The sequence below is a fragment of the Baaleninema simplex PCC 7105 genome (assembly GCF_000332355.1).
Taxonomy (GTDB): Bacteria; Cyanobacteriota; Cyanobacteriia; order Cyanobacteriales; family Geitlerinemataceae; genus Baaleninema; species Baaleninema simplex.
Window position 1 is genome coordinate 3,140,800 of sequence record NZ_KB235958.1, and the last position, 41,408, is coordinate 3,182,207.

A 41,408-nucleotide genomic window follows, 5' to 3' on the forward strand; every position below is an offset into this window, starting at 1 on the left:
CGAATGCGCTTTCTGTCTTGCTTTACTTAATAAGTTTTTCTTATCACCTTGTTTTGCGAAGACCCACTGAAACATCGATTTCGCCAACCTCGAGATAGGGATCTCGACGTAACGACGCTTCGATATTTTGAGAAATTTCAGCATCGGACGGACGAGTTTCCGGTTCGACGTCGATGTTGTTTTCCACCTGCCAGACGCCCATCGTATTACTGGCATCTTGAGCGGCGGCCAGCTTCGCTTTTAAGTTGTCCACCGTTCCTGCGAGGACGGCGACGCCGTTATCGACTTCAACGCCGATCTCGAAGGAGGAAAGGCGCGGATCGTACGATGACGCATCTTCGATCGCCGCTTCGATTTCGCGATCGGTGGCGTCGATCGGGGAGATGCGATCGCAAGGGCTGACTTAACGACCGCATCTGTCTACAGACCCCACACCCCAACTGTAAAAAAAGCCCTACACCCGCACGTCTACCAAAAGAAAGACTGTTTCCTCGTTCGATCGAGATAGATTCGGCGATCGAGGGAAATTGCAAAGAAATGTATCGTTTGGGGAAAAATCTGTTACTGTTGCAAGCAAACAGATTAAACGCTACTGGTAACGTCAGCGAAGAGGTCAAGAATGCGAATTCTATTTGTCGCGGCAGAAGCAGCACCACTGGCAAAAGTCGGTGGAATGGGTGACGTTGTGGGCGCACTGCCCAAATACCTACGCAAATTGGGACACGACGTCCGCGTGTTTATGCCCTACTACGGCTTTTTGCCCGACAAAATAGAAATTCCTCAAGAGCCGATTTGGTGGGGATACGCCATGTTCCAATCCTTCGCCGTTTACGAAACCACGCTTCCCAAGAGTGACGTTCCCCTCTACCTGTTCGGACATCCCTCGTTCGTGCCGCGCCGCGTGTATTACGGCGACGACGAAGACTGGCGGTTCACCCTGTTCGCCAACGGTGCGGCGGAATTTTGCTGGAACTACTGGAAACCGGACATCGTTCACTGTCACGACTGGCATACCGGCATGATTCCCGTGTGGATGAGACAGTCACCGGACATTACCAGCGTGTTCACCATTCATAACTTGGCCTATCAAGGGCCTTGGCGTTGGTATCTCGATCGCATTACCTGGTGTCCGTGGTATATGCAGGGTCACAACACGATGGCGGCAGCCGTGCAGTTCGCCGATCGCGTCAACACCGTTTCCCCCACCTACGCCCAGCAAATCCAAACCGTAGAATACGGCGAGAAAATCGAAGGATTGCTCTCCTTCATCAGCGGCAAACTCAGCGGCATTCTCAACGGCATCGACACCGAAAGCTACGATCCCGAAACCGATCCCCACTTGGTGCAGAACTTCACCGCCGACACCATCGAAGATCGCAAACCGAACAAAGTCGCCCTGCAAGAAGAACTCGGCTTAGAAGTCAACGCCGAAACGTTCCTCATCGGTATGGTGACGCGACTCGTCGAACAAAAAGGCATCGACTTACTACTGCAAATTCTCGATCGCTTCATGGCGTATACCGATTGTCAGTTCGTGTTGTTGGGAACCGGCGAACGATATTACGAGACGCAAATGTGGCAACTCAGCACCCGCTATCCAGGGCGCATGGCCAGTTACTTACTCTATAACGACAGTCTCGCCCGTCGCATCTATGCCGGAAGCGATGCCTTCATGATGCCGAGTCGCTTCGAGCCGTGCGGTATCAGTCAAATGCTGGCGATGCGCTACGGTTGCGTTCCCATCGTCCGCCGTACCGGAGGATTGGTCGATACCGTCTCCCACCACGATCCGATGGGCGAACAGGGAACCGGGTTCTGTTTCGATCGCTACGAACCCCTCGACCTGTACACCTCGCTAGTTCGGACGTGGGAAAGCTTCCGCTACAAAGATCGCTGGCAAACGCTCCAACAACGGGGAATGCGTCAAGACTTCAGTTGGGACAAGTCGGCGTTAGCCTACGACAACCTCTATCGCAGCATTTACGGACTGCCCCCGCGTACAGAGGAGGACGTGCGAAAGGAGCAAGCTCAAACGTCCGAAGAAACAGCCGTCGCTAACTCCTAACGTCAGACAGAACGGGCGATCGCTCGGTTGTCACTCGCCATAGAAAAACCCCGAAATCTGTAAGATGCCGGGGTTTTTCTGCATTCGGAGACCGAACTTGACAGCGCAGCTATTGCGCCCACAAAATCAAGCCCATTTCGTGAGGATTGCTCAACCCCGGATGGTCGGGCAGCACCCGTAACGACAGCCCTTGTAAACCGCTGACGTTGTAGGCAATTTCAGCCCGATAGAGACTGCGATCGCCCTCTTTCCCGCAATATTCCATCGCTACCGGCGTTCCGTTAATAATATTGCCGCGATCGTCGACTTCCCCGCGATACAGCTCCACCGTCACGTCTTCAGGTTGTAACGCAGCCAAATCGAGCCAAGCTTTCACGAAAATCGGTTGGTTGACCTGTACGTCTGTCGAATCGGAAATCTCGACCGAATCGATCTTCATCTCGTACCAATCCCGTTCGACGCGGTGTTTCCACTGCGCTAGTTCCTTGGCTGGTTGACAGCGATCTTCCGTCATCGCCACATAGCGATCGCTCAACACGAAATAAGCGCGCCGTGCGTAATCCTTCACCATTCGCGCCGTATTGAACGTCGGACAGTTGAGGCGAACCGCATCCTTCATTTTCGTTACCCAACCGTGGGGGATCTCGTCGGCGTCGCGATCGTAAAACAGCGGAATCACTTCTTTCTCGAGGAGATCGTAGAGATCGTTGGCTTCGACTTCGTCTTGATAGTTGGGATCGTCGTACATTTCCCCGTGACCGATCGCCCAACCCGTGCGAGCGTAATCGGCCTCGTCCCACCAACCATCGAGAACGCTGAGATTGGGCAACCCGTTCATCGCCGCCTTCATGCCGCTAGTACCCGAAGCTTCCCGAGGACGGCGCGGCGTGTTCAACCAGACATCGCATCCGGCCACCATCAACCGCGACATTTCAATATCGTAGTTCGGCAAGAACACTAACCAATCGTGCATCCCCTCATCGCGAGCCGTGTGAACGATATCGCGGATCAGTTCTTTTCCCGGCATATCCTTCGGGTGAGCTTTCCCCGCAATGACGAACTGCACCCGGCGATCGGCATGGTTCATCATGCGTTTGAGGCGATCGAGATCTCGCAAAAACAGCGTCGCCCGCTTGTACGTCGCAAAGCGGCGAGCGAACCCGATCGTCAACACCCCCGGATCGAGAACGTCTTTGGCCTGTTCGATTTCCTTCAGAGACGCACCCCGTTCTTCGAGACATTTCACCAGCCAATCCCGCGCGAACACGACTAATTCCGCCCGACGTCGTTCGTGGTTGCGCCAGAGTTCCTCATCGGGAATCGACAGCACCCGCCGCCAGAGTCGTTCCTTATTCGCCCCGCTCGTCGACCATTCCGGACCGAGATAGCGATCGTAGAGTTCCTGCGTTTCCTTCGCCACACACGATCGCGCGTGGACGCCGTTCGTAATCGAGGTCACGGGGACTTCTTCAGTCGGTAACGCATTCCAAAGATGCTGGAACATCGCCCGAGACACCTTACCGTGTAGCTTGGCGACGCTGTTGATAAATCCCGACATCCGAATCGCGAAAATTGCCATGTTGAACGGTGCCGAAAAATCTCCCGTATTTTCCCGTCCGAGGGCGAGAAACTCTTCCCGCGACAGCCCGAAAATCTCAGCGTAGTGTCCCAAATAGTGCATCACCATCTCGGCGGGGAACAGGTCGAAACCAGCGGGGACGGGCGTGTGAGTGGTGAACATACTGCTCGAAACCACCACCTGTTCGGCCGCTTCAAAACTCAGCCCCTCCTCTTGCATCAACATTCGCATCCGTTCGAGCGCCATAAACGCCGAGTGGCCTTCGTTCATGTGATAGGCGGTCACGTTCAACCCCAAGGCTTTGAGGAGTTTGACCCCTCCAATGCCGAGCATGATTTCTTGATGGATGCGGAGGTCTTTATCGCCACCGTAGAGTTGGTCGGTGATGTCTTGGTCGTATTGGCTGTTGGGTTCGATGTTGGTATCGAGCATATAAAGCGATACCGTTCCCACTTGGACTCTCCAGGCGCGGGCGTACACCGTCCGACCGGGATAATCGACTGAAATCCTCAGTTCGCTGCCATCGGGATTGCGGATCGGATGTAGCGGTAAGTTATAAAAGTCGTTGATCGGATAGCGTTCCTGTTGCCACCCGTCGGCGTTGAGGTATTGAGCGAAGTAGCCTTCTTGATAGAGCAGACCGACCCCCACTAGAGGCAAACCGAGGTCGCTGGCAGATTTGAGGTGATCGCCCGCCAAGACGCCCAAACCTCCCGAGTAAATGGGAAGGGCGCGACAGAGTCCGAACTCTGCTGAGAAATAGGCGTAGTATTCAGAATCGCTACCTTGCTTCTCCCGCTCCTTGCCTCGTTGTTGGCGATACCAAGGGCGGTTGGTGAGGTAGTCGTCGAGTTGCAGGGCGGCGCGGTTCATGTGGGCGATAAACCCTTCGTCTTCAGCCACCTCTTGCAGTCGCTGTTGAGAAATCGTCCCCAGCATCAAAACGGGGTTGTGGCGGCTCGATTCCCACAGGTCGCGATCGAGCCGTTGGAAGAGATCTTTCGTGTCGGTATTCCAGTCCCAATGAAGGTTATACGCCAGTTTGCGTAAGGGTTCGAGTGTATCGGGAAGAGACGGCGAAACGTTAAATTTATAGATCGGTTGCATAGGAATTTCCAAAGAGCGATCGCAACTGCTCTCATTGTTGCGTCATGCTTTGAAGAGAAGGCGGCTTTTTAACACAAGCTTTTTGTTTGCAACCGAACCCTTCTCAGAAAACAGTCGCCAGTCACCAGTCGCCAGTGAAGACAGTTAACAGATAACAGTTTCTCCCCCTCTCCCTTTCTCCCCCTCTCCCCTTCTCCCCTTCTCCCCTTCTCCCCCTCTCCCTTTCTCCCCCTCTCCCCTTCTCCCCCTCTCCCTTTCTCCCCCTCTCCCTTTCTCCCCCTCTCCCCTTCTCCCCCTCTCCCCCTCTTCCTTTCTCCCCCTCTTCCCTGAAACTTGCTCCTCACCTCAAAGATACCGAGATTCTTGAAGTTGCGCGATCGCCTCGGGGGGAAGAGGTTTGGCGAAAAAATAACCCTGAGCGAAATCGCAACCGAGACGAGCTAAGCGATCGCGCTGTTGGGCTGTTTCGACCCCTTCGGCGATGACTTTGAGGTTCGTCGCCCGTGCGAGGGCTAAAATCGCCGGAACTAACCCGAACTGCTCGGGGTTGACCTCGGTATTCTGCACGAAGGATTTATCGATTTTGAGGATGTCGACGGGGAAACGGTGGAGATAGCTCAACGAAGAATATCCCGTTCCGAAGTCATCGATGCTCACTTGAATCTGACGCTGTTTGAGGTGTTGGAGAACGGACAGCGTGCGCTGAGAATTCTCCATCAGGGCGGTTTCGGTGATTTCGAGCTTCAAACATTTCGGGTCGAGACCCGATCTCGTCAAAATGTCATCGAGACTGTCGAGAAAGTCCGGGCGCACGAACTGGCGCATCGAAAGGTTGACGCTCACCGACACCGATCGGGACAACACCCCCGCTTGATGCCAGCGACGGAGTTGGCCGCAAGCTTCTTCGAGAACCCACGCCCCGATCGCTTCGATCTGACCGGTTTCTTCTGCCAACGGCACGAATTCGACTGGCGAAACGTTACCTCGTTGGGGATGAACCCAACGCAGCAAAGCTTCAAAGGCAGATAGCTCGCCAGTTTGCAAGTTTACGATCGGCTGGTAGTGCAAGGAAAACTCACAGGCGTTGCAGGCTCGGCGCAAGTCGTTTTCGAGTTGCAAGCGTTGCACGGCCGAGGCGTGTAGTGTCGGGTCGAACTGATGATAGCGACAGCCACCGAGGAATTTAGCACGGTACATGGCTGCATCGGCGTTGCGTAACAGTTCTTCGGGGGGGCAACTGGCCGCTTGCGTCCAGGCGATGCCGATGCTGGTGTTGATAAAAATCGAATGGTGGGACAAGTCAAACGGCTCGGTGAGAGCGTCGAGGATGCGTTGCGCCACGACCGTCGCACGCGTTGAAACATTTGAAGCCGTGAAGGAAACGATAAACTCGTCACCCCCCCAACGGGCTAAAAAGCAATCGGACGGTAAGGTGGCGCGAAGTTTGGCGGCGATCGCTTTGAGGAGTTCGTCGCCGATGGTGTGTCCGAGGGAGTCGTTGACGATTTTGAAGCGATCGCAATCGACGAACAGCACGGCCGCGCCTCGATCGTTATCGTTTGGCAAGGCGGCGATCGTCTCACAAAGATGTTGGTTCAACCGAACGCGATTGGGTAAATCGGTGAGGTTATCGTAAAACGCCATCTGTGCCAGACGGTCTTGAGTCTGTTTGCGGGCGTGAATTTCTTCGAGGAGTTCTTGGTTGGTCGTTTCGAGGAGACGAGCGTGCTGTTCGAGCTGTGCGGTTCGTTCGCGCACGCGCTGTTCTAAGTCGGCGTTGAGTTGTCGGATTTTGCGTTCGGTGGCTTTTAACTTGAGTTGGTTCTGCACGCGCACCAGGACTTCTTCGAGTTGGAACGGTTTAGTAATATAGTCGGCAGCCCCGAGCGAAAAGGCTTTGACTTTATCGAAAGGATCGTTGAGGGCGCTGAGAAAAATCGCCGGAACGTCTCGGGTTCGCTCGTCGGCTTTGAGCGTTTCGCACACGGCGTAACCGTCGAGATCCGGCATCATGATATCGAGCAAAATGAGGTCGGGGGGAGCGGTTTGGGCTGAAGCCAGTGCCAGCTTGCCGTTGAGGGCTTTGCGAACGCGATACCCCTGCTTCGATAACATACTCGAGAGCAGGCGCAGGTTGTTGGGGGTGTCGTCTACGATGAGAATCTCGTAGGTGGGGCGATCGTCAGCAGTCATGGATTTCGTTCGGGTCGCGTGTCGTCAGGTCGATGAAGTTCAGGATGCGATCGAAGCGAAAGTTTCGCGCCCAATCGCTTAACGTTCGCGCGAGAGAGGCTTCGGTTTCGGGGAGTTCGGCCGCTAACTCGAAAACGCTATCGTCACTCCCTTGGAGAGCGGCGTCGTGCAAACGCTCGAGCCATTCGGCAGGGATGCGATCGCACTCTATTGTCCGATCTCCTTGGAATTCGATCGAGTCCCGCTCGTCGGTTTCAGACAACGATTCCTTTACGAGATCGTCGCTGAGATCGCCAGAGTCGTCGGCGTACTGGACGCCGAGATGTTGCTGGATTTTCGCCAAAATTTCGGCCGCTCGATAGGGTTTTCGCACGAAGTCGTCGCATCCGGCGTCAAGGACGGCCTGTCGTTCGTCTTCAAAGGCACTGGCGGTCAGTGCGATAACGACCGTCTCGCACCCGTTGGAGGCGTTTTTGATGGTACGGGTGGCTTCGTAACCGTCGAGAACTGGCATTCGCATATCCATCCAAACGAGATGGGGTTTCCATTCTCGCCAGCAGTCAACGGCCGCTCGACCGTTTTCGGCTTCCCGCACGTCAAAGCCAACGGTTTTTAACAGTCGGACTAACAAGCTGCGATTGGTGGGTTCGTCTTCAGCGACCAGAATCCGATAGATGGTTTCGTTTGGAGCGAGAACGGTCAAGCGGTGGGGCAACTCTCCCTCAGAGACGAGATCGCTGGCGATCGCCAGTTTGACTCGAAGGTCGAAGAAAAACCGAGATCCCCGGCCGACCTGGCTTTCGACCTGCATTTCTCCCCCCATTAATCGGACGAAACGCCGCCCGATGGTCAGTCCCAAACCGGTGCCGCCGGTGGTCTGGAGACCCGTGCTAGTTTGGACGAACGGCTCGAACAACAACGCTCGCTCGTCCTCGCTGATGCCGGGGCCGGTATCTTCAACGGCAAAGTGAAGCACGCAGGAGGCGGCGATCGGATCGAGCGATCGCAGGCGTACCTCGAAGGTGACGCTCCCGGTTTCGGTGAATTTGAGGGCGTTTCCTAACAGGTTGACGGCCACTTGTTGGAGTTTGCGATCGTCGGCTCGGATAAATTGAGGAACGGTTTCTTCAATGTCGAAGTGAAGCCTCAGTCTTTTACTCTGTGCTTTCAGGTGTAGCATACTGGCTAAGCGATCGCAGAATCGGTACAGGTCGAAATTACGTTCTTCGAGTTCGACGCGTCCGGCTTCGATTTTAGACATATCTAAAATTTCGTTGACCAAGTCGAGCAGGTGTTCGCCGCTCCCGGCGATCGTTTCGAGATGTTGTCCCTGCTCGGAAGCACTCGAAAACTGTCGCTGCAACAGTTGTGTAAAGCCGAGAATCGCGTTGAGGGGCGTTCGCAGTTCGTGGCTCATGTTGGCCAGAAATTCGCTTTTGGCCCGGTTTGCGGCTTCGGCCGTTTCCTTAGCTTGCTGGAGTTCGACGGCTTGCTGCTGGGTTCGCGCCAGCAGTTCGGCTTGTTGTACGGCGACGCCGAGTTGCGAGCCGATTTGCACGACGATTTTGATGTTGGCGGCCGTCCACTGGCGCGGTCTGTCGTTTTGGTAGGTGGCCAGCAGTCCCCAGAGGGTTTTTCCGCAAAAAATCGGCACGATAATATAAGCCCGAGCCTCGAGCTGTTCGAGGAGTTCGAGATAGCAATCGTCGAATCCAGCGTGGTAGATGTCGGTGACGGCGCGATAGGTTTTGCCTTGGCGGTAGAAGCTACCTTGGGTTTCTTGAAGATAGGTGTCTTGGACGATATCGTCGGCACTTTCGAGGATACTGGCCGCACAGCCGACGCGCTGGACGGCAACGCGAGTCAGTTTCGGATGTAGGTTGGCGGTATCGATGAGGGGGTGGTACGTTTGGATGACGGATTCGGCGACGTAGGTTCCACTCCAGTCGGGGAGAAAGCGGTAGACGAGAACGCGATCGCACTCGAGAGCGTTTCGGAGTTCTTCGGTGGTGGCGCTGAAGATCTTCTCGAGGTCGAGCGTTTTTCTCATGCGCGTGATGATGCGGGCGATGGCTCGTTCGCGAGCGGCGCTTTCTCGTAAGGCCGTCTCGGCCTGTTTGTGATCGCTGATGTCGATGTGGGAGCCAGTCATACGGATGGGGCGTCCGGTGTCGTCCCAACAGGCGCGGCCTCTCGTGAGTATCCATTTGTACCGTCTGTCTTTGCACTGCATTCGGAATTCGACGGTGTAATCGGTTTGTTGTTGGAGATGGGTGGCGATCGCGTTGCGGACGGTGGCGATGTCGTCGGGATGGAGGCGCGTCCAAAATTCGCCCGGGTCGTCGGCGATTTCGTCGTCTTCGTAGCCGAGCAGTTTTTTCCATCCGGCGGAGAAAAACACGCGATCGCTTTGTAGGTCCCAGTCCCAAATGCCTTCGTTGCTCCCTTGGACGGCCAGTTGCCAGCGTTCTTCGCTCCGGCGCAGGGCAGTTTCGGCGTCTTGGCGCTGGAGGATTTCTGTTTCGAGGTGGGTGTTGGTCTCGAGCAGTTCGGTGGTGCGATCGCGCAAGTCTTGGGTGGCGTCTCGTACTCGCTGTTCGAGGCGATCGTAGGCTTGGCGCAGGGCGGCTTCAGCCTCTTTGCGGTGCTGGATTTCGCACTCGAGTTGTTGGTTGATGGTTCGCAGTCGTTCGGGACTCGGCAATGCAAGGGCTTGGGGAAGCAAGGGAACGAGGGTGAGGGCAGTGTAGAGAGACACTAATCCGGTAACGGCTTTGACGCTGCCAGAGAGCCAGTAGGCGGGATGCCACAGCGTCCAGACTTCGAGCAGATGGCCGGTTCCGCAGGCGACGATAAACGCGCCGAACAGCCAAAATACACTGCGGAAGGGAACGTCTTGACGTTGACGCACGAAGTAGACGAGAAGGCCGGGAATGGAATAGTAAGACAGGGCGATGAGACTGTCGCTGAAGACGTGCAACCAGACGAGGGGTGTTTGCCAGAGGTAACACTGGCCGTGCGGCATATATTGAGTTGGCGACAGGAGCGATTCGAGAGCGGTCCACATAGAACGTCAGTCAGAGGTGGCAACAACAGAGCGTTAAATCTTGGTTCTATTGTCTGGTAGTTCTGGGAACCCGATCTCTTTAAAAATCTGTTGTCTTTTAAAGTTTTCGTGAATTTTATGAGTTGGATCGATATTTTCTCGGGAACTTTCGCTTGAAACTGGTTTGAAATTTAGCGAAATTCACTGAGGCGATCGCTCGAACTCGCTTTCTAAAATGAGAGTGTTTCTAGGGTGTATTGGGATACTGAAAGCCTCAACAACGGTTTTTCAGTGTAAAAAAACTGATGTTCGTTCCCACTTCTTCGTCTGTGGTTCGCGACAGTGCCGAAACCATCGCACAAGGTGCGATATTACTGCTCAATACTCGCAGTCACGTTCTTCGGCGGTTGTTGCGGTGTTATTGGGTTTGGCAAGTTCCAGGGCTGAGTGGCTGGGTCGTTCGGTTAGCGTTACAGTCTTATAGAACGCAGCCGTTTACCTGTCCCTGCCGGTATTCGGATATTGTCGAGGTCGCCCGCTTGTTACTCGGCGATCGCGACTCTGTTAAACCTCTGGCAGCAAGGCAGTCGAGCTTGAAGTCGGCGTTCGAGGAAATCGAGCGCAATGCTTGGCTGCGTCCGGCCGTTTTGAGCTATTTTGCCGATCGCCTGCGAGAGTCCGAACGTCCGGTGCGTTTTTGACCGTTTTCTTTGGGGTTTCTCTCTTCTTTTCTTTCTCTCTCTACGTCGAAATCCCTCGAGGCTAAGCGTTCGAGGGATTTTCTTATTTCTGAGTCGCAAGTGCGACTTAATGGAGCTAAGCGGATTCGAACCGCTGACCCCCTCAATGCCATTGAGGTGCTCTACCAACTGAGCTATAGCCCCGTCCGACGATTTACTATTATGCGCGAAGCTTCGACCGTTTGTCAAGAGGTTTCGGAATTTTTTTTTCGGACTGGCGATCGTCACGCCATTTGGCTGAGATAGCCGACGTAGTGGCTCATAAGGAAGTATACCGTCATCATGGCAGCAGCGGCAGCAGCCACGAGCGTTCCCGCAAACATCAAAGAAAATTCTCGATGTTCGATCGCCTCTTGCATTAGATGTAGCGACCAGGCGACCAAGGCCACCACGACGAACAGAATTACGATCATCGATTTGCCGAGCGGGACTCATTTACTTGACATATCTTAACACAATTGATTCGAGAAGGTGGGGGGTGAAGCAAGAAAGTCAAAACTCTCGCAACCCCCGATATGTCAAGCGATCGCGCCGCTCTAAGATTTAGGTCGATCGCACCGTCACCGCGCGATCGGCTAAGTATTTCTTAATCTCGTCCACACTCAACTGACCGTAGTGCAGTAACGACGCTAATAAAGCCGCCTCTGCTTTCCCTTCCGACAGGGCTTCGTAAATGTGCTGACAGTTTCCCGCCCCTCCCGAGGCAATGACGGGAATTTCCACCCGTTCGGCGATCGCCCGCGTCAGTTCTAAATCGTACCCCGCTTGGGTTCCGTCGGCATCCATACTCGTGACCAACAGTTCCCCCGCGCCCCGCTTCGCCACTTCTTCAGCCCACTCGAGGGCGTCGATTCCGGTATTTTCCCGACCACCGCGCACGTAAACGTCCCAACCCGGATTTGTCAGGTCTTTACGGCGTCTGGCATCGATCGCCACCACAATACACTGATTACCAAAGCGATCGCTGGCACGGTTGATAAACTCAGGGTCGCGTACGGCCGACGAATTAATACTGACTTTATCCGCCCCCGCCCGTAACAAACTTTTAATGGTTTCTAAGGATTGAATGCCGCCGCCGACGGTCAGGGGAATAAAAACTCGTTCGGCGGTGCGGTACACCACATCGATGATGATATCTCGTTCTTCGTGGGTGGCGGTGATGTCCAAAAACACCAACTCGTCCGCCCCGGCGTCGTTATAAGCTTGTGCCAACTCGACCGGGTCTCCCGCGTCCTGTAAATCGACGAAGTTGACCCCCTTAACCACCCGTCCGGCACTCACGTCCAAACAAGGTAAAATCCGTTTCGCTAACATACTTTCAAATTTCGATATTTGGGAACAGCGCCAGACGCGCCCCGAGACGCGACGCTCAACCAGCGTGAACTACCACTCATCATCGCGAGGCGATTGATGAGTGGCTTCCAGCTTCAGTGGGAATTGCCTCGGGAAGCGTCGAACGAATTCGACCTCCCTTTGGCCTTACATTCCCTCCACTGGCAGAAGCCCCGGTTCCCGAGGCCCAGATCCGCAAGCCTTCGTTTTTGAGATTGATTGCCGCATTGATGTCTCGATCGTGAATCTGCCCACATTGCGGACATTCAAACGACCGCACGTCAAGTCCCATCTTGGGAAGCGGTAATAGAGTTTCCGAGCAAAGGTGAGTGCTAGGAAAGAATCGATCGACTTCTAGATAGACTTTCCCATCTGCCTCAGCCTTGTATTTGAGCATCGTCGAAAACATACCCCAACCCACATCGCCGATCGCTTGTGCGAGGCTGTGATTCCTGACCATGTTCTTAACTGCCAGATCTTCCACCACAATCACTTGGTTTTCGTTAACTACCTTGCGGGATAGCTTGTGGAGAAAATCGGCTCTGGAGTTGGCAATCTTGCTGTGAACCCGCGCCACGAGCCGTCTAGCTTTTTGGCGAGAGTTCGAGCCTTGTTGCTTCCTCGACAGTTTTCGCTGTTTGCGTTTGAGGTTACGCTCGTGCTTCTTGAGGTGACGGGGATTGTTGTATTTTTCACCGTCAGAAGTCACGGCAAAGTGTTTCAACCCTAAGTCGATGCCAATGGCTTTGCCATCGGCATTGGGTTCGGGTTTTTCCGAACCGTCGTCGATAAGGATTGAAGCGTGATAGCGTCCGTCAGGATTACGACTGACGGTTACAGTTTTGATTGTCCCTTCAAACCAACGATGAACGCGACAGTACACCTCTCCAATCTTGGGAAGGTGTAACCGATCTCCGTCGAGTCTGACGTTTTGCGGGTATTGAAGGGATTGCCGCCTGTGCTTGCTTTTGAATCGTGGATAACGAGCGCGTCTTTCAAAAAAGTTGACAAACGCTCTCGACAAGTTCAATACCGAACTTTGCAAGCATTGAGAATAGGTGTCTCCCAGCCATTCCAATTCTTGCTTCCATTGGGGAAGCATTTTTTTGAGTTCCATCCCCGAGATGCCTTTCCCGGTTTGGCGGTAGGCTTCCGTCGTCAGTTGCAGAGAACGGTTCCACACAAAACGGCAGCAACCGAAGGCTTTCGCCAGGGCAACTTCCTGCTCCCCCGTGGGATAGATTCTCAGCTTGACGACTTTCATTAGAGGAAACAAAACTCGTGTTAAAAACAGTATAGTAGATCGAACGGCTTACCCGCCACTTTGCCGCCGCGTACAGGCTGCGCTTCAATCGGAGATTAGAAACGCAGGATTCTCGCGGGATTGCTAAACCAAACTCAGCGACATTAACTCGTCCGCCATCTCGAAATTCGAGGTGACGTTCTGCACGTCGTCGAGATCTTCGAGGGCGTCCATCATTTTTAACAGCGATCGCGCTCGATCTGCGTCGGTGACTTCAACAGTATTGCTAGGAATCCAACAGAGTTCGGCGCGATCGACCGTAAACCCCGCCGCTTCGAGGGTATTGCTCGCCCGTTCCAGATTTTCGACGGTAGTATAGACTTCCGCCCCTGGCGTGTCTTCTTCGATTTCCGTGAGTTCGTAGGAATCCGCCTCGGCTTCTAGCGAGACTTCTAACAGCTTGTCTTCGTCGATGTCTCCCGAGAGGGTAACGACTCCCTTGCGATCGAACATCCAACTGACACAGCCGGTTTCCCCGAGGTTTCCACCGTTTTTACTGAACGCCACGCGCACGTCCGCCGCCGTGCGGTTGCGGTTGTCCGTCAGGGCCTCGATAAGAACCGCCACGCCGCCGGGGCCGTAGCCTTCATAGCGAATGGCTTCGAGGGCGTCACCGTCACCGAAGGTTCCCGATCCTTTGGCGATCGCCCGTTCGATGTTGTCGTTGGGAATTCCCGCTGCTTTCGCCTTGGCTACGGCGTTTCGCAATTGGAAATTTGCCTCGGGATCGGGCAAGCCGCTACGGGCCGCGACGATAATTTCCCGAGAAATCTGCGTGAATATTTTACTTTTTGCCGCATCGACACGGGCTTTGTGGCGTTTGATGTTTGCCCACTTACTATGTCCAGCCATAACCTCTCGATCGCGCGATCGATCGTCTCAGGAGATCGATCGGCCTCTCTCACTTTTCAGTAAAACGTTAATAAAATAGCAACAATCGAAACAGGTACGACAACACCGTGACCGCGCAGGCGATGGCGAACTGTCCCGGTAACGGTTGCCAAGAATATAGGTTCGCCGACGCCCACCATTGGGAAAACGACGGCTGCAACAGGGCTGCATACAACAACCCCACGAGATGCACCGTAGCCAACCCCGCCAAACAACTGATTCCCAAAAACTCCACGCGACAGGGTTTTTGAAATGCCAACCACCCGCACGCCCAAGCCCCCGGAATAAAGCCGAGGAGATAGCCGAAAGACGGTTCGCTCAAATACCCCAATCCGCCCCCTTGGGCGAAAACGGGAAACCAAGGGGTCAATCCGAGGGTGACGTAGGCAATTTGCGAAAGCGCCCCAGCATTTTTACCGCCGAGACAGCCGACTAGCAATACGGCACCGATTTGATACGTCACGCCCAGGGAAACCGTTTGAGTCGTGTCTTGGGTCAAACTTCCCAACGGGTTGGCAACGGAAGCCTCGACCATCGTACCGAGAATGGTGAGGAACAACCCGATAAACGCCCAAAGTAGTTCGATGGGTTTGCTCAAGAGTCGCGCCCTCGAAACCTGTTTGAAATGGCGAACCGCTCGATATTGTACCAGTGGATATGGGTCTCGAACGGTTCGTCTTCGAGAACGTTGTTCTTTAACTCGACGTTCTCAGTTGGGGAATTAAGCGTCTTTGTCGCTATCGTCAGACGCATCGGTGTTAATTTTCGGAACGATATTCGGCCGTTCTGACCCTTCCCAACCCGCAGGACGTTTGGAGTTATACCAGGCGATCGAGCCGCCCACGACAGCCGCGATGAATCCGACAACATACACTAATGTAAATGCCAAAGGAAAGCCCGATTCGGATTTTACGGCCGCTTCCATCAATAGGTTTTCTAACATAAATCCCTCAAATTCACCGATTTGTTCGCGTGGATGTTAAACTTGCATATTTTATCAAGTTTTGTGCTTTGATTTAACGGTCGGGATCGCGCTGAGGAGCGATCGCCTCTCCATCTATCGCCTCGGGTGGCGGTTCGGACTCCGACGGAGAAATCAGTTTTTCTGGGGGAATCGTGGGCGTCGGCGGTGTGTTTCGGAACGGTTCGGGTTTCGTGGGTTCGTTGAATTCCGGTTTCGATAAATCGTAATGACGCTCGAAATATTCTGGCGTCCCGTACTCTAAGGACGGATCGGGGGTTTTGACCCGAACGCTGTCCCCGGCTTGCCCCGGCGTCTCTGGATTTAACCAACCGCCCTCGTCGGAAGAGGTTTGAGAGGCGTCGCGATCGCCGTTGCGTTCGTCGGGTTTCGCCTCTAATTCGATCGCCCGCGTTTGCAAGTTGGGCAATTCGGGAAAGGCTTCAGCGGGAAACTGAGAGGCGATTTGCGAGACGAACTCGTGCCAAACGGCGGCGGCGGTGCTGCTGCTGCCAAAGGTGGGGGCGTTGTTGTCGTTCCCCAGCCACACCCCCACCGCTAACTGGGGAATATAGCCGATAAACCACAAATCCCGCGCGGCGTCGGAGGTTCCGGTTTTTCCCGCCACGGGGCGATCGCTCAATTTGGCCGGTCGTCCGGTGCCCGAACTCACCACTTGCTGTAACATCCAAGTGACGATGGCGGCACTGTCGGGATCGACGGCTTGGTTCGGTTTGGCTTGGGTTTTGGCGTCGTACAACACCTCGCCTTCGGTATTGACGATGCGGCGAATTCCCGTCGCCGGATAGTGTTTGCCTTTGTTGGCGAGGGTTCCGTAAGCGTTCGTCATTTCGAGTAACGTCACCTCGAACGCTCCCAACGCTAAAGGATAGACTTCTCCTAACTTCGATTCGATGCCCATCGCTTTGGCGACTTTTAGCGTCGGTTCGAATCCCACGTCAGCCAGCAATTTTACAGCAATCACGTTAACCGACTGTGCTAGGGCGTCGTGTAGTGGCATCGCCCCGGAATAACCGCCGCCGAAGTTCTTGGGTTGGTAGCCGTCGATGACGAACGGCGTATCTTTGTAAACATCGTAAGGGGAAAATCCCGCCGCGATCGCTGCGGAGTAAATAATGCCTTTAAACGTCGATCCTGGCTGTCGCAAGGCTTGGGAAGCCCGGTTAAACTGACTGACTTCAAAATCCGTTCCGCCGATTAAGGCTTTAATTTCGCCGTTGCGAGGATCGATCGCCGCTAACGCTGCTTCGCCAAACCCCTCCATCGCCCCCTTCGTCGCCACGGCGTCTCTGACGACGGTTTGGGCGAGTTCCTGCCATTGGGGATCGAGGGTCGTTTCGACGATTAACCCTCCTTTTTCGATTTGTTCGTCCGTCAGGTATTTGGGGAGTTCCTGCCTTACGAACGTCGTAAAATAGGGCATCCGCAGTTGTAACCGCTTCGGCAGACTGGGATCGAGAACCAGGGGTTCGCGCGTGGCCGATCTCGCTTGCGCTGCGCTGATATATCCAGCTTCTGCCATGTCTGCTAATACTTCATCCCGTCGCTGTTTCGCCAGTTGAGGGGAGTTGAGGGGCGAAAAATCGCTGGGGGCGGCGGGAAGTCCGGCAATCAAGGCAATTTCGGAAAGGGTGAGTTCGTTAACGGATTTGGTGAAATACACCCAAGCGGCATCGGCGACGCCGTAAGCCCCCGCCCCGAGATAGACGAGGTTGAGGTATTTTTCGAGGATTTCGGCTTTGGTAAAGCGTTCTTCAATGCGCTGCGCCAGTCGTGCTTCTCGGAGTTTGCGATCGAGGGTAATATCTTGGGTGAGAAAGACCATCCGCGCCAGTTGTTGGGTGATGGTACTGCCCCCTTCGACCCAGTTTCGCGCCCGTAGGTTGGCTCTGGCGGCGCGGGCGATCGCTTTATAATCGATGCCGTCGTGTTCGTAAAATCGGCGGTCTTCTGCGGCGAGAATCGCTTGAATTAAGCGTTTCGGGGCGTATTCGATTTGTAGTTCGTCGTGGGTGATGGGGCCGGTTTGCTGCAAAATCGACCCGTCGGCGGCGAGAATCGTCATCGTACCGCGACGGGCGAAGGTGGAAACGGCGTCGGGATCGAGTCCTTGGAGACTGCGATCGATCGCTTCGAGTTTTTGCCGTCCCCAATATACCGTTCCCCCTGCAACCCCCACGAGACTCAGCGCGATCGCGCCGAAAATCCACCATCCGATTTTGGAACGAGACGAAGGCGGGGGAGGAGAGGGGAACGTTTTCTCGAGCATGAGATTTTCGTTAGAGTCCGGCGTGTCCGATGGCGAGTCCCGTCACCAACATTCCCAAGACGAGGAAGGGTTGGGCACTGGCTTGGTATTTTACGTCGTTTTCGAGGGGATTTCGCATGAAATACATATCTTGGAATGTAATTTGAGGAATCACCAGCAGCATTAATAGAACGGCGTAGGCGTTTTGGTGAATGCTGACGAGATACGCTGCGATTCCGGTTTGGAAAATGTCGATCGACAGGACGCAAATCCAGGCGGCGGGCATGATTCCGAACATCACGGGCAGGGATTTCAGCCCCAGTTGGCGATCGCCTTCGACGCTTTTAAAGTCGTTGACGATGGCAATGCCCAATCCCGCTAGGCTGTAGAACATGGTCAACACGACGATGGTGATGTTGAGTTCGCCAAACAGGGCATGACCGGCACACCAGGGTAAGGTGATGTAACTGGCACCGAGGGCGTAGTTCCCCAACCAGCCGTTTTGTTTGAGTTTCAGTGGCGGCGCGGAGTAAATATAGGCTAAAAACGCCCCGACAACGGCGACGGTGGTAATGGTGGGAAATTCGTTTTCTGCCCAGACATCGAGGCCGTAGGCGAGGGCGAATCCTGCGACGAGTAACACCAGGATTTGCGTCACCACCTGGGGAACGGAAATCGCACCGGAGGGAATGGGGCGATAGGGTTCGTTGATGGCGTCGATTTCGCGATCGTAGAAGTCGTTGAGGGTTTGGGTGTAGCCCGTCATCAACGGCCCGGACAGCAGCATACAAGCCGCCGCCATGAGAACGTTTTCGAGCGTCCAGGTGTACGATCCCGAGGACGCCGCACCGCAGACGACGCCCCAAATGAGGGGAATCCAGGTGATGGGCTTCATCAGTTGCAGGCGAATTTTCCAGATGTTCTGTTCTCCTGCTTCTGCGCCTTTCATCCCCAAAAGCTGACGGGCTTTCGCGCCTCGTGCTTCCGGTTGGGGCGCGTTCTCGGGCGCGTTTTCGGTCGGTGACTGTGGCGTGGGTGGGTTAGACATACGAACTGTTTGCGATCGTGAATGTTGTTAAGGTTGCAAGCATTGTTTCAATACATTATGCAGGCGATCGCCCCTCGAGTTTAAACAAATCTAGGGGATTTTTGCCAAGTATAAAAATATGGGTTATAATAAAGGATTGTATTTATTCAAAAAAATATCCCTTGAGCCAACATCGAGAAGGAAAAGCCAGATTCGAGATCGGCGAGGCGTTTTACCGCCAAACGAGTCAAGTGGGGCGAGATTTAGCGGTGTTGGCGGCGCGGTTGGAAAAGAGCGATCGCGGGTCGTTGCGCGTTCTCGATAGCATGGCCGGATGTGGGGTGCGATCGCTTCGCTACTACTTAGAAGCCGAAGCCGATTGGATTTGGGCCAACGAAGGAAACCCCGACATCAAAGCCGTATTGCGCCACAACCTCAAACCGCTGTTCGACGCCGGACGAGTTCAACTCACCCACAGCGACGCCAATCGCGTCTTTTTCGACTGTTACGCCCGTCGGGACTATTACGATCTCGTCGATGTCGATAGTTTTGGCGCTCCGGTTCCATTTCTCAATACCAGCCTTTGGGCGACGCGACTGGGGGGATTCGTGTACCTTACCAGCACCGACGGACGCACCGCCACCGGCCACGCCGGAGACCAAAGTTTGCGAGTGTACGCCGCCCGAACTCGCGCCCACCCCAGCGCCCACGAACAAGGTTTACGGCTGATTATCGGTGCAGCCCAGCAGCAAGCGGCGACGAAAGGGTTGGGGGTCGAACCGGTGTTTTCGCTGTTTTCTGGTTCCGTATATCGGGTGATGTTGCGCCTGGTGAAACGCCAGCGTTTGAACTCGCAGAATTACGGGTTTTTGGGCTACTGTCACAGTTGCGGCGAATATCGTACTTTGTCTTGGAACGATTTCGGGCGCGTTTCCCCTTGTCCCCAGGATGGAACGCCTTGGGTCGTCAGCGGCCCGATGTGGTTGGGGGCGTTGCACGATACGGCGTATTTAAAAAGGATGCGATCGCTCGCCGAGTCTTGGGGATGGACGAAGCGAGTGAAGCTGTTGGAAATTATGGAAGAAGAAGCGGAGTTACCGCCGTATTTTTATAAGTTAGGAATTCTCGGGAAGCGATCGAACGGCGACATCCCGCCACGGGATAAGTTGATTCGTGGGTTGCGACATTTCGGCTATCGAACCGGACGAACTCATCTGGATTCTCAGGCGATTAAAACCGAGGCCAGTCTGGAAACTTGTGTGTCTCTGGTTATCGATCGATCTTCGGTCGGAACGTCTGAGACTTAAACCTTTGTCGATCGATCTGATACGATTTGGCTGACGGCCCAGAAAACTCTACAGGGGAGCAGAAGACCGAGTCGATTTTACCCAACCTTGAGTTTCTTCATAAGTCATCTTCCGTTCCATACGTCGGGCATCGGAAATCGCAGCTTCTAGTAAGTGTTTCATCTGCACCGCTTCCCCCTCGGCGGCGGCTCGAAAGGCAGCATCCAAGGCAATGTTAACAATATTTCCTCCCGAAACGCTCAAATTAGAAAGCCGTTTGTAATTTAATCCTTGAGTCGAGGTTTGTGGAGGAAACGCTCGCTTCCACATCTGCTGGCGTTGTTCTGGATTCGGAAAGGGAAAGTCTACAGAAAATCGAACCCGCCGCTGAAAGGCTGAATCGATCGAGTCTTTGAGGTTGGTGGTTAAAATGGCGAGTCCGGGATAAGTTTCGAGTCGTTGTAATAAGTAGCTGACTTCTTGATTGGCATATCGATCGCGAGCTTCTTTGTATCTTAGGGTGCATCTCAAAAATGTAAATCTATACGAGAGAATAAGGATTTCAGCCTCCAATTCTCATGTTTTTGCAAAACTGAGATGCACCCCTTTTACGCCTAACACTTGCAAAACTGGGATGCACCCGGTTGTGCGGATTTCCGTGAAACCCAACACCCGATCGATTACGAAAGCTTGTATCCAATGAATTTACATTTTTGAAATGCATCCTTTTCATCTTCCGTTAATGTATGTTATTTTGGTTCCTGACTTAAGGTTTCAAGCCTTTCTTGAAGTTCGTCTGTAAATTTAAATTTAAACAAATACAGATTGCGGACGGGTTGGAGTTGTATACCCGCCTCGACAAACGCAGATGGCTGAATCATCAATTGAGCGTTCATAGTATTTTTTGGAATTCTGGCGATCGAGCCTATTATGTTCTTCTTAAGAATATTGATATTTTGTGATTTTATGCAAGCAATCTAAATAGTTACAAAAATACAGCCAAGGGGAAACCTTGTTCCCGCGATCCAAAATGGTCAGATCTCTTGACCGTGAGTCAATTTTTCTCTTTGGAGGAGTACTCCGTCAATCCAACTGTGAAATGATTCGGGAAAACTACTCCATCTGTCCAGATCTCTGGCATCGGAGTCTAGATCCCCGGCATCTCCAAGATGCCGGGGATCTGGCTTATACAGGAAATCTTTATAGAAAGTTTTCCCGCTTTTTATGACGATCGCCTAGGGAAACCTAACCCAACAACTCGGTCGATCGCTTCACCAAATTCTCCGCCGTAATACCGTTCAACTTCATCACCGCCGCCGCACTCGACGCCGTTTCTCCACGCTTCCACGACACCACATCGCGAGGCGCGTTACTCCGCAACATCACCGGTTCCAACATAGCGCTCGAACCGCCCGTCACAGCAATCAACGCATCGCCGCCAAACAGTTCGGCAAACCCCGCATCGTCGAGGAAACCGCCGTCGGCTTCCGTGCAAGTATCCCACGCCACATCAGACGGACGATATAGGCGACGGGGACTCGTCACGGAAACGATTTTGCTGCCAATCCCTTGGGCGTTCAACTGCTCGATCGCTTCGTACACCGGCAGTAAAATCATGTCGCCGAGAACCGCAAACACCACGGTTTTGTCTCCCGCTCGTTCGTCCAATACAAACGCACCTTTTTCCAAACCTTGACGAGTTTGCTCGAAGGTCGATCGCACCGGTAACGGCGTTTTACTCGCGGTAATTGTAATCCCTTTATTCTTCGTTGAAACCGCCCAGTCGTAACACACCTGAATGCCGTTGGCATCGCAGGGGAACAGCGGAAAAACATTACCATTTCGCATCATCGCGGCGAAATAGTTCTCAATTTCCGGCCGTTGGTGCGTCCAACCGTTGCGCCCTTGTTCTAACGCTCCCGCCGTAAACAGCGTAATCGTCGAAGGCGTGGTGCGGCGCAATTCCGCCATCGCTTGCGTCACCGTTTGCCAAATCGGTAAACCGTTGATAGCAAAGGATTCGTAAGAACACCACAGCGTCCGCGAACCGAACAACGCCAACCCTGCGGCGAGTCCAGCACAGGCGTCTTCGCTGAGGGGTTCGTAAACCTGTCCGTCCGGTTGTTGGTGATAGGTTTCGTCGGTCGTGGGATGGACGATTTTGAGGCCGATGTTAATGTTGTTGATGCCCGAGGCGGCGTTTCCGTCGGCGTTGGTGACGAGGAAGTGGGGGTCTTTTTTGCCCACGTGAACCACCAGTTCGCCCATCGCTGTCGTGGCGACTTTTTTATCCCCACCGACGGGAAACTCATCGAGGGGCAATTCGCCCAAATCCGGTAAGTCTCGTTCGGATTCGGTGAGAACCACTTTCGAGGCGGTTCCGCCTGCGGCGCGTTCGTAGTTGTTGCGAACCAGTTGCCACGCTTCGGGAGTCAACGCGCGAGCTTTCATGGCGTTGGCGATGTAGTCTTTTTCGGCGGTGTCGCCGGGGTAAAGGTTGTGGGATTGTGCGCCCCGTTTGTGAACTCCCGCCCCTTTGAGTTGTTTGATAATCAGAACCGTCAGGGTTCCGTTGAGGGCAGATTTGGCCGCTTCGTCCACGGCTTCGAGAACGGCTTGGGTAAACGCCATGCGCCCTTCGAGGGAGAAGAGGGTGCTATCGACGTAATCGCTGGTTTGGTTGGAATCGTCATAGTCTTTGGCATCGACGAGGATAATTTCTTGGAAGCCGTTCCCCGCCCAGTATTCGATCGTTTCGTCGTTGGTTTTGGTGGACACCATGCTGTGGTGTTCTTGGCTGTAACCGTTCCAGACGAGGATGGGCAGGAAGTTGGTGACGTTGGGATAAGCGGTGTTGAAGTGACCGAAGCTACTCATGACGTAGGGTTCGCCGATGCCGCCGTCGCCGATGGTGACGGGGAAGAGGACGCCGGGGTTGAGTTTGGCGCCGGCCATCGCGAAATGTTGCCCTTGTCCGAGGGGGCCGGCGGGGTTGAGGAGTCCTGGGATTTGGCCGGAGAGGTGACCGAGGAGTCCGCCGGTTTCGCGGAAGCGATCGCGCAGTTGTTGGACGGTTTCGATGCCCATGTCTTCGAGGGAGCGATCGAGGAAGACGTTGCTGTAAAATCCGGGGGCGTGGTGACCGACTTCGGTGATGATGTTTTTGTGACCCAACATCACGAGCGCGGCGATGGTGTCGGCGATGCTGGCAAATCCGCCGGGGTGGCCGGAGGCTTTGCTCGAGGTCACTTGTAAGGTGAGATAGCGCAGGGCGTCGGCCGCCAGCAGGGTTTGATAGACGGCGGCTTTGTCGCTGGTGGAGGAAATGAGTTTTTCCCCGGCTTTGATGGCCGGTTCTTTGCCGTATTCGTTCCATCCGGGGAGGGATTCGGCGAAAAATTGAATACCTTGACAAAAAGAAGGAATTGTGCTGGGGGCGGCGGGGGTCGCTGCGGTCATAGCGAAATGCTTATCCTCTTCTATATTTGAACGATCTTAAGGGATATTTTACATTTAACGGGGACTTTAACAACATTTAAGTTTCTTAAGTCATCGATCGGCTCTGTGTCCTCTGTGTCTCTGTGGTGAAGACGCCTTGAAACCCAGCTTATTGGAAAAGGATGGAGTATGAATATGTCAGTCAACTTCTCGACGCCGCCTAGAAACCGAAAAAAGAGGCACGCAAAACGTACCTCTTCAAACATGACGCATTAAGTTGAGTTGTCGCTTCACCACCAACCAAGCCTATTGGCTATGGTTGGAGCGCTGCGACGAATCTTGGTAGGAGATTTCGAGCGACTTGGCTCGATCGCTTTTACCCCCCAGCGACAGCCGGGACGATACTCACCTCGTCACCATCGTTGAGAGAGGTTTCTGTATTGTCGAGAAAGCGAATATCTTCGCTATTGACATAAAAATTGAGGAAGCGGCGCGGTTTTCCCGCATCGTCACACAAACGCGCTTTAATCCCAGGACAAGACTCTTCTAAAGCGTCGATGAGTTCCGCCACTGTCTTCGCCTCGCATTCAAGGGTGGCGCGATCGCTGGTGAACTTTTGCAGGGGCGTGGGAATGAGAACTTTAACGGACATAAGTGTTTGGCTTTCTGGAAATCGGGACTCGGTCAACGGGAACAAATTAAACGAGAACTTGTTGCCATTCGAGGCGGTTGAGGGTGTGAGAGCGCTCTAACGCCCGCTCGAAAGAGTCGAGTTTCGGTTCGATCGTCAGCGGTTCGCCGATGTAACCCTGTACGGCTTCTTGGGTTTTGAGACCGTTTCCAGTGATGTACGCCACGGTTACTTCGTCAGGGTCGATTTGTCCGGCTTCGACGAGTTTCTTCAGGGTGGCGATGGTGGTGCCTCCGGCGGTTTCGGTGAAGATGCCTTCGGTTTCCGCCAGCAGTTTCATGCCTTCGACGATTTCCGTGTCGTTGACCGATTCGATGGAACCGTTGGTGTTGCGGGCGATGTCGAGGGCGTAGACGCCATCTGCGGGGTTGCCGATCGCGATCGATTTGGCGATGGTGTTGGGTTTGACGGGGGAAATGAAATCCCGACCCTCTTTATAGGCTTGGGCAATGGGCGAGCAACCTTCGGCTTGGGCGCCGCTGAAGGAAACGTGCTTGTCTTCGACTAAGCCCACTTCGACGAATTCGCGGAAGCCTTTGTAAATTTTGCCGAACAGGGAACCGGACGCCAAGGGTGCCACGATGCGATCGGGCAGTTTCCACCCCAGTTGTTCGACGACTTCAAACCCTAGGGTTTTAGATCCTTCAGAGTAATACGGACGCAGGTTGATGTTGACGAAGCCCCATCCGTGGGTGTTCGCCACTTCCGAACACAGACGGTTGACTTGGTCGTAATTCCCTTTCACCGCCATCAGCGTCGGGTTGTAAATCAGGGTTCCCAACACTTTACCGGCTTCTAAGTCGGCGGGGATGAACACGCAGCAGTCGAGGCCGGCATGGGCGGCGATCGCAGCGGTGGAATTGGCGAGGTTTCCGGTACTGGCGCAGGACACCGTGGAGAATCCCAACTCGCGGGCGCGGGTTAGGGCAACAGACACCACCCGGTCTTTGAAGCTGAGGGTGGGCATATTGACGGCATCGTTTTTGATGTAAAGCTTTTTCAGTCCCAGGTGACGCGCCAAACGACGGGCTTCGACAAGCGGCGTCATGCCAGTTCCTACGTCGATGGGCGTGTCGGTGGTGACGGGGAGGAAGGGACGATAGCGCCAGATGGAATGGGGACCGGCTTCGATGGTTTCGCGGGTGACGGTACGGCGCAGTACGTCGTAGTCGTATTTGACCTCTAACGGACCGAAACACAATTCGCAGACGTGTTGGGCGGTGGCTTCGTATTCAGCGCCGCATTCTTTACATTGCAGGTGAGTAAAGGCGGCTGTGCCAGTTTTTTTGAGGCGCTCGATCGCTTGCGTCATGGTGTTTGTATCCTTTTTTAACTCAACTTGGTGAGCAATCGTAACATGTGGGTCAAGAGGCGTCAACAAATCCCGACTTTTTTTGTCGGAATTAAAATTTTTCCAAAAAATCGCCCTCATGAGAGAGGGCGATCGCGGGCTATAGTCTAGAGTTGGTGAGGATTTAGAGAGTCTGGGGTCAGGGGCGATCGCGCGTTGGATCTGACAAAGGCGTCCGCGATCGTCGATGTCTAGCGAACGTAAAGTTTTATATATCGATCGCCCGAGACTTCTTTCTTAACTATCCTTGCATTTCCTCTTCTGCCCGTTCGCGCATCGAGTCGTGCAGGTGTCGGTCGTGGTGTCGTTCCTCTGTTAGTTGTTTGCGAGCGTCCGGGTCAGTCTTGTTCGGGTTCTCGAATTCTTCTTCTGCCCGTTCTAACATCGCATCGTGACGGTTTTCCTCCTGGTGGCGATCGCGGGTCATTCGTTCGCGGGCGAGTTCTCGAGCGTTCATAATTATTGACTTTTTCTATAAGCTTTCTGCTCGATCGTACCGCGATCGTCTAAGAAATTTCAAACTATCGTCACAAAAATTGTTGCAAGTGTTACAGATTTCTTACCGATGTTAACCTCCGCTCACGGGAGGAATCAGCACCACTTCGTCACCGTCTCGCAGCGGCGTCTCTGGAGTAACGAACTGAAGGTTGACTCCAAACCGCGTAAGTTCGCGCCATTTCTGGAGTTCGGGATAATCGTTCGTACAGCGATCGAGAACCGCAGATACGGGGGTTCCTACGGGGAAGTTCCACGTCACTTCAGGAACGCCGTAAGCTTCCTGGTACGCTGCAAATAACTTAACGGTAATTGTGAGGGAACGAGATGTCATCGTGGTAAGGGTATCTAGAACGCCAGTCATCGCAGTTTATTGTAAAGTGAATGTCGCCCGATCGCCCTCTACCGTTGGCTTCGCTTGCATTCGACTGCATCAGTTTGATGTTGAAAAATTTCTTCTTATTCGTCCTAATCCGCCGCGCACTTTGTCACTATTTTAAAAATTGGCGTAAGATTGGAGCGATCGCACGATTTGAGCTGATGTTGTCAAGATAAATTTAGGGTCTCCTGAGATTACACCGTAATCTCAGGAGACCCGAAGATATTACACCTTTGGCGAATCTCGTGAACTTGACAATCCTCAAACTCAGATCCAATCAAATCAAAAAGATAGAGCCGTTGGCGAATCTCTCTCGGTTACAAGAACTGTATTTGAGCGGAAATCAAATTGTAAATGTAGAACCGTTAGCCAATCTCAAAAACTTAAGACGGCTCGATCTCGCGAACGATCGAATCCAGGATATTTCCGCCTTGGCGAGTCTGGAGCATCTCACGGAACTCAATCTCAGTGGAAATCCACGGGTCGATCGCACTTGTCCGGTTCGACCCAAATCAGTTTGTCGGTTCTGACGGTTATCAGATCGCGTTGGATCGCTCCAACAGGCGGTTTTGGTTTCTGCGATACGATCCGTGAAGGCGATCTCGACTCTCGATTTAACGGTACCGCTGGCCGTGTCCGGACAACACCTTCGTCACCAACTCTCCTTTGAACCGCCTGTCGGGTGGGAAGAGGCGATCGAACGGACGATCTCCGCCGAGGAAAATACAGAGAGTTAACCGCCGTCCATCTCAAATGAAACCCAAAATCCGCTACGCTTGAGTACTCAGCCTCTCGCATTTCACAGATCCGTAATGAGCAAATATTGGAGTGACGTCGTTCGCCAGCTACAGCCTTACGTACCGGGCGAACAACCCAAAATTGCCAATCTCATTAAATTAAACACTAACGAACATCCGCTCGGTCCGTCCCCTGCTGTCATCGACGCCATTCGCGCCGAGGCGGACGAGCGACTGCGCTTGTACCCAGACCCCAACAGTACTCAGCTCAAGCAGGCGATCGCCGATTACTACAACGTACCGCGCGATCGCGTTTTTGTGGGTAACGGTTCCGACGAAGTGTTAGCGCACCTGTTCGTGGGGATGTTCCAACAGGACGAACCGCTGCTATTTCCAGACATTACCTATAGCTTTTACAAAGTTTATTGCGGTCTGTACCAAATCGACTACGAGACCGTACCGCTGGACGATTCCCTCTCGATCGTCGTGGACGATTACTTCCGTCCCAACGGGGGGATTATCTTCCCCAACCCTAACGCTCCCACAGGTCGGTTGTTGTCGCTGAGCGAGATCGAACGGCTGTTACAGTACAATACCGAGTCTGTGGTGGCGATCGACGAAGCCTATATCGATTTTGGCGGCGAGACAGCGATCGCGCTCGTAGACCGTTACCCGAACCTGCTGGTAACTCAAACGCTGTCTAAATCCCGATCTCTGGCGGGGTTGCGAATTGGTTTGGCGGTGGGGCCAGAGGAACTGATCGACGGACTCAACCGGGTTAAAGACAGTTTCAACTCTTACCCGTTAGACCGTCTCGCTGTTGTTGCGGGGACTGCGGCGTTCGGCGATCGCGACTGGTTTGAAAAGGGTCGCCAACTCATCGTCAGTCAGCGTGACTGGCTGAACCAACAGTTCGCCAAACGGGGGTTTCAAACCTTACCCTCGGCCGCAAATTTTCTGTTTACCCGCCATCCCCAGCATCGGGGTAGCCGCCTGGCGCAAGGTCTACGCGATCGAGGGATAATCGTTCGTCACTTCAGCCAACCCGATCGCATTTCCGATTATTTACGGATTACCGTAGGGATGCCAGAACAGAATCAGGCTTTGATAGCGGCGATGGATACACTGCTCGTCCATTAGCACCGATCGTCTTCTCTCTAATTTTCAATTCAAAGGATACAAGATTCTATGTCTTTAGTAGAAGAAAAACTTGCAAAATCACTAACTGCTCGATCCACAAAACTTATCCCATACCTTCCTTATTTACTACAGGATTTATGGGAACTCGGTTCGATACCCAAAGATGTCATATCCCTTGCTTCAAGACATATAGATGTTTCTAAAAATACCCAAATTCTCGACTTAGGCTGTGGGAAAGGCGCGGTCAGTATCTCTTTGGCTCGGACGTTTGGATGTCAGGTTAAGGGAATCGATATGATTCCTGAATTTATTGAATTTTCTCGAAACAAAGCGAAAGAGTATCGTGTAGAACATTTGTGTAAATTTAAAATAGAAGATATTAATCGATCGATCCAACAGGAAAGAAATTACGATTTAGTTGTTTTTAGTTCGGTGGGAGATGTACTTGGCAATTGGAACACAACTTTATTAAAGCTCAAAAAAACTATAAAACAATCGGGATACATTCTTATTGACGAAGGGTTTTTTGAAGTCGAAAATAATGAAGATTATCCGACAAAAGAACGATGGCTTGAAATTTTTCGAGAATCTGGAGTCAAACGAATTGATGAGATTGTTTTAGATGATTGTGAATTAGCTAATACGAATCAAAAACAACAATCTTATATTGTAAAAAGAGCCAACGAACTCAAACAAAAGCATCCAGACAAATCTGATTTATTTGAAAGTTATATTCAGAGCCAACAGGCTGAATGCGATGAATTAGAACGCGACATGACTGGGGTAACTTGGCTTTTGCAGGCGATTTGATGTTCGTCTAAAAATAGTAGTTTCTCCTGTATCTTACTCTTAAGGGGGCGGAAACCCGAAGCCAACAGAAAAATCGAGCGAACCGCCTCCAAATGATGCCGATCGGTCATAATCCTTTCGTGGCAAGGATTCAAAAACCAAAGTAGTATTACTCCTTATTAGCTCAACAAAAGCCACACAAAAAGGGTGCATCTCAAACAGGAAAATCGTCAAAAATTCGGTATCTCTAACTCCTATATTAAAGTTGTCCAGCGGCAAAGATAGCATCGGCTGGAATTTGTAAATCTGGAAAGATTAAAGCGGCGAACGTTTCGTTTTGTCGGAACCTGCGTTTTTCATATACGTCGCCGCTTAACTGACAGCGGGTAATTGTAAGTTGTTTGGGGTCTCCGATATATTCACGACCGCCCAATCCTAAATAATCCACAATCCAATATTCAGGAACGCCGAAGAGTGCGTAGTCTTCGACTTTACGGGCGTAGTCGTTTTGCCAATTGGTGCTAACCACTTCTACAATGAGTTTAATCGCAATATTTGAAGTGATTATCGGTTGGTGTTTCCAGAGTGATTCGCGGACGAGTTGAGTCTTATCGAGTACGATGAGATCGGGGCGAAAAGCGGTGTTGTCTGAGATGCGAACGAGGCAGCGGTGAGGAATAAAATAACGCCAATTCAAGTTTGAAATGCAACGGTCTCCGATCTCTGACTATAAAATACCTCAGAAGGGGTTCGATAGTCAAGAGATTTTCGAGGACGATCGTTGAGTAAATCTACTGCTTTTTTGACCGCATCTGGTGACAAGATTTTAAAATTTGTTCCTTTCGGAAAAAACTGTCGAAGCATTCCATTTGTATGCTCGTTTAGTCCTCGCTCCCAGGAATGATAAGGATTGGCAAAGTAACAGGATACCCCCAGTTTTTGAGCCAGTTCTTCGTGACCACTAAATTCTTTTCCGTTATCGAATGTCAAGGTTTTATGATGAGAGGAAGGGAGATACGAAAACTCTTCAATTGTGACAGCATTAATGGCTTTTGCTGTTTTGTTTTTGGCGAGATTGGCAACTAAAAATTTTGAAGCTTTATCCACATGAGTAACTAGAACACCTGCATGGTGTCCGCCAATCATAGTGTCACTTTCCCAGTGGCCAATCTCCACTTTTAAATCAGCAATTGGAGGGCGATTTTCAATCCCAACTCGATTGGGAATGCGACCCCGCTTTGAGGGAGAAGCTTGACGAAGACGGCGTTTGGGGCGTTCCCGCCTCAAATATTTGGAACAACTTGCCAAGCCGTTATAATCGTGGTAAATCATTTGATAAATCGTTTCATGACTGACCGTTTCCTTTTCCTCTCGCTTCCGCCGACCTACGATTTGTTCGGGACTGTGATACTGCTGAAGTCCTTGTCGAATTTCTTCGACGGTTTCTTCAGAAACCTTCTGGAATTTTTCCTTGGCGTTTTGCCGCCTTTCTTCAGCTTTCTTTTGAGCGGTGTCAGGTAAATACAAACCTTCTTCTGTGGCATTACGCCGGAGTTCTCGAGAAATTGTTCCTTTGTCTCGACCGAGACGACAAGCGATCTCTCCTCGCGAACAGTTTTCTTGAGTGAAGAGTTTATAGATCTCAACACGCTCAGATGGGGTAAGATGGTGATGGCTCATTGGTTCGATCTTCAATTAGGTAATTATTCATGAAAGATCGAAGTATAGCCGATGAGCCTTTATTCGTAAACCCACCGGTGTTGCATTTCATTTTTGAATCGGCGTAAGGTAAATCGAGGCGATCGATCTCGACATTCAGTTTTCGACTGATAAAACTAATAACTTGTTCGTGTAATCCGGTCGGTTCCAAGTCGATTAATTCTCCATCGATAAGTTCGTAGCGATCGCGATCGCCATATCGATCGATAAATTCTTCGAGGTTTAGAAATTTAGGATGAGTTTGAATCATGGCTGTGACGATGTGAATTCTTCACATCGATCGCATTATCTGATGTTGAATTGAGCCGATCGAGGTAACACGCCAATGTTATCGGCACTCACCACAACGACAGGGCGCGTTTTGCCAATTTCAGCGCCAATCGTGGGATCGAGACGCACCAACCAAACGTCTCCTCTACACCGTAACATTGTGCGTTTCGTCACGATCGAGGGTATAGTCTGAGCCACCTTCCGTCCACAAATTAGCGAGATCGCCGCCAGGAAGGTAATCGGGAATTGCGGCTTTAGCAGCTTCCGCCATCTGTTCGCGACGACGTTCGAGTTTTTGGCGATCTTCGCGAATGAGGTGCAGTGCAGTTTCGGCGATTTCGATTCGATCGTCGGAACTCATTTTTTGCAAGGCTTGTAAAATTTCGGCTTTCGTCATATTGAGGAGTTGGTAACGTCGATTCAATCTTGACCAAGTATCGATAAACTATGCTGGAGTAAGAACCAGAGTTCTTCAGTGTTTGAGATGAAGACGTTACAAGAAATCGAACAGGCTGTTACAGAACTTTCTCCCGAGGAGTTAGCGGCGTTTCGCGCCTGGTTTGCCGAGTTTGATGCCGAAAACTGCGATCGCCAGTTGGAGGAAGACGTAGCTGCGGGACGTTTGGACGCACTGCGCGATCGCGCCTTGCAGCAGTACCGCGATGGAGAATGTCGCGATTTGTGAGACATCGCGCCACACCAGACTTTGGGGATCGCGATCGTCTCTTACGCTACCCTCGAAATATCGATCGACTCTCCAAAACTATGACTGACACCGCACAACTTCGCCAACAACTCAACGACGAACTCGATCGCCTTTCCCCCGAAAATCTCGTTCGACTCCTCCAATTTGCTCGCCAACTCCGCCAAATAGAGGAATCGAACGATCTATAGCAATCCTAAATGGTTTGCGGAAACAGATCGGCTGAAAACCCCATTCTGTAACGATCTATCCTGAAAACAATCCGCAAACGACGTCGTACTGCTATATCTTACAAAAAAGCTTGGTCGAAATGGTTTGAAGAGGTCGATCGCCTCGAGTTCTAACCAAATGACGATACCACTTCAACATCTTCAGAGTATTCAACCTTACGGGTCGAAAAATATCTCAAATAACGCCTTGGTCTTGTCATTACGATACGGCGGGAAGTCATGATAAACTACGAATCGTCTAGAGGAGTAGGTAGCTAGGAAGCAGTGGACAACCGTTTCTGGATTCTAGAAACTGAAAATTTATATATCAAAGCAAATTTCAGGAAAAGAACAGATTGACGTCTGTGTAAATTACTTGCGAGGATTAGTAGATGCGCTTGGAAACTTTGGGTGCATCTCACTTTTGTAAAAATATAAGTCTGGAGTAGGTTGGACTTCGGCAACGCTGCCGTCCATGAGTGAAGCGATAGCGAAACCCAACAACAGCTCAATTTACTATAGAGACTCCGATCTGATAAATTGACATTTTTGAGATGCACCCGTTAGAACTTCCACATCTCGCCAGATTGCTAAAATACTAAGTGTGAGAACTCTAGGAATCCTCATGACACGAGTAGAACAGATTCAATCAGAAATTGAAGCCCTCTCTCAGGAAGAATTTATACGATTGAGAGAGTGGTTTGCGGAAAAAGACTGGCTGCTCTAGGATAAGCAGCTTGAAGCTGATATCGCAGAGGGAAAGCTAGACTTCTTGCTGGAATAGGTCATGGCGGCTAAAGCAGATTCGGGAAAAACTTGAGAAAGGAATTTAAGAAGCGGATTCCCGATCGCTGCTTGGCTTGCTAGGATCGTTACAGACTTAGAAGAAGGGTTAATACAGATGAAAAGCGAACAAATTTTACAAGCGTTAACCCACCTATCTCGTTCCGAACGTTTTCAAATTGCACGAGAAGCCTTGCAACTGATACGAGACACCGAACAACATCTGACGGATACCGAACGAGAAGACCTACAAACACTGATTGCTGAAGACATCAACCCCGTTCGACATCCCTCGCGATTGCTCGCTCCAGACGAGGTTAACGCACAACTGGCTCGATCTCGGGAACAACTCGAACAAGCCGCACAGCAAGCCATTGAAGATTACGCGGTGGGTAGCGAACTGACGGAACCCACCGATCTCGACAGCGAAGACTTTTACGACTATGATTTAGAGGCTCATGCGTCGTAGTGAAATTTGGCTGTACGATCCCAATCCTGCTGTTGGGGACGAGATTCGGAAAATTCGTCCGGCTGTTATTTTCAGTGACGATCGAGTTGGTGTTTTGCGCCTCAAAGTTATCGTTCCCATTACAGACTGGAAGTCTCGCTATCGAAATTTTTCTTGGATGGTGAAACTCGAACCGACGACTGAAAACGGTTTAAGTAAATCGTCAGCCGCTGATGCGTTTCAAGTCCGAGCGATTTCGCGAGATCGACTGCAAAAATACATCGGTCAACTGGATGAGATTGAGATGCAGCAAATTCAAATTGCTCTCGCAACGGTTTTAAAACTTGAATTTTTAAATCCTTAAAATACTGACGCTTCTCCGATTTCCCGATCGTTTATATTGCCATCAAAACTCTAAGTTTTGCGAAAACTGAAGAGAATCTTAAAGGTTCGATGAAACCTCGAAAATTTACCAGAAGAAAACCCAGTTTCTGGGAATCGATCGAATTAATTTAGCTATCCCATGCGTCTCGTTCCGTTTGCAAATCTCGATCGATCTCTTCAACACTGCGAGTCTCAGGACGCTGAGCGTGAATTTCTGCTAAAATATCTTGAATCGATTCATCTTTTAAAATATTCGATCGCTCTTTTTCATTGGGTGGGTCTGTTGGAATTGTGGTGTAATTTGATTGCATACGATACCAAAATCCTTGTAGGGCGCACTGACGCCCCTACGCCAACGGTTTCGGAAATTCATAAACTTTGCTTATCACCATAACTCCAACAGATCCTATTAAAATAGTCATGGATGAGCTTATCCCGCATTCCCGCAATATCTCGCCAGGGAATATTAGGATACTGGCGCCTTACAGGATCGAGAATTCGCTTCACCGCTTCACCAATAATTTCGATCGCCCTCGAAACGGCAAAAACCTTCTCTAAATTTTGAGCAAACGCCTCATACTCAACATTTTGGGTAAATTGCTCGATCGCCTCTACCGCATCCAAAATATCCTCTAAATAATCCTGAATCTGGCGTTTCGTTACAGATAAACAACCTCTGACAATATCCGTTCGCCAATTCGCGGTTTTAATCCAGCTTTATGAACAAAGTCCACTTTAACCCCTAAATTATCGCTGAGGTAATTCTCTAAGTTGACAAATTTCAGCAAGCTCGGCGTTTTAGAAAACTCCACCAGCACATCGATATCGCTGCTTTCCGTTTGCTCGTTCCTGACGTAAGAGCCAAAAATGCTGATTTCCCGAACCTGATAACGCTCCTGCAACGCCGATTTATACTGCACCAGCCATTGCTGAATTTCTTCAAGCGTTTTCATCAATACTTAAGGTTTCACCACAGAGACACAGAGGACACAGAGAATTAATTATAAAACAGGGAGAAGGTGGGCAATGCTGCCCACCCCGAAAAACGCCCTAATAATTGGTTCCCGATTTACGATGGTGAACGGCAGTTTTTGTATCCGGATCGAAAACGTTTCCGCTGTCAACTGTCGCGTAAACGAGCCAGTGGTCGCCGCATTCCATGCGGTTCTTCACTGTACAATCTAAATAGGCGATCGCATCTTTCAAAATCGGCGAACCGTTCTCCGATTCCTCTACGTTTACCCCCTCAAATCGGTCTTCTCCCGGCTTGAACGGCTTGAGAAAATGCTTCATCAAGCCCAGATGTTTGCCTTCTCCCAAAACATTTAACACGAACGGACGCTCGTGATGCAGTAACGATTCGATCGCTCGTTCTTTGGCCACCGCAACCGTCAACCCCGGCGGGGAAAACGTCGCCTGAGATACCCAAGAGGCTAACATGGCACTTGACAAATCACCCTGTTTTGTGGTAAGCACGCACAGCGAACCGACGATGCGTCCCGTGGCTTGTTCGACGTTGCTGGCGGGTTGGCGGGGGGTGCGGACTTTCTTCGCTTTTTTCAGGGTTTGGGCGAAGTCGGTTCCGATTTCCTCGCAGGTTTTCAGCGTCACGTCCGTGGGTTTGAACTTGACGCGAATCGGGTCGAAGCCGAACTGATATCCGGCGTTGCGAAGTTTGCTTTCGAGGAGGTCGATCGCTTCCCCACTCCAGCCGAACGACCCGAACACCCCAGCCAACGCGGTTTTGGGAACGCTGGACAACACGATACCCAACGCGGTTTGAATCTGCGTCGGGGCGTGACCGCCTAAAGTTGGAGAACCGATGATGAAGCCGGAACATTTCTCAACCACCGCTTGAATGTCTTCCGGGGCGGCGACTTCGCAGTTAATTGACTCCACCTGAACGCCAGCTTTCGTCAGTCCTCGGGCGATCGCCTGACCGATGGTCGCCGTGTTTCCGTAAGCAGACGCAAACAGCAACGCCACGGTCACATCTTTTCCTTTCTGTTCCTGACTCCACTGACGATAGGAATCGGTGAGTTCTTTCATCCCGTCGCGGACGATGGGGCCGTGACCGGGGGCGTAGAACTTAACTGGGGGAAGGGATGCGAGTTTGTCGAGGGCGGTTTCCACTTGACGGGCGTGGGGCGCCATCAGACAGTCGAAGTAGTAGCGGCGATCGTTGGCGTACACCGACCAGCCTTCGTCAAACACTTGGTCGCCGCAAACGTGCGCCCCGAAGAATTTGTCGGTGTAGAGAATCTGAGTTTTGGTGTCGTAGGTGGCGAGTCCGTCGGGCCATCTCGGCGTGGGCGTTGGGGTAAACAGCAAACGGTGTCCGTTCCCCAAGTTCAAGGTTTCTTCGCCGCGCATGACTTTGATTTTCACCTTACGGTCTTCCATGAACGATCGCAGGGCGATCGCACCAGGGTTGGAACAGACGAAGGTAATTTGCGGGGCGATGTCTAGTAAGGCTTTGAGAGTAACGACGCGGTTGGGGTTCACGTGACCGATGACGACAAAATCGATTTTAGTCACGTCGATACGCTGCTGGAGAGCCTCGAGGAAAATTTCCGTAAACGACTCGCCAGGAGGGTCGAAGAGGGCGGTTTTGTTGCTACGGATCAGGTAACTGTTGGCGGTGGTTCCCCGTTGTAGGGCGTATTCGATTTCAAACCGCAACCGTCCCCAACTGCGCGATCGCACGATCGTTGTATTTTCTGCAATGGGTAAAACTTGAACGTCTCTCGGTCTTTCGATCGCAGTGGTAGTCATTTCTCTTTCACAGAACGGGGACAAACAGAGCCGGGGAGAAGGGGAGAGGGGGAGAAGGGGAGAAGGGGAGAGGGGGAGAAATTTTCAATGGTTTTCCCTCCTTATCTCATCACCTCATCATCCCCTCACTGGTGACTGGTGACTGGCGACTGGTGACTGTTAATAGTGGTTTCCGACTTTTCGGTGGTGGACGGCGGTTCGGGCTTCGGGGTTGGAAACGCGACCGTTATCGACGCTGCTGTAAACGATCCAGTGGTCGGAACAGTCCATGCGGCTGACAACAGTACATTCGAGATACGCTAAAGCGTCGGCGAGAATGGGCGAACCGTTGTTCGTAGGTTGGGTGTTCACGCCTTCAAAGCGATCGGCGCCGGGGGGGAATCGCTTTAAGAAGTGCTTCATCAAATGCTGGTAGTTCCCTTCTTCGAGGACGTTGAGAACGAAGCGATCGCCCACTTGCATCAACGATTCGATCGCTCGATCTTTCGCGACCGCAATCGTCAATCCCAGAGGTTTGAAGCTGGCTTGCGAGACCCAGGACGCCAACATTCCACCGGCCACTTCTCCTTTTTGGGCGGTGATGATGTACAGTCCGCCGGACAGACGACCTAATGCTTTGTCGAGGTCGCTGTCGAGGGCTTTCATTTTTTTAATGGCGTCTTTGCGGGTCAGCAGTTGCGCCATGTCCGTCCCCGACTCTTCGCAGAGTTGGTAAGTGGCTTCGGTGGGAGTTTCGGTGATGCGGATGGGGTCGAAGCCGTTTTTAATTCCCAAATCCCGGAATTTCGTCACCAGCGGGTCGATGGGTTCGTCGTCTCCGCCGTAACACTCGAAGATTCCTACAATTTGCTTGTCTTTGGCGGCGGCGAAAATGGTACTCACCGCGTCGAGGGTGGCTTTGCTTACGTCGCCGGACGCTGGAGGAGTTCCCAGGACGATTCCTGCGCTGCGGGCTACGATTTCGTGGACTTCTTGAGGATCGGCGATTTTTAAGTCCGTCATTTCTACGGCGACGCCGGTTTTAGTGATACCGTGGGCGATCGCTTGGGAGAGGCGATCGCTGTAGCCGTAATCGGAGATGTAAAAGACGGCGACGGTGGTTTCGGCTTGGGCTTTTTCGTTACTCCAATTCCAATAGCGTCCAGTGAGTTCGCCGACGTGGTGGCGCAACAGCGGCCCGTGTCCGGTGGCGATGGTGGTGATGTCGCCCAGTTTCTTCATGCGCTTCATGGCGGAAATGACCGATCGCGCGTTCGGGGCCATCAAGCATTCGTAATAGAAGCGGAAGTCCGGTTCGATTTTGTGGAGGTCTTCGTCGTAAGTCGCATCGGAACAGTAGTGCATTCCGAAGGCGTCGCAGGTGAACATGACCTGGGTGTGGCGATCGTAACTGAAGATGGTGTCGGGCCAGTGCAGGTTGGGGGCGTTGACAAACTCCAGTACGTGACCGTTTCCGAGGTCGAGGGTGTCGCCGTTTTTCACCACTAGGCGATCGAACGGACGGTGAATCAGGTTTTCGAGGAATTGAATCGCCACTTTTGCACCTACGACCGTGGCGTTGGGGGCCAGTTCCAATACGTCTCGGACTAAGCCGCTGTGGTCGGGTTCGGTGTGGCTGATAACGAGATAATCAATGTTCGCGGGATCGATTTCCCCTTTGAGGGTATCGAGATAAAGTTGTCGGAATTTTTCATGGGAGGTATCGACCAGGGCGATTTTATCGCCGCGCACGAGGAAGGAGTTGTAGGTCGTTCCGTTTTGCAAGCCAAATTCGATATCGAATCGATCGCGATCCCAATCGAGCGATCGAATGGCCGTCGTGTCGGCGGCGATCGCTTCAACTTGCATCGTGAGGCGTTTTTGGGTAGGAGCGGCGGTTGCTACGACCATACGATGACCTCTCTTACTATACGGTTTTTCTTTATTCGTCTCTTATTGTTACACATTTTTAACATAAGTTATGCTTTAAAAAACATATTAGTTGTATAAGTCGAAAAGGGGCGATCGCCGATCTCCACATCTCAGGCACGAACGGCATTTTAGGTCTTTTTGAGTATCTTCTCGAGGCAGAAGACGAGGTTATTTTGCGTTTAATTCTCGATTAATACACCGACGGTCTTGGGTATGTTGACAGACTCGTTTCCACAACATTTCGCGAGTTCCCGGTGCGCCGAAGGAAAACAATACGCGATCGCCCATCGGGAGCTTTTGGATTTTCACCTTACAGACGGGACAAGTTTCACAGTTCAATTCGGACATAGCTAGAGGGTCACAGCAAATGCGATCGATTTTGTCCACCATACCCTCTCGTCCCCGTTTTCGGATCGATTTCGGGGTGTTGCGACGATTTTTCGTCCGTAGCGGTCGGTCTCAACCCGCGATGTTAGAATTTCCGTAGAAGGGAATTTTTCTCAAGACTTCGCGCTTCACGTCTCGCCTCACTTCACCGTCACTATGCCTCCGCAACGATCGAACGATACCCGAACCTTCGACCCTCAAGCGTTGACGCTGGTGTTTCGGGGAAGTCTGGGAATCGCGGCGTTGGGGGGTTTGTTTGCGTTGCTGACCGCCTCGAACGCAGTTTTACTCGACGGGGCGCGAGCGCTGGTAGACGGAGTATTCGCACAGTTGCGACGGCGACTCGATCGACAATTTCAAAATCCCGAGGGCGATGCGATCTCCCTCTCCCAAGACACCCTCGAACTGATGTTAAACGTCGTGCAGAGCGCGATCGAGTTGGCGGTGTTGGCGTTGGCGGCGGCGTTGGCGTTGGTGACGATCGCCTCTGGTGGTCGCCCGATCGATTCCGGTATCGCCCTCGGTTACGGTGCGATCGTGGCCATCGTGGGGACGAACTGGGCGGCGAGATTGGGGAAAATCGCAGAAAAAACCGGGTTGTCCGTGGTCGATCGCGAGGCGAAACGCTGGTTTAATCGCGGAATGACGGGATTACTGTTCGCGATCGCCTTTAGTGCAGCCTTTCTCACCGGAGACACCCTTCTCGAACCCCTGCGCTATCTCGATCCGATTTTAGTCTTGCTGATGGTGGCGGTGTCCGTCTCGCCATTGTGGAAATGGTTGCGACACAACTGGACGCAACTGTTAGGCCATCACGTCGAAGGATTGCTAGAAAAGAAAGTGCATCGCATCCTCGATCGACCCCTGCGACTGATTCCCCATCAAGACGTGCGCCTCAAGATCGAACAACTCGGACGAGACGTGTACGTCGATCTCGATTTCCTGGTCTCCCCAGAAAACCAGTTTACCGACGAACTCCACGACCTCGATCGCATTCGGATGCTGTTGTACGAACGCCTTCACGTGGGAATTCCCAACCTCGTCCTCAACGTCAGCTTTACCGGCGATCGCGTTTGGATGGAACGAGCGATCGCCAACACCGATCGCGCGTCGTCAGAAACCCCGTCCTAGACGAATTTCCGTAACTTCCCCGAACCAACGCGATCGAGTCATCCGGTATGCTAGGGATAGAGGCTTGGCAGCCCTCACCCAAAAATCTATGACCACTCCATCCCAACTCCACGAACTGGCTCGCCAGGGGAATCCCAAGGCGATTTCCGCACTGTTAAACCAAGAATTAAAATCCGACGGACTTCGATCGAAGACGGCGTTAAAAGAAGGGTGCTTGCACGTCGTCCTCGAATCCGACGATAGCATCCCCGATCGCGCCAGATGTCTCGATGTAGTGCGCGTGAAAGTCGTCAACTTAGAAATCGAAGGGGTCGATCGCGTGCGAGTTTACGGTCGTCGCAGCGGCGAAGACAAGGTGGACTGGAATCAAGAGTTCGCCGTGGCCGTTGGCGGGTACTCCAACCTTCTCTTTTCCCATTCTCACGGTACGACGGGGTCTCCCGAGATGGATTCCCCTTCTCCCACGCCGACACCGCCGCCACCGAAACCGAAATCTCAAAAACCAGGTTCTCGCATTTTCGTTGGGGTGGCGATCGTCGTGGCGTTGATTCTGGTGACGATCGGCGGTTTCGTCCTGTTACAGCAGTTTTCTAACGATTCGGATACGTCAAACGATATGTCAGACGTTGAGAAACGGTGGTTCGGATACGCGGCGATCGCTGACTCGAATCGGCGATACAGTGTTTTTGGGAGTCCTTGAGTTTCGATCGCGATCGTCAGGCGACAGCGCCAACTGTACCGGGTTCAGGTAAAGGTTCTCCAGAGGCTTCGTAGGCCATAACCAACGATTCGAGGGCTTCAATGCCCTGGTTTACAGCTTCCTCGTAGGTTTCGCCGTGGGTGCGCCACTGCTGACCTGGAAAATTGGGAAAACCGACCAGAAAACAATTGTCCTCGTCTGACCACTGGATGACCATTTGATACTTAAGCTGGCTCGCCATTTGGGTTTTCCTCTATCCTGTACGCCAGAACTGACCGCCACAGACGTTTGTAACGGGTTCTCGAATCTCATACCCTGAAAAAGAATCGGTATGAGTTCAGAACCCATGACAGACATTCCAACACCCCTTGTTTCCGCCGATTGGCTGGCGCAACATCTCCGGCGTCGCGATCTCGTGATTGTCGATTGTCGCTTTTCTCTGGCCGAACCGGAACTCGGACATCAGAAATATCTCGCTTCGCACATTCCCGGTGCGTTCTACCTACACCTAGAACGAGATTTATCGAGTCCAGTCGGAGAACGCGGCGGACGCCATCCCCTCCCCAATCCCGACGAATTGGCGAAAAAGTTGAGTGCGATCGGCGTGACCTCCTCCGAAACCTTCGTTGTCGCCTACGACGACTCGAAATTTGCTTTTTCTGCTCGAGTGTGGTGGCTTTTACGCTACCTCGGACACGATCGCGTCGCCATTCTCGACGGCGGACTCACCCACTGGTTGGCCCGAGGCTACCCCGTCACCACAGAATTACCCCAACCCCAACCGGGACAGTTTCAGGCGCGTCCCCGTTCCGAATCGGCGATCGATCTCAAACAACTGAAAGCCAGCAAAGACTCGCCGAAGGTGCTTCTCGTGGATTCCCGAGACGGCGATCGCTACCGTGGCGAACGAGAACCCATCGATCCCGTCGCCGGTTCGATTCCCGGTTCAGTTAACCTTCCCTGGAAAACTGTCACCAGCGACGACGGCTTGGCGCGATCGCCCCAATTCCAACGCCGACGCTGGCAGGACTTCGACGACACCAAAGAAGTCATCGTCTACTGCGGTTCTGGCGTCACCGCCTGCGTCAACATCCTTTCTCGCCATTTGACATCCTCTCCCAGCAACCCTATCGGGTATGCAGGGAGATTCCCTGGTTCACACCAAGGAT

44 protein-coding genes and 1 tRNA gene are annotated in these 41,408 nt (G+C 52.3%); 14 read left to right on the forward strand and 31 right to left on the reverse strand.

Annotated features, from left to right (window positions below; translation table 11 throughout):
• Window positions 1-43: 43 nt before the first annotated feature.
• A complete protein-coding gene (locus GEI7105_RS36120) occupies window positions 44-385 on the reverse strand; it encodes a BON domain-containing protein (protein ID WP_083862402.1) in 342 nt (113 codons plus the stop codon).
• 234 nt (window positions 386-619) lie between these two features.
• Here GEI7105_RS36120 and glgA point away from each other — a divergent pair, with 234 nt between their 5' ends.
• Window positions 620-2,065, forward strand: coding sequence for a glycogen synthase GlgA (gene glgA, locus GEI7105_RS0116040; protein WP_026097707.1), 1,446 nt, complete (start codon window positions 620-622; stop codon window positions 2,063-2,065).
• 109 nt (window positions 2,066-2,174) lie between these two features.
• Here the strand turns inward: glgA and glgP are convergent, their stop codons facing one another.
• The 3 genes from glgP to GEI7105_RS30880 all read right to left on the reverse strand — a co-directional run bounded on the left by glgP (window position 2,175) and on the right by GEI7105_RS30880 (window position 10,011).
• On the reverse strand, window positions 2,175-4,751 hold the full coding sequence (glgP, locus tag GEI7105_RS0116045) for an alpha-glucan family phosphorylase (protein WP_017661451.1): 2,577 nt from the start codon (window positions 4,749-4,751) through the stop codon (window positions 2,175-2,177).
• Window positions 4,752-5,096: 345 nt separating this feature from the next.
• Window positions 5,097-6,944, reverse strand: a complete 1,848-nt coding sequence (locus GEI7105_RS0116055; protein ID WP_017661453.1) for a two-component system response regulator — start codon at window positions 6,942-6,944, stop codon at window positions 5,097-5,099.
• Entirely contained in the window at window positions 6,934-10,011 is a 3,078-nt protein-coding gene (locus GEI7105_RS30880) for a response regulator (RefSeq protein WP_017661454.1), read from the reverse strand. The genes GEI7105_RS0116055 and GEI7105_RS30880 overlap by 11 nt, the downstream gene beginning before the upstream one ends.
• 284 nt (window positions 10,012-10,295) lie before the next feature.
• On the opposite strand from GEI7105_RS30880, the gene GEI7105_RS0116065 reads away from it, so the two are divergent.
• On the forward strand, window positions 10,296-10,691 hold the full coding sequence (locus tag GEI7105_RS0116065) for a hypothetical protein (protein WP_017661455.1): 396 nt from the start codon (window positions 10,296-10,298) through the stop codon (window positions 10,689-10,691).
• Window positions 10,692-10,801: 110 nt separating this feature from the next.
• Here the strand turns inward: GEI7105_RS0116065 and GEI7105_RS0116070 are convergent.
• The 9 genes from GEI7105_RS0116070 to chlG form a co-directional block, all read right to left on the reverse strand.
• A tRNA-Ala gene (locus tag GEI7105_RS0116070) sits at window positions 10,802-10,874 on the reverse strand.
• A gap of 80 nt (window positions 10,875-10,954) precedes the next feature.
• The gene (locus GEI7105_RS0116075; RefSeq protein WP_017661456.1) at window positions 10,955-11,143 is read right to left on the reverse strand and encodes a hypothetical protein; all 189 of its coding nucleotides are present in this window, start codon (window positions 11,141-11,143) and stop codon (window positions 10,955-10,957) included.
• Window positions 11,144-11,273: 130 nt separating this feature from the next.
• Window positions 11,274-12,044, reverse strand: coding sequence for an imidazole glycerol phosphate synthase subunit HisF (gene hisF / locus GEI7105_RS0116080; protein WP_017661457.1), 771 nt, complete (start codon window positions 12,042-12,044; stop codon window positions 11,274-11,276).
• Window positions 12,045-12,123: 79 nt separating this feature from the next.
• Entirely contained in the window at window positions 12,124-13,326 is a 1,203-nt protein-coding gene (locus GEI7105_RS0116085; protein ID WP_026097708.1) for an RNA-guided endonuclease InsQ/TnpB family protein, read from the reverse strand.
• Window positions 13,327-13,449: 123 nt separating this feature from the next.
• Window positions 13,450-14,217, reverse strand: a complete 768-nt coding sequence (locus tag GEI7105_RS0116090) for a YebC/PmpR family DNA-binding transcriptional regulator (protein WP_017661459.1) — start codon at window positions 14,215-14,217, stop codon at window positions 13,450-13,452.
• Between the two features lie 67 nt (window positions 14,218-14,284).
• A complete protein-coding gene (locus GEI7105_RS0116095; RefSeq protein ID WP_017661460.1) occupies window positions 14,285-14,854 on the reverse strand; it encodes a biotin transporter BioY in 570 nt (189 codons plus the stop codon).
• Between the two features lie 123 nt (window positions 14,855-14,977).
• Complete coding sequence (psb35, locus tag GEI7105_RS0116105; protein WP_017661462.1) at window positions 14,978-15,199, reverse strand: photosystem II assembly protein Psb35; 222 nt, start codon at window positions 15,197-15,199, stop codon at window positions 14,978-14,980.
• A gap of 73 nt (window positions 15,200-15,272) precedes the next feature.
• On the reverse strand, window positions 15,273-17,507 hold the full coding sequence (locus GEI7105_RS30885; protein WP_017661463.1) for a transglycosylase domain-containing protein: 2,235 nt from the start codon (window positions 17,505-17,507) through the stop codon (window positions 15,273-15,275).
• Window positions 17,508-17,517: 10 nt separating this feature from the next.
• Window positions 17,518-18,534, reverse strand: a complete 1,017-nt coding sequence (chlG, locus tag GEI7105_RS0116115; protein ID WP_017661464.1) for a chlorophyll synthase ChlG — start codon at window positions 18,532-18,534, stop codon at window positions 17,518-17,520.
• A 161-nt stretch (window positions 18,535-18,695) separates the two neighbouring features.
• Here chlG and GEI7105_RS0116120 point away from each other — a divergent pair, with 161 nt between their 5' ends.
• On the forward strand, window positions 18,696-19,820 hold the full coding sequence (locus GEI7105_RS0116120; protein WP_017661465.1) for a class I SAM-dependent methyltransferase: 1,125 nt from the start codon (window positions 18,696-18,698) through the stop codon (window positions 19,818-19,820).
• 48 nt (window positions 19,821-19,868) lie between these two features.
• Here the strand turns inward: GEI7105_RS0116120 and GEI7105_RS30890 are convergent, their stop codons facing one another.
• The 6 genes from GEI7105_RS30890 to GEI7105_RS0116155 all read right to left on the reverse strand — a co-directional run bounded on the left by GEI7105_RS30890 (window position 19,869) and on the right by GEI7105_RS0116155 (window position 26,138).
• Window positions 19,869-20,330: an ATP-binding protein gene (locus GEI7105_RS30890; protein WP_017661466.1), complete on the reverse strand. Its 462-nt coding sequence runs from the start codon at window positions 20,328-20,330 to the stop codon at window positions 19,869-19,871.
• 714 nt (window positions 20,331-21,044) lie between these two features.
• Window positions 21,045-23,258: a phosphoketolase family protein gene (locus GEI7105_RS0116135; RefSeq protein ID WP_017661468.1), complete on the reverse strand. Its 2,214-nt coding sequence runs from the start codon at window positions 23,256-23,258 to the stop codon at window positions 21,045-21,047.
• A 355-nt stretch (window positions 23,259-23,613) separates the two neighbouring features.
• Complete coding sequence (locus GEI7105_RS0116140) at window positions 23,614-23,889, reverse strand: MoaD/ThiS family protein (protein ID WP_017661469.1); 276 nt, start codon at window positions 23,887-23,889, stop codon at window positions 23,614-23,616.
• 46 nt (window positions 23,890-23,935) lie between these two features.
• Window positions 23,936-25,240: a threonine synthase gene (gene thrC, locus GEI7105_RS0116145; protein ID WP_026097709.1), complete on the reverse strand. Its 1,305-nt coding sequence runs from the start codon at window positions 25,238-25,240 to the stop codon at window positions 23,936-23,938.
• A 280-nt stretch (window positions 25,241-25,520) separates the two neighbouring features.
• On the reverse strand, window positions 25,521-25,736 hold the full coding sequence (locus GEI7105_RS0116150; protein ID WP_017661471.1) for a hypothetical protein: 216 nt from the start codon (window positions 25,734-25,736) through the stop codon (window positions 25,521-25,523).
• 111 nt (window positions 25,737-25,847) lie between these two features.
• Window positions 25,848-26,138, reverse strand: coding sequence for a MoaD/ThiS family protein (locus GEI7105_RS0116155; protein WP_017661472.1), 291 nt, complete (start codon window positions 26,136-26,138; stop codon window positions 25,848-25,850).
• 260 nt (window positions 26,139-26,398) lie between these two features.
• Between GEI7105_RS0116155 and GEI7105_RS0116160 the strand changes: the two genes are divergently transcribed.
• From GEI7105_RS0116160 to GEI7105_RS0116175, 4 genes are all read left to right on the forward strand, one after another.
• Window positions 26,399-26,683, forward strand: coding sequence for a leucine-rich repeat domain-containing protein (locus GEI7105_RS0116160; protein ID WP_158413222.1), 285 nt, complete (start codon window positions 26,399-26,401; stop codon window positions 26,681-26,683).
• Between the two features lie 60 nt (window positions 26,684-26,743).
• The gene (locus GEI7105_RS38570) at window positions 26,744-26,890 is read left to right on the forward strand and encodes a hypothetical protein (protein ID WP_218959074.1); all 147 of its coding nucleotides are present in this window, start codon (window positions 26,744-26,746) and stop codon (window positions 26,888-26,890) included.
• A 75-nt stretch (window positions 26,891-26,965) separates the two neighbouring features.
• Window positions 26,966-28,030 carry a histidinol-phosphate transaminase gene (hisC, locus tag GEI7105_RS0116170; RefSeq protein WP_017661475.1) on the forward strand — a complete coding sequence of 355 codons (1,065 nt, stop codon included), beginning with the start codon at window positions 26,966-26,968 and terminating at the stop codon, window positions 28,028-28,030.
• A gap of 48 nt (window positions 28,031-28,078) precedes the next feature.
• On the forward strand, window positions 28,079-28,840 hold the full coding sequence (locus GEI7105_RS0116175) for a class I SAM-dependent methyltransferase (RefSeq protein ID WP_026097711.1): 762 nt from the start codon (window positions 28,079-28,081) through the stop codon (window positions 28,838-28,840).
• A 238-nt stretch (window positions 28,841-29,078) separates the two neighbouring features.
• Here the strand turns inward: GEI7105_RS0116175 and GEI7105_RS0116180 are convergent, their stop codons facing one another.
• Genes GEI7105_RS0116180 through GEI7105_RS30895 form a run of 5 tightly spaced genes read right to left on the reverse strand, consistent with a single transcriptional unit; the run spans window position 29,079 to window position 31,232 of the window.
• On the reverse strand, window positions 29,079-29,516 hold the full coding sequence (locus GEI7105_RS0116180) for a Uma2 family endonuclease (protein WP_017661477.1): 438 nt from the start codon (window positions 29,514-29,516) through the stop codon (window positions 29,079-29,081).
• Window positions 29,513-30,499, reverse strand: a complete 987-nt coding sequence (locus tag GEI7105_RS0116185) for an IS30 family transposase (RefSeq protein ID WP_017661478.1) — start codon at window positions 30,497-30,499, stop codon at window positions 29,513-29,515. The genes GEI7105_RS0116180 and GEI7105_RS0116185 overlap by 4 nt, the downstream gene beginning before the upstream one ends.
• Window positions 30,471-30,788, reverse strand: coding sequence for a PDDEXK family nuclease (locus GEI7105_RS40505; protein WP_017661479.1), 318 nt, complete (start codon window positions 30,786-30,788; stop codon window positions 30,471-30,473). Before GEI7105_RS40505 ends, GEI7105_RS0116185 begins: the two co-directional genes overlap by 29 nt.
• Before the next feature lie 35 nt (window positions 30,789-30,823).
• A complete protein-coding gene (locus GEI7105_RS35070) occupies window positions 30,824-30,967 on the reverse strand; it encodes a type II toxin-antitoxin system PemK/MazF family toxin (protein WP_017661480.1) in 144 nt (47 codons plus the stop codon).
• Window positions 30,954-31,232, reverse strand: coding sequence for a hypothetical protein (locus GEI7105_RS30895; protein WP_144053834.1), 279 nt, complete (start codon window positions 31,230-31,232; stop codon window positions 30,954-30,956). The genes GEI7105_RS35070 and GEI7105_RS30895 overlap by 14 nt, the downstream gene beginning before the upstream one ends.
• 60 nt (window positions 31,233-31,292) lie before the next feature.
• On the opposite strand from GEI7105_RS30895, the gene GEI7105_RS0116205 reads away from it, so the two are divergent.
• The 4 genes from GEI7105_RS0116205 (at window position 31,293) to GEI7105_RS0116220 (ending at window position 33,315) form a co-directional block, all read left to right on the forward strand.
• The gene (locus GEI7105_RS0116205) at window positions 31,293-31,493 is read left to right on the forward strand and encodes a hypothetical protein (RefSeq protein WP_017661482.1); all 201 of its coding nucleotides are present in this window, start codon (window positions 31,293-31,295) and stop codon (window positions 31,491-31,493) included.
• A gap of 80 nt (window positions 31,494-31,573) precedes the next feature.
• Window positions 31,574-31,702 (forward strand): hypothetical protein, encoded by a 129-nt coding sequence (locus GEI7105_RS40510; RefSeq protein WP_281167000.1) that lies wholly within the window; start codon window positions 31,574-31,576, stop codon window positions 31,700-31,702.
• A 919-nt stretch (window positions 31,703-32,621) separates the two neighbouring features.
• Entirely contained in the window at window positions 32,622-32,972 is a 351-nt protein-coding gene (locus GEI7105_RS0116215; RefSeq protein WP_017661484.1) for a hypothetical protein, read from the forward strand.
• Complete coding sequence (locus tag GEI7105_RS0116220) at window positions 32,962-33,315, forward strand: type II toxin-antitoxin system PemK/MazF family toxin (RefSeq protein WP_017661485.1); 354 nt, start codon at window positions 32,962-32,964, stop codon at window positions 33,313-33,315. Before GEI7105_RS0116215 ends, GEI7105_RS0116220 begins: the two co-directional genes overlap by 11 nt.
• Window positions 33,316-33,463: 148 nt before the next feature.
• On the opposite strand, the gene GEI7105_RS30900 is transcribed toward GEI7105_RS0116220, so the two are convergent.
• The 6 genes from GEI7105_RS30900 to nblD form a co-directional block, all read right to left on the reverse strand.
• Window positions 33,464-33,646, reverse strand: a complete 183-nt coding sequence (locus GEI7105_RS30900; RefSeq protein ID WP_017661486.1) for a hypothetical protein — start codon at window positions 33,644-33,646, stop codon at window positions 33,464-33,466.
• 58 nt (window positions 33,647-33,704) lie between these two features.
• The gene (locus GEI7105_RS0116230) at window positions 33,705-33,959 is read right to left on the reverse strand and encodes a HepT-like ribonuclease domain-containing protein (protein ID WP_017661487.1); all 255 of its coding nucleotides are present in this window, start codon (window positions 33,957-33,959) and stop codon (window positions 33,705-33,707) included.
• Window positions 33,960-33,994: 35 nt separating this feature from the next.
• A complete protein-coding gene (locus tag GEI7105_RS0116235; RefSeq protein WP_017661488.1) occupies window positions 33,995-34,288 on the reverse strand; it encodes a nucleotidyltransferase family protein in 294 nt (97 codons plus the stop codon).
• 97 nt (window positions 34,289-34,385) lie between these two features.
• Window positions 34,386-36,110 (reverse strand): diflavin flavoprotein, encoded by a 1,725-nt coding sequence (locus tag GEI7105_RS0116240; protein WP_017661489.1) that lies wholly within the window; start codon window positions 36,108-36,110, stop codon window positions 34,386-34,388.
• A gap of 159 nt (window positions 36,111-36,269) precedes the next feature.
• Window positions 36,270-38,000, reverse strand: coding sequence for a diflavin flavoprotein (locus GEI7105_RS0116245; protein WP_017661490.1), 1,731 nt, complete (start codon window positions 37,998-38,000; stop codon window positions 36,270-36,272).
• Between the two features lie 189 nt (window positions 38,001-38,189).
• On the reverse strand, window positions 38,190-38,369 hold the full coding sequence (gene nblD / locus GEI7105_RS0116250) for an NblD family protein (RefSeq protein ID WP_017661491.1): 180 nt from the start codon (window positions 38,367-38,369) through the stop codon (window positions 38,190-38,192).
• Window positions 38,370-38,564: 195 nt separating this feature from the next.
• Here nblD and GEI7105_RS0116260 point away from each other — a divergent pair, with 195 nt between their 5' ends.
• Window positions 38,565-39,539, forward strand: coding sequence for a cation transporter (locus GEI7105_RS0116260; RefSeq protein ID WP_017661493.1), 975 nt, complete (start codon window positions 38,565-38,567; stop codon window positions 39,537-39,539).
• Window positions 39,540-39,627: 88 nt separating this feature from the next.
• Window positions 39,628-40,239, forward strand: coding sequence for a hypothetical protein (locus GEI7105_RS0116265; RefSeq protein WP_144053836.1), 612 nt, complete (start codon window positions 39,628-39,630; stop codon window positions 40,237-40,239).
• Window positions 40,240-40,255: 16 nt separating this feature from the next.
• On the opposite strand, the gene GEI7105_RS0116270 is transcribed toward GEI7105_RS0116265, so the two are convergent.
• Complete coding sequence (locus GEI7105_RS0116270; protein ID WP_017661495.1) at window positions 40,256-40,480, reverse strand: type II toxin-antitoxin system HicB family antitoxin; 225 nt, start codon at window positions 40,478-40,480, stop codon at window positions 40,256-40,258.
• A 90-nt stretch (window positions 40,481-40,570) separates the two neighbouring features.
• Here GEI7105_RS0116270 and GEI7105_RS30905 point away from each other — a divergent pair.
• On the forward strand, window positions 40,571-41,408 hold an 838-nt coding region (locus GEI7105_RS30905), incomplete at its 3' end, for a sulfurtransferase (protein WP_017661496.1).

Excerpts from the sequence above, each read along its gene's own strand:
- glgA (WP_026097707.1), top strand. The coding sequence starts at position 620 with ATGCGAATTCTATTTGTCGCGGCAGAAGCAGCACCACTGGCAAAAGTC.
- glgP (WP_017661451.1), bottom strand. The coding sequence starts at position 4,751 with ATGCAACCGATCTATAAATTTAACGTTTCGCCGTCTCTTCCCGATACA.
- GEI7105_RS0116055 (WP_017661453.1), bottom strand. The coding sequence starts at position 6,944 with ATGACTGCTGACGATCGCCCCACCTACGAGATTCTCATCGTAGACGAC.
- GEI7105_RS30880 (WP_017661454.1), bottom strand. The coding sequence starts at position 10,011 with ATGTGGACCGCTCTCGAATCGCTCCTGTCGCCAACTCAATATATGCCG.
- GEI7105_RS0116065 (WP_017661455.1), top strand. The coding sequence starts at position 10,296 with ATGTTCGTTCCCACTTCTTCGTCTGTGGTTCGCGACAGTGCCGAAACC.
- GEI7105_RS0116075 (WP_017661456.1), bottom strand. The coding sequence starts at position 11,143 with ATGATCGTAATTCTGTTCGTCGTGGTGGCCTTGGTCGCCTGGTCGCTA.
- hisF (WP_017661457.1), bottom strand. The coding sequence starts at position 12,044 with ATGTTAGCGAAACGGATTTTACCTTGTTTGGACGTGAGTGCCGGACGG.
- GEI7105_RS0116085 (WP_026097708.1), bottom strand. The coding sequence starts at position 13,326 with ATGAAAGTCGTCAAGCTGAGAATCTATCCCACGGGGGAGCAGGAAGTT.
- GEI7105_RS0116090 (WP_017661459.1), bottom strand. The coding sequence starts at position 14,217 with ATGGCTGGACATAGTAAGTGGGCAAACATCAAACGCCACAAAGCCCGT.
- psb35 (WP_017661462.1), bottom strand. The coding sequence starts at position 15,199 with ATGTTAGAAAACCTATTGATGGAAGCGGCCGTAAAATCCGAATCGGGC.
- GEI7105_RS30885 (WP_017661463.1), bottom strand. The coding sequence starts at position 17,507 with ATGCTCGAGAAAACGTTCCCCTCTCCTCCCCCGCCTTCGTCTCGTTCC.
- chlG (WP_017661464.1), bottom strand. The coding sequence starts at position 18,534 with ATGTCTAACCCACCCACGCCACAGTCACCGACCGAAAACGCGCCCGAG.
- GEI7105_RS0116135 (WP_017661468.1), bottom strand. The coding sequence starts at position 23,258 with ATGACCGCAGCGACCCCCGCCGCCCCCAGCACAATTCCTTCTTTTTGT.
- GEI7105_RS0116140 (WP_017661469.1), bottom strand. The coding sequence starts at position 23,889 with ATGTCCGTTAAAGTTCTCATTCCCACGCCCCTGCAAAAGTTCACCAGC.
- thrC (WP_026097709.1), bottom strand. The coding sequence starts at position 25,240 with ATGACGCAAGCGATCGAGCGCCTCAAAAAAACTGGCACAGCCGCCTTT.
- GEI7105_RS0116150 (WP_017661471.1), bottom strand. The coding sequence starts at position 25,736 with ATGAACGCTCGAGAACTCGCCCGCGAACGAATGACCCGCGATCGCCAC.
- GEI7105_RS0116155 (WP_017661472.1), bottom strand. The coding sequence starts at position 26,138 with ATGACTGGCGTTCTAGATACCCTTACCACGATGACATCTCGTTCCCTC.
- hisC (WP_017661475.1), top strand. The coding sequence starts at position 26,966 with ATGAGCAAATATTGGAGTGACGTCGTTCGCCAGCTACAGCCTTACGTA.
- GEI7105_RS0116175 (WP_026097711.1), top strand. The coding sequence starts at position 28,079 with ATGTCTTTAGTAGAAGAAAAACTTGCAAAATCACTAACTGCTCGATCC.
- GEI7105_RS0116185 (WP_017661478.1), bottom strand. The coding sequence starts at position 30,499 with ATGAGCCATCACCATCTTACCCCATCTGAGCGTGTTGAGATCTATAAA.
- GEI7105_RS40505 (WP_017661479.1), bottom strand. The coding sequence starts at position 30,788 with ATGATTCAAACTCATCCTAAATTTCTAAACCTCGAAGAATTTATCGAT.
- GEI7105_RS35070 (WP_017661480.1), bottom strand. The coding sequence starts at position 30,967 with ATGTTACGGTGTAGAGGAGACGTTTGGTTGGTGCGTCTCGATCCCACG.
- GEI7105_RS0116205 (WP_017661482.1), top strand. The coding sequence starts at position 31,293 with ATGAAGACGTTACAAGAAATCGAACAGGCTGTTACAGAACTTTCTCCC.
- GEI7105_RS40510 (WP_281167000.1), top strand. The coding sequence starts at position 31,574 with ATGACTGACACCGCACAACTTCGCCAACAACTCAACGACGAACTCGAT.
- GEI7105_RS0116215 (WP_017661484.1), top strand. The coding sequence starts at position 32,622 with ATGAAAAGCGAACAAATTTTACAAGCGTTAACCCACCTATCTCGTTCC.
- GEI7105_RS0116220 (WP_017661485.1), top strand. The coding sequence starts at position 32,962 with ATGCGTCGTAGTGAAATTTGGCTGTACGATCCCAATCCTGCTGTTGGG.
- GEI7105_RS30900 (WP_017661486.1), bottom strand. The coding sequence starts at position 33,646 with ATGCAATCAAATTACACCACAATTCCAACAGACCCACCCAATGAAAAA.
- GEI7105_RS0116235 (WP_017661488.1), bottom strand. The coding sequence starts at position 34,288 with ATGAAAACGCTTGAAGAAATTCAGCAATGGCTGGTGCAGTATAAATCG.
- GEI7105_RS0116240 (WP_017661489.1), bottom strand. The coding sequence starts at position 36,110 with ATGACTACCACTGCGATCGAAAGACCGAGAGACGTTCAAGTTTTACCC.
- GEI7105_RS0116245 (WP_017661490.1), bottom strand. The coding sequence starts at position 38,000 with ATGGTCGTAGCAACCGCCGCTCCTACCCAAAAACGCCTCACGATGCAA.
- nblD (WP_017661491.1), bottom strand. The coding sequence starts at position 38,369 with ATGTCCGAATTGAACTGTGAAACTTGTCCCGTCTGTAAGGTGAAAATC.
- GEI7105_RS0116260 (WP_017661493.1), top strand. The coding sequence starts at position 38,565 with ATGCCTCCGCAACGATCGAACGATACCCGAACCTTCGACCCTCAAGCG.
- GEI7105_RS0116265 (WP_144053836.1), top strand. The coding sequence starts at position 39,628 with ATGACCACTCCATCCCAACTCCACGAACTGGCTCGCCAGGGGAATCCC.
- GEI7105_RS0116270 (WP_017661495.1), bottom strand. The coding sequence starts at position 40,480 with ATGGCGAGCCAGCTTAAGTATCAAATGGTCATCCAGTGGTCAGACGAG.